The organism is Ectobacillus ponti, from assembly GCF_024294785.1.
GTDB lineage: Bacteria > Bacillota > Bacilli > Bacillales > Bacillaceae_G > Ectobacillus > Ectobacillus ponti.
This window is the reverse complement of sequence record NZ_JANCLT010000020.1, coordinates 1-50,145: the sequence shown is the minus strand read 5'-3', so window position 1 is coordinate 50,145 and position 50,145 is coordinate 1. Positions and strand designations below refer to the sequence as shown.

Genomic DNA, 50,145 nt, shown 5'->3' with positions numbered 1-50,145 from the left:
ATGATGGCGAAGAGGCCACACCCGTTCCCATACCGAACACGGAAGTTAAGCTCTTCAGCGCCGATGGTAGTTGGGGGGTTCCCCCTGTGAGAGTAGGACGTCGCTAGGCAACAAAGAGGACCAGCCGCAAAGGCTGGTCTTTTTTTCGTATGCTGATGTGAAACAATACGTTGTGTAGTGGAACAAAACAGGGGAGATGGAACAATCACAAAAACCACATTCCCGGCAGTGGAACAAAAAAGTCAAAAAGTGAAACAATCTTTTTCAAAAATGAAACAAAAAAATGAAAAATGAAACAGTCACTTCAAAAAATGAAACAATTCCGGCCAGAAGCCTGCCCTGGGCTGAAGATGAACCTTCTGCAAATAAGCAACTCCCCGTAAAAGTCTCCTTTTTGCAGTAAATTGTCCGAAGCAGATAGCTGAAAACAAAAAGGCAGACTGCTTTGATGCTCTACCCACTCCAGCAGGTGTACCGGCACATTTTCTGGGCACTTGCATATTGTATCAAACAAAGCAGAATTTGAAGAAAAGTGTATACAAAATTGAAAATTGTTCAGACTAATGGTATGGAGGTGCATGAAAGATGGCAATTACAGCAACAGGCGCAAAGGTTTGTATTGTATGTGAGGATGCAAAAGAGACAGGAATCTATTTATACAATGGGTTCATTTGTGAAGAATGTGAGCGGAGCATGATCGAAACAGATACGAGTGATCCGAAATATCAATTTTATCTGAAGCAGCTGCGGAAGATCCAGCTGCCTGTCCAAACTCAATAGGCTGAAATGCCTATTATTTTTTTGCCTAAAGCTTATAATAAGGAGTAGAACATTGAAGATAAGGAAGAGAAGCATGAAGCAAACTGACACACCCCTATACGATGCCCTCACCCATTTCAGCATGAAAAGGCCGTATTCTTTTCATGTGCCTGGACATAAAAACGGAAGTGTTTTTATGGAAAAGGGAAAAATACATTTTCATAGCCTGCTAGAGATTGATGCTACAGAGCTGACCGGATTGGATGATTTGCATGATCCTTCCGGCTGCATTGCAGAAGCAGAAGAGCTGCTGGCAGGGCTGTACAGAAGCAAAAAGAGCTACCTTCTCGTGAATGGCTCCACTGTCGGCAACCTGGCCATGATTTTGGCTGTTTGCGGCGAGGGAGACCGCGTGCTGGTGCAAAGCAACTGCCATAAGTCCATCATGAACGGGCTGCAGCTTGCAGGAGCCCGTCCTATTTTTATTCAGGCTCAGGTCCATGAACAGGCCGGCGTTCCGGCTGGATTGGATGCACAAGCCGTCAGAGAGGCGCTTGTGGCGTATCCGGACATCAAGGCTGTGATTCTGACGCACCCCAACTATTATGGAATGGGGCAGGACCTGCAGGATATCATTACATATGCTCATAATCAAAATATGCCTGTCCTTGTGGATGAAGCGCACGGCGCCCATTTTTGTCTGGGGGATCCCTTTCCGCAATCAGCGCTTGCTTATGGTGCCGATGTGGTCGTCCAATCCGCCCATAAAACCTTGCCTGCCATGACAATGGGCTCTTATTTGCATCTCAACAGCAGCAGGGTACAGGAGAAGAAGCTATCCCGTTATCTGGCCATGCTGCAGTCAAGCAGTCCATCTTATCCCATCATGGCATCGTTGGATTTGGCACGTGCCTTTTTGGCACAGGTAAAGGAACACGGAACAGCAGAGCTTATGGCGTTCATTGCCGCCTTTCAGGAAGCATTGGCTGAAATTCCGCAAATCCAGGTTATCAGGGCGGAGCTGCAGGACCCATTAAAAATCGTGCTGCAATCCCGCTGTCCGCTGAACGGATATGAGCTGCAGACTGTTATGGAGCAGGCCAATATCTATGCGGAGCTGGCTGACCCCTATAATGTCCTGCTTATTTTGCCGCTGCAGAAGGATGAACGTCTTCTTGAGGCAGCAGCGATTTTGCGCGTGCAGCTGCAGAGCTATGAGGTGCAAAGAGAAGAGAGGCCAACCTATCCCGTCAGCTTCAGCACCCTGAAGGAGCCGCGCATGGGCTATAAGGAACTGGATCAATATAGTACAATGGTTGTACCCCTTTCAGCAGCAGAAGGATGTATTGCCGCGGAAGCCATCATACCGTATCCACCGGGAATTCCGCTGCTGATGAAGGGTGAGCAAATTCAACAGGAGCATGTGCAGCATATTCATGTGCTGCTTGAGAGCGGCGCCCGGTTTCAAGGGAGCGCCCATATAAGCCGGAAGGCAATTGAAGTGTATGATAGGAGGAAGGGGCAATAGTATGGCAGGAGTATTCATTACCATAGAGGGGCCTGAGGGTTCAGGAAAGTCCACTTTGATTCAGGAGCTGTCAGCCAGCCTGCAGGCAGCCGGGATGGAGGTAGTGACCACAAGGGAGCCTGGCGGGATTGCCATTGCAGAGAAAATCCGGTCCATTTTGCACGACCCGGCCCACACAGAAATGGAGGCCCGTACCGAGGCGCTCCTGTACGCAGCGGCAAGACGGCAGCATCTTGTGGAGAAGGTCATGCCGACCTTGAAACGGGGGGCACTGGTGCTCTGTGACCGTTTCATTGACAGTTCTCTTGCTTACCAAGGCTATGCAAGAGGATTGGGTGTAGACCATATCCTGCAGGTCAATCAATTTGCCGTTGAGGATTGCATGCCGGATGTCACGCTGTATCTGGACATAGAGCCGGAGGTTGGCCTGCAGCGCATCCATGCAGATGCGGGGCGGGAAGTGAACAGGCTGGACATGGAAAACCTGGCGTTCCACCAGAAGGTTCGGGAAGGCTACTTGCAGCTGGTCAATCGGTTTCAGGAGCGGATGGTGCTGATTGATGCAGCCCGCCCCATGGAAGAGGTTGCAGCAGATGCCTTGTCCATCCTGCAGGGAAAGCTGAAGGAATTGGAAGGCTGACACATGCACGAATCGTGAATAAAGTTTGGTATAATAGAGAGCGGGGGATTTGTTATGATACAGACCTGGGAGCAGCTTGTACAGATGCAGCCCATTGCAGTAAAAATGCTGACAAACAGCATTCGGAAAGAGCGCATATCCCACGCTTATTTATTAGAGGGACCAAAAGGGACGGGAAAGGCGGCTGTTGCCGTGCAGCTGGCGAAAAGCATGCTTTGTACAAGCCGTGCAGGCATCGAGCCGTGCCAGCACTGCAGTAATTGCCGAAGAATTGATTCCGGCAATCATCCCAACGTATATATGGTGAAGCCGGATGGCCTTTCGATTAAGAAGCAGCAAATCCAGGAGCTGCAGGGAGAGTTTTCGAAGACGGGTGTAGAGGCAAGCAGTAAAATCTATATTATTGAGCATGCGGACCGTATGACCACCACCGCAGCCAATACGCTGCTGAAATTCCTGGAGGAGCCGGGCGGACAGACAACAGCCGTGCTGCTGACAGAGCACAGCCATCAAATGCTGAACACCATCCTCTCAAGATGCCAGACGCTGACCTTCCGTCCTTTGCCAAAGGATGCACTGGTCCAACAGCTGCAGGGGGAAGGGGCCGGCCTGCATATGGCGGCGCTGGCAGCCCAATTGACAAACAATCTGGAGCAGGCGTTGGCATATTGCCATGAGGAATGGTTTGCACAAGCCCGCGATTTAGTGATAAAATTATATGAAGCATTAGGAAAGGACAAGTCCGCCCTTTTTTTCGTGCAGGAAAAGTGGGTCAAGCATTTTGCTGAGAAAGAGCAAATGCAGCTGGGCTTGGATATGCTTCTCATTTTATATAAGGATGTTCTATACGCACAGCTGGAAGAGAACCAGAATATTGTGTTTCAAGATCAGCTGCCCATCCTGCAATCCCTTTCGTATTCTCAAAGGCAAATATTATCGGTGCTTTCCAATATATTAGAAGCAAAAAACCGGATTCAAGCTAACGCGAATGTGACACTTACATTTGAGCAGTTAGTGTTGCGTCTGCAGGAGGGATAATAGCTTGTATGATGTAGTAGGAGTTCGTTTCAAAAAAGCCGGAAAAGTCTACTACTTCGACCCAAACCAACTCGACATCCCCGAGCAGGAATTTGTGATTGTAGAGACGGTGCGGGGAATCGAATATGGCAAAGTTGTTATGAATAAGAAGCAGGTGGACGAGAACGACGTTGTTCTGCCGCTGAAGAAGGTCATCCGCATTGCGAATGAGAATGACCGCAGCATTGTAGAGGAGAACAAGCGGGCAGCCCGTGAAGCCTATACAGTTTGTTCGCAGAAGGTGATCGATCACGAGCTGGATATGAAGCTTGTGGATGTAGAGTATACATTTGACCGCAATAAAGTCATTTTTTATTTCACAGCGGACGGCCGTGTTGATTTCCGTGAGCTGGTGAAGGACTTGGCTTCCATTTTCCGTACAAGAATTGAACTGCGCCAGATTGGTGTGAGAGATGAAGCAAAGATGCTCGGCGGAATTGGCCCGTGCGGCCGTATGCTTTGCTGTTCCACATTCCTGGGAGACTTTGAACCGGTGTCCATTAAGATGGCAAAGGATCAGAACTTATCCCTAAATCCTGCCAAGATTTCCGGGCTGTGCGGCAGGCTGATGTGCTGCTTGAAGTACGAGAACGATGAATATGAAGCAGCAAAGGAACAGCTTCCTGACTTGGACGAAAAGATTAAGACACCAAGTGGCCCAGGCCGGGTGGTTGGGTTGAACATCCTCGAGCGGCTCATTCAAGTGGAACTGATGAATAAAGAGCAAATTGTCGAGTATACACTGGACGAGCTGGTGAATGAAGGAGTCGTTTCAAGTCGAACCGCAGATTAATGGGGTGGATGTGTGTGGAGAAGAAAGATATTTTCACTGCCGTTTCGACCATGGAGGAGCAAATTGGCCATCTGTACAAGCAATTGGGAGAGATGAAGCAGCATCTTGCCGAATTGCTTGAAGAGAACCAGCATCTCAAAATGGAGAATCAAAACCTGCGGCAGCGCTTTGAAGAAGAGACAAGCAAGCCAAAGCTGAAGTCACGCAAGCAGAAGGAAAAGAAGGTTGCCACGGATATTGGCGAGGGCTACGATAACTTGGCCCGGCTGTATCAGGAAGGCTTCCACATCTGCAATCTTCATTATGGCAGCGTACGCAAGGAAGGGGACTGCTTATTCTGTCTGTCCTTCCTGAATAAGAAGTAAGCTTACCTTTCCGCCCGAACGGAAAGGTAATTTTTTGCGCATTTGACCTATACTAAAGAAAATAGAGTGCTGAGGTTAAGATATGGTGCAGTTATATGGTGATGAACGTTTAGACTATTTGCTGACAGAGGACATGCGGATTATCCAAAGTCCTTCTGTTTTTAACTTTTCGCTGGATGCGGTGCTGCTGGGGCACTTTGCCTGGGTCCCCATCCAAAAAGGAAATATTGTGGACCTTTGTACAGGAAATGCGGTTGTACCGTTGCTGTTAAGCAAGAAGACAAAGGGCAAGATCACGGGTGTGGAAATTCAGGAGCGGCTGTATGATATGGGACAGCGCAGTGTGGAGTACAATGGCCTGCAGGATCGGATTGAGCTGATTCACGGCGATCTCAAGGATATGCCGGAGCATTTCGGCCAGCATGCTTTTGAGGCATTGACCTGTAATCCGCCGTATTTCCAAACGCCGAAGGCATCGGAGAAAAATTTGAATGAGCATCTGGCCATTGCCCGGCATGAGATTTTCTGTACACTGGAGGATGTCATCCGTGTCAGTAGCCGCCTTGTTAAGCAAGGCGGAAAAGCGGCCTTTGTACACCGGCCAGAGCGCTTCCTTGATATTGTAACCCTGATGCGGGCATACCGGCTTGAGCCAAAGCGTGTGCAGTTTGTGTATCCGAAGGAAGGGAAGGAAGCAAATACGCTGCTGATTGAAGGGATTAAGGATGCGAATGCCGGCCTGAAGATTTTGCCGCCGCTTGTTGTGTATCAGGAGAACAATGAGTACACGGAAGAGATGCACCGTATCTTATATGGAGAGTAAGCATTTCTTTTATGTGGCAGAGTGCCGGGATGGCAGCTGGTATGCCGGCTATACAACAGATTTGGAGCGCCGTCTGGCAGCACACAATGCGGGAAAAGGCGCCCGCTACACCCGCAGCCGGCTGCCGGTTGCCATCATCTATGCGGAGGAGTTTCCGGATAAGCGCTCTGCCATGCAGGCAGAGTACCGGTTTAAGCAGTTGAAGCGAAAAGAGAAGGAAGAGTACATACAAAGAGGAGCAAATTATGTGGCAGCAAAAAAGCTTTCAGAATGAGGCAGCAGGAGCCCTGTATCTTGTGCCGACACCCATTGGCAACCTGGAGGATATGACCTATCGCGCCATCCGGATGCTGAAGGAAGTGGATCTCATTGCGGCAGAAGACACAAGGCAGACGAAAAAGCTGTGCAATTACTTCGAGATTGAAACACACGTCATCAGCTATCATGAGCATAATAAGGAAATAAGCGGCCAGAAGCTGCTGGCTTTGCTGGAGGAAGGAAAGAAGGTGGCGCTTGTCAGCGATGCAGGTATGCCTTGCATTTCAGATCCTGGCTATGAATTGGTGGCTGAAGCTGTACGGAAGCAGTATACCGTCATCCCGCTTCCAGGGGCGAATGCAGCCTTAACAGCGCTGATTGCTTCCGGTTTGCCGACAAAGCATTTCTATTTCTACGGCTTTTTACAGCGGCAGAAAAAGGATCGGCGTGAGGAATTGCAGAAGCTGAAATGCATACAGGATACATTGGTGTTCTATGAAGCACCGCATCGCTTAAAGGAAACCCTCAAGGCTATACAGGAGGAATGGGGCAACCGTTCTGTCGTTCTGTGTCGAGAACTGACTAAGAAATTCGAGGAATTTATCCGCGGGACGCTGTCGGAGGCAATTGAATGGACAGAAACAGACGAAGTCAGAGGCGAATTCTGCATTCTTGTTGAGGGAGCAACAGAGGCGGAAGCCACTGTACAGGAGAATTGGTGGAGCGGATTAACAGTGCTGGAGCACATCAGCTATTACATGTCTGAAAAACAGCTGTCCTCCAAGGAGGCTATCAAGCTGACCGCCAAGGACCGGAACCTGCCAAAGCGGGATGTCTACCAGGCCTATCATATCGAAGAATAAAGCAACGGCTGCACCGGTATCGGTACAGCCGTTATCTATATAATAAACCTTGCATATGGTTGTCTTGCTTTATTATGATGTTTGGGATATGAGGCTAAATTATTTGGAAGCAGCCAGATAGTTCTGCAATTCAGAAATGATTGCTTCAGCGCCTTCAGGGCTCAATACGATTTTGCCGCCGGCAAGGGACAGGTTGTTGTCAGATACTTCGCCAGTTACTTGGCAAGTCATGTTTGGCTTATACTTCTTCAAGATGATCTTGTCATCGTCCACGTAGATTTCCAAAGCATCCTTTTCTGCAATACCCAGTGTGCGGCGCAGCTCAATTGGAATTACCACGCGACCTAATTCATCAACCTTACGAACAATACCTGTAGACTTCATTTGTTTCTCCTCCTAATTAATTCTATACATATTAATATTATACTTGGATTCGTCAACATTCGACAAAAAAATCTATGTGTCTATCATACCAATCATTTACATTTACGTCAATTATCAAATTAGAAAAATTATTATTTTTTTATCATTGAAAAAATATACTTTTTTATCAGTATATATACCAGAATTGGTCTCGAAACAGCAAGAGTTATGAGAAATGTATATTTTTGGATCATAAAAGAAATAGCTGATAATATGCAAAAGAGAAAAGCGGACAATCTCGTTTTTAAGGTGTAGTTTTTGTTATACTGTGTGTATACATAAGAATGCTGGAGGTTTGAAGATGGCAGAGGAAAGAAAGAGCTTTTATATTACGACGCCGATTTATTATCCAAGCGGCAAGCTGCACATCGGTCATGCTTATACGACCGTTGCGGGTGATGCGATGGCGCGCTATAAGAGACTGAGAGGCTTTGACGTATACTATTTAACAGGAACAGATGAGCATGGGCAGAAGATCCAGAAGAAGGCGGATGAGCTTGGCACAACACCGCAGGCCTATGTAGATGACATTGTGGCAGGCATTAAAGAGCTCTGGGGTAAGATGGATATTTCCTATAATGACTTTATCCGCACGACAGAAGACCGCCACAAGGCTGTGGTTGAAAAGATTTTCCAGCAGCTGCTCGAGCAGGGTGATATTTATCTGGACGAATACGAAGGATGGTATTCTGTGCAGGATGAAACCTTCTATACAGAGCTGCAGCTGGTGGATCCTATTATGGAAAACGGAAAAGTTGTCGGCGGCAAAAGCCCGGACAGCGGCCACCCTGTAGAGCTGGTGCGCGAGGAGTCCTATTTCTTCCGGATGAGCAAATACGCAGACCGCCTGCTGCAGTATTATGAAGAGAATCCAGGCTTCATCCAGCCGGAGTCCCGTAAAAATGAGATGATTAATAACTTCATTAAACCGGGCTTGGAGGACTTGGCAGTATCCCGTACCTCCTTTGATTGGGGTATTAAGGTGCCAGGCAATCCAAAGCATGTTATCTATGTATGGATTGATGCCCTTTCCAACTATATTACAGCCCTTGGCTATGGAACAGAGCAGGATGAGAAATACCGCACCTATTGGCCGGCGGATGTGCACCTTGTCGGGAAAGAAATCGTGCGCTTCCATACCATTATCTGGCCGATTATCCTGATGGCATTGGATTTGCCGCTGCCAAAGAAGGTGTTTGCGCACGGCTGGATCCTGATGAAGGACGGCAAGATGAGCAAATCCAAAGGAAACGTCGTGGATCCGGTTACCCTCATTGACCGTTACGGCCTGGATGCGCTGCGTTACTACCTGCTGCGCGAGGTTCCGTTCGGAGCAGATGGCGTGTTCACGCCGGAGAGCTTCATTGAGCGGCTGAACTATGACTTGGCAAATGACCTCGGCAATCTGCTGAACCGTACAGTCGCCATGATTGAGAAGTACTTTGGCGGCACGATTCCTGCTTATAAGGAAAACGTGACAGCCTTCGATGCAGAGCTTGTCAGCTTCGCGAAGGAAACGCTGGAGCGGACAGAGCTGGCGCTGGAGGATATGGAATTCTCCGTTGCCCTGTCTACGATCTGGAATCTGGTAAGACGGGCAAACAAGTATATTGATGAAACACAGCCTTGGGCACTGGCAAAGAGCGAAGAGAATGCGGAGCAGCTGGCTTCCGTCATGGCGCATTTGGCAGAGGTACTGCGCCAGACAGCCATCATGCTGATGCCGTTCCTGACAGAAACGCCAGGAAAAATCCTGGGGCAGCTGGGCCTGGATGCTGATGAACTGCGTACTTGGGACAGCCTGTCCTCCTTTGGCTTCATTCCAGCGGGCACACAGGTGCTGAAGGGACAGCCAATCTTCCCGCGTCTGGATGTAGCAGAGGAAGTGGAGTACATTAAAGCAAAAATGCAGGGCACAGCACCGAAGCAAGAGGAGAAGAAAGTGGAAGAAGTAAAAGTAGAGCAAACAGCCGAGATTACCATTGATGATTTCTTTAAGACAGAGCTGCGTGTGGCAGAGGTGCTGCAGGTGGACCGTATTCCAAAAGCAGACAAATTGCTGAAGCTGCAGCTGGACCTTGGTGATGAGAAGCGCCAGGTTGTGTCAGGAATCGCAGAATTCTACACACCGGAGGAGCTTGTCGGCCAGAAAGTCATTTGTGTTACAAACCTGAAACCGGTGAAATTACGCGGTGAATTGTCTCAAGGTATGATTTTGGCAGGCAAGACAGACGGAAAGCTGTCTCTTGCCACGATTGATGCAGCAATTCCAAACGGGACAAGAATTAAGTAATTTCGACAGCATGGGAGATGTTTCACGTGTAACATACGTGCAGCATCTCTTTTTTTGTCGAAAATATACCTTGTCTACCATTTTTTGTAGCAGAACTGTAATGTAGTTGTTATTTTGCTGTTAGGAAAGTAATTTTTGGTTATGTTAGACTGAAACAAAGTAGAGGGGTTATAGCAGATGTTATTTGATACACACGCACATTTAAATGCGGAGCAATTTCAAGAGGATGCAGCAGAAGCCATTCAGCGGGCAAAGGAAGCCGGAGTCGAGTACATCGTGGTGGTGGGCTTTGATGAGGTGACCATTCCAAAAGCGCTGGAGCTGGCGGAAGCCTATGACTGCATCTATGCTGCGGTAGGCTGGCATCCAGTGGATGCGATTGACATGAAGGATGAGCATCTGCAATGGCTCGAAGAACTATCTTCTCATCCTAAGGTTGTCGCACTTGGTGAAATGGGACTCGATTATTACTGGGACAAATCACCGAAGGATGTGCAGCAGGAAGTATTCCGCAAACAGATTCGACTAGCTAAGAAAGTGAACCTCCCCATCATCATACATAATCGTGAAGCAACCAACGATATTGTCACTATTTTGCGGGAAGAGGATGCGGCGGCAGTTGGAGGGATTATGCACTGCTTTGGCGGCAGTGTGGAAACAGCCAGACAATGTATTGAAATGAACTTTCTCATTTCATTGGGCGGGCCTGTAACCTTCAAGAATGCCAAGAAGCCAAAGGAAGTAGCGGCCGAGATACCGCTTGAGCATCTTCTCATTGAAACAGATTGTCCGTATTTGGCACCGCACCCGTTCCGCGGCAAGCGGAATGAACCGAGCTACGTGAAGCTGGTGGCGGAGGAAATTGCCGCGTTGAAGGGCATTTCTTACGAAGAGGTGGCCAGACAGACAACCGAGAACGCTAAGAAGTTCTTTAGACTGTAACCATATCAGAACCGGAGCTGGCATAACAGCCGGCCCCGTTTCCATACAAGAAGCAGGCATGTCCTGTTCTTCTCAAACTGTTTCATTGTGTTACTATCTTCTTCTCCTATAAAAGCCAGATGTGATTCACCTACTAGAATGATAGGAAGAAGTGATAGCTAGTCAATCTTATCTCAACGAAGAAAAGGAGGGATCCTATCGTGATGTTATCCACGAGGAACCTATTATCGAGGTTAGGGACGAGTAAAAAACTAGCATTACAACTGTCAAGCGCATTGGTGATTTCAAGCTCAGTAGGAACAGCCGCTTACGCAGGAACGCAAGACGAAGTGACAATTGAAGTAGAGGGGAAGCAGCAGGTTGTCCATACGCATGCCGATACGGTGAAGGAATTGCTGGAAAAGCAGAATATTAAGCTGGTTTCCAAGGATAAGGTATCACCGGGATTAGACGCCAAGGTGAAGGATCATATGAAGATTATGATCGACAAGGCAGATCGTTTTGCCATCACAGTAGATGGGGAGAAGCAAGAGCTCCTTTCTACCGCCAAAACAGTAGATGAATTATTGAAAGAGCGTAATATCCAGTTGGGAGAACATGACGTTGTCAAGCCAGGCAGAGGCTCTGCGCTGAAGGGCGGAGAGAACATCACAGTAGAGCATGCCTTTATGGTCAGCTTAACTGTCGGCGGACAACAGCAGCAGGTTTGGTCAACTTCGATTACTGTCGCTGACCTTTTAAAGAAACAGCAGGTCGCCTTGAATGAGCTGGATAAGGTGCAGCCTTCATTAGAGACGATTGTGAAGAAGGATACTGCTGTTGCTGTGGTAAAAGTGGAAAAGGTCACCGATGTGGTGGAGGTTGATGTTCCGTTTGCCGAGGTGAAGAAGCAGGATCCGAACATGGATGCCGGCACACAGCAGGTGCTGCAGCAAGGGGAAGCCGGAAAGCTGCAGAGAACGTTTGAAGTGGTGAAGGAGAACGGTGCTGAGGTGTCCCGCACACTGCAGCAAGAGGTGAAGCTGAAGGAGAGCAAGGAGCGCATTGTGGCTGTCGGCACAAGAGCAGTGGCAAGCGCTGCGCCTGACTTATCCTCCCGCGGCGAGGGCAATGTGGTCAAAGAGTTTTATGTGGAGGCCACTTCCTACAGCCCGTATTGCGGCGGCTGCGAAGGCACAAGCGCAGGCGGATATAATTACAAGGCAAACCCGAATATGAAGCTGATTGCTGTAGACCCGCGCTTGATCCCGCTCGGTACGAAGGTATGGGTAGAGGGATATGGATATGCCGTTGCCGGTGATACAGGTGGAGCGATCAAAGGGTATCGGATTGATGTGCTGATGCCTACAGAAGCACAAGCATCTGCCTGGGGGCGGAAGCGGGTTAAAATTCGAATTTTAGGATAAGAAGGCCCTGCGGTTCTTTGGAAAGGAGCATCTGCTTCTTTTCGGAGAATCGTTTTTTTATTTGGCACCGTTCTTTTCTAAATTCCAAAAGAGCTGTAAATAATATATAGAAATGCACACTGTCTTTTTGATACAGTAGGAGAGATGGATTTTCGCGTGGAGGAACACATGAGAATTAAAGAAATTATCGTAGTAGAGGGAAAAGCTGATACAGTCGCCATTAAGCGGGCTGTTCAAGCAGATACAATTGAGACAAATGGCTCTGCTGTAAATAATGAAACGATTGAACGTATCCGGCTCGCGCAGGAAAAGCGCGGCGTCATTATTTTTACAGACCCGGATTATCCGGGGGAGCGCATCCGCCATATTGTCTCCCAGCGTGTGCCCGGCTGTAAGCATGCCTTCCTGTCCAAGGAAGAGGCGCTCGCGAAGCGGGATAAGGGTGTCGGCATTGAGCATGCCTCAGATGAATCCATCCGCCGCGCCCTGCAGGAAGTGAAGCAGGAGATGGAAGACTATGAAGGCGAAGTGTCCATGGCAGATCTATTGGAAGCGGGATTATTAGGCGGAAGCAAGGCTCAGCAGCGCCGGGACGCCCTTGGCAAGCTGCTGAAAATCGGCAGAACAAACGGAAAGCAACTGCACAAGCGGCTGCAAATGTTTCAAATTCCCAAGCAGGCTTTTGAAGCAGCATTGATGCAAGTATTGCAGGAGGAACAGAAATGAAGGATATTGCAACACCAAATCGGACGAAGGATATATTGGAACGGCATGGCTTTTCTTTCAAGAAGAGCCTTGGACAGAACTTCTTGATTGATACGAATGTCTTGAATCGCATTGTCGATTTTGCAGAGCTGGGGCCTGATACAGGCGCAATTGAGATCGGGCCGGGCATCGGGGCGCTGACGGAGCAATTGGCGAAGCGGGCACAGAAGGTAGTGGCATTTGAAATTGACCAGCGGCTGCTGCCGATTCTGGCAGATACGCTGGAGCCGTATGAGAATGTGAGTGTCATTCACAGTGATATTTTAAAAGCGGATGTACACGAGGCCATCCGGCAGGAGTTCCGGGAAGGGCAGGACATTATGGTGGTTGCGAATCTGCCTTATTATGTGACGACCCCGATTCTGTTTAAGTTGCTGGAAGACAAGCTCCCGATCCGCGGAATCGTGGCCATGATGCAGAAGGAAGTGGCTGACCGGCTGGCGGCTGCGCCAGGAACGAAGGAGTATGGGTCTTTATCCATTGCCATCCAGTACTATACGGAGGCAGAGACGGTCATGACAGTGCCGCGTACGGTGTTTGTGCCGCAGCCAAATGTGGATTCCGCTGTCATCCGGCTCTTGAAGCGTCCGCAGCCGCTCGTGCAGGTACAGGATGAGGCCTTCTTCTTTGAAGTGGTGCGTTCGAGCTTTGCGCAGCGCCGCAAAACACTCATCAATAATTTGAGCAATAACCTGGGCAGCCTCTCTCTGCCGAAGGAGCAGCTGGAGGGGATTCTCCAGGAGACCGGCATTGATCCGAAGCGCCGGGGCGAAACCCTCAGCATTGCTGAATTCGGCAAGCTCAGTGATGCGCTATATACCCATAAAAAGAATGGCTCCGTGTGAGCCGTTCTTTTTTCTGTTTGTCACTCTTTCCGTCCCTCCCTCATACGTTAAATACAGATAAAAAGCAAAGCCCTGTTCACATATGAGCTTGGAGGTAGGATGATGGAAGTAAAAGTTGGAGCTTTAGTGGAAAGGAAGTCCTATAAACGCGACCTTCTGTTTCGTGTGACAGAAATGAAAGAAGAAGGCAACGGGCGGATTGCCATCTTATCCGGTGAAGAATTCCGCCTTGTTGCCGATGCTCCTGTGAGTGACCTGGTTGTCGTAGACCAGCGTGAATATACAAGTCGGACCAAGCAGGAACGGGATAAATTAGAAAAGACATACCGGCTGTTTCAGCAGGACTATCATCTGATCCGGCAGCGGACTGATTACTATACCTCTGGTGGATATGCGACAGATGTGAACTATTTCCAAATGCCCGGCAAGGTGCTGCATCTGGATGGAGATCCCCTGTACTTAAAGAAATGTCTGGACCTGTATGAACGCATCGGGGTGCCTGTGCAAGGGGTGCATTGCAAGGAAACAGAGATGCCGGAAAAGGTGGCGGAGCTGCTCAGCCTGTATCGTCCGGATATTCTTGTTATTACCGGACATGATTCCTATACCCGCACAAAAGGGAAAGTGGATGACCTGAAGGCCTATCGCAACTCGCGCCACTTCATCCAGGCTGTGCGGGAAGCACGCAAGCTGTACCCGTCCTTGGATCAGCTTGTAATTTTTGCGGGAGCCTGCCAATCCCATTTCGAAGCCCTGATTCGGGCCGGAGCCAATTTTGCCAGCTCGCCGTCACGCATTAATATCCATGCATTGGATCCGGTGTATGTAGTCGCGAAAATCAGCTTCACGTCCTTTATGGAGCGGGTGAATGTGTGGGATGTTGTCCGCAATACCATTACAGGAGAACGGGGGCTTGGCGGCATTGAAACGAAAGGAATTTTACGTACCGGGCTGCCATTTCAATACTATGAAGACTGACAAGGAGCTGACTCGTAAAGGGCAACATGCACTTCACGGGTCAGCCTTTTTGTATGAATGAGACAAAATCGGATAAAAATACGGAAAACCGTACAGACTAATGATGTAGGTTTGGGTCTAATATGGGCAAAGCTTGTCGATTTTGAAACTAGGACAGCGAGGTGCGGCAAACAATGGCAAAGCGTTTAACTGAAATTAAGAGTGAATTGGATAATCAGCTTGGAAAACGCCTGATGCTGAAAGCAAACAGCGGCAGGAGGAAAACAATAGAGCGCTCCGGCTTTCTGGCGGAGACATATCCATCCGTGTTCGTTGTACAGCTTGACCAGCAGGAAAGCACATTTCAGCGTGTCTCATACAGCTACGCAGATATTTTGACAGAAACAGTAGAGCTGACCTTCTTTGATGAGCAAAACGGGGATATCGCCTGGGGCGGACAATAACCTGTAAGAGATTGCTACATATTCCCTGATATAAATGAGTTTTCCGTACTACATACTAAGGATGCTGCAGCTAAAAAGGAGGTTCCTGGCATTGAGCAGAAGAAGAGGCATCATGTCACAGCAATTTAAAGAAGAACTGGCGAAAGAACTTGGCTTCTATGATGTTGTAGAGCGTGAAGGATGGGGCGGTATTCGAGCGAAAGATGCGGGAAACATGGTGAAGCGTGCCATTGAAATTGCGGAACAGCGATTGGCACAGCAAAAACAATACTAACTTTCGGCTGCAGCGGGGGCTGACCAGGGGGACATTTCTTGTCTTCCGCGGTCTGCCCCTTTTTCCTTTTTTACATCATTTCCCGTATAATGATTGTATCTGTGCCAACATCGCGCCAGAGTCATTTTATGGTACAATAGACGGTAATAGATTGAGTACATAGAGTAGGTGAAGAGATTGAAGCTGCTAGTAAAAGCACCGGCAAAAATTAACTTATCCCTGGACGTGTTGGGGAAACGGAAGGACGGCTATCATGAGGTGCGCATGATCATGACAACCATTGACTTGGCCGACCATCTGGAGCTGACAGAGCTGGAAGAGGACCGCATCGAGATCATTTCCCATAACCGGTATGTTCCTGATGACCAGCGGAACCTGGCTTATCAAGCAGCAAAACTGTTAAAGGAGCGGTTTGGCATCCGAAAGGGTGTTTCCATTGCCATCGAGAAAACCATCCCGGTCGCGGCGGGCCTGGCAGGAGGCAGCAGTGATGCGGCAGCTACCTTGCGCGGGTTGAACAAGCTGTGGAAGCTGGGATTGCGAATCGAGGAGCTTGCGGAAATTGGGGCTGAAATTGGATCGGACGTTTCCTTCTGTGTCTATGGAGGCACAGCCATTGCGACAGGGCGCGGCGAGAAGATTGAGCACATTCCGGCTCCACCTCCTTGCTGGGTCATCCTGGCAAAGCCGAAGATTGGTGTATCTACGGCAGATGTATATCGGAATCTTCGTTTGGACCGTGTGGAGCATCCGGACGTGGACCAGATGGTGGATTGCATCTCCAACAAGGATTACAAGGGAATTTGTGACCATGTCGGAAATGTGCTGGAAAGTGTGACCTTCCGGATGCACCCGGAGGTCGAGCATATTAAAGAGCAGATGAAGCGGTTTGGCGCGGACGCCGTGCTGATGAGCGGGAGCGGGCCGACTGTATTCGGGCTGGTTCATTATGATTCCAGAATGCAGCGAATTTACAATGGCCTGAAGGGATTCTGTGAACAGGTATATGCAGTCCGTCTGCTGGGGGAACGAGAAAGGCTTGAATAAAGCCGTATGATAAGATATGATTCAGTTAGAATATTCGTGATTTAGGGGTGAGAGTGTGAAGATAAGACGGAGCACCAGACTGGTTGATATGACTTACTACCTATTGCAAAATCCTCGTCGGCTCGTTTCTCTCACTTTCTTCGCTGAACGGTATCAGTCAGCCAAGTCCTCCATCAGTGAGGACTTGGTCATTATCAAGCAAACGTTTGAACAGCAGGGCGTCGGCACGTTGCAGACCGTACCAGGAGCAGCAGGAGGAGTGAAGTACATTCCGTTTATGAGCAAGCCCGAAGCGGATGAAGTCATCGGAGAAATATGTCATATGCTTGAAAGCCCTGACCGTCTTTTGCCGGGCGGCTATCTGTATATGACAGACTTACTGAGTAACCCGCATTACATCAATGGCGCAGGACGTTTATTCGCCGCGATCTTCGCCCAGAAAGAGATCGATGTGGTGATGACCGTTGCCACGAAAGGCATTCCGCTTGCTTATGCTGTCGCGAATTACCTCGACGTTCCTGTTGTGATTGCGCGCAAGGACAGCCGGGTGACAGAGGGGCCTACGGTCAGCATTAACTATGTATCCGGGTCCACCAAACGGATCCAGACGATGACATTGGCCAAGCGAAGTCTGCGGGAAGGCTCCAATATCCTGATTATTGATGACTTTATGAAGGCCGGCGGAACAGTGCAGGGCATGATCAACATGGCTGAGGAATTCCGCGCCCATGTAGCGGGAATTGGCGTGTTGGTTGAGGATGAGAATATTGAAGAGCGTCTTGTAGAGGATTATGTATCCTTGGTCCGATTGTCCGGTGTAGATGTGAAAGAGAAGCGGATTCAAGTCGAGACGGGCAACTATTCTCTCCCGATTTTGCAGGAAGAAGCAATTGTAGAAGAGAATTCATTCTAAGAAAAGGAAAAGATAAAGCATGCATGCTTTGTCTTTTTTTATATCACAACAAGAAGGGAAGAAAGAACATGAAAGTTGTACATACGAATCAAGCACCACAGGCAATCGGCCCATACTCCCAAGGCATTATCGTCAATGGTATGTTCTACAGCTCCGGACAAATCCCGCTGACAGCAGAAGGACAGCTGGTGACAGGAGATGTCCAGGAGCAGACCCACCAAGTATTCCGCAATCTGCAGGCTGTTCTGGAGGCTGCGGGTGCGTCTCTGGAAACTGTCGTGAAAACAACGGTGTTCCTGAAGGATATGAATGATTTTGATGCGTTCAACGCAGTGTACGGCCAGTATTTCAACACTCATAAACCGGCGCGCTCCTGTGTGCAGGCAGCCAAGCTGCCAAAGGATGCAGCAGTCGAAATTGAGGTTGTGGCTCTTGTGGCAGACAGTCTGTAACAGTATGTTCCCTGTGCTTTCTCAAGAAATTTTTAACAGAAAAAGTTTTTGAAAATGAAGGAGAAAGCGGATTCCCAGCGAATTTATAACAGTATATCGCTGAATAGGAAAAAGGTGGTGAACACAGATGGAAGTGACTGACGTAAGATTACGCCGCGTTAACACAGAAGGCCGCATGAGAGCGATTGCCTCCATCACATTGGATCATGAGTTTGTTGTTCATGATATCCGGGTGATCGACGGCAATAACGGCTTGTTTGTTGCCATGCCAAGCAAGCGCACACCAGACGGGGAGTTCCGTGACATCGCGCATCCAATCAATTCCGGCACACGCGGGAAAATTCAGGATGCTGTTTTGGCAGAATATCACCGTTTAGGTGAAATCGAAGAAGTAGAATTTGAGGAAGCCGGCGCTTCCTAAAAATACGTACGAGAAGAGCTTCCTCAAGAGCCTGCAGCGTTCTTGGGAGAAGCTCTTCTTTTTTGCTTTGTAATGAGGGGGCGTATCCAGGCGCATAATAAAGAAGTGCATCCCCTATTCCTTAAAGGAGAAAAATGCCGCTTTCCATCCATTCAGACAAGATATAATGACATGAAGAGACAGACTGTGCGGCAAATGCTCCCATACATATAAGCAGGAAGAGAGAAAGTCTATACTTAGTAAAGAAAAGTTAGCAGAATCCATATAAATCAAGGGGAAGACTATGGTAAAATTTAAGTGTATGTCATTTCCTTGAATCAAGCTACGATTTGCGATAATATTCTTAATGGATAAATAGGTTACGATGGAGGGTTCATATGTCGAAACGATTTGCTGTAATCTTGGCAGCAGGGCAAGGAACCAGAATGAAGTCTAAGCTGTATAAGGTACTTCATCCTGTATGCGGAAAACCGATGGTACAGCATGTGGTGGACCAGGTGTCCCGGCTCGGACTGGAACAGATTGTCACAATTGTCGGCCACGGTGCTGATTTGGTTAAGCAGCAATTGGGAGAGCAAAGTGAGTTCGCACTGCAGGCAGAGCAGCTTGGAACAGCCCATGCCGTCGCGCAGGCAGCAGACCTGCTGGCGCAGCAGGAAGGCACAACGCTGGTCATTTGCGGGGATACACCGCTGATTACAACGGAAACAATGGCAGCCCTGCTGGAGCACCACGAAGCAACAGGAGCAAAAGCGACTGTATTAACTGGACGCATTGAAGATCCGACAGGCTATGGACGCATTGTTCGCGATAGTGAGGGACACGTTGCGAAAATTGTCGAACATAAAGATGCAAGCGAGCAGGAGCGTCAGATCCGGGAAATTAATACAGGCACCTACTGCTTTGATAACAAGGCGCTGTTTGCTTCTCTGCAGAAGGTTTCAAATGATAATGTGCAGGGAGAATACTACCTTCCGGATGTGATTGAAATTTTGAAGAAGGAAGGCCATATCGTTTCCGGCTATCAGACAGCCCAGTTCGAAGAGACTTTGGGTGTAAATGACAGGGTAGCCCTGTCACAAGCGGAAGCAATCATGAAAAAACGGATTAACCGTAAGCATATGGTGAACGGAGTAACAATCGTTGATCCGGAAAACACATACATTTCTGCTGATGCTGTGATTGGAAGCGATACTGTCATTTATCCAGGCACCATGCTGGAGGGGGCAGTCACAATCGGATCTGACTGTGTGATCGGCCCTCATACGGTGATAAAGGATAGTGAAATTGGCAGCAAGACAGTCATCCGCCAGTCCACTGTACATGACAGCACAATTGGCGACGATGCGGCTGTTGGCCCATTCGCCCATATCCGCCCGGATTCTGTGCTGGGCAATGAAGTCCGTGTCGGCAACTTCGTGGAAATTAAGAAATCTGTATTCGGCAATGGCAGCAAGGCCTCCCATCTCAGCTATGTCGGCGATGCGGAAATCGGGGCAAAGGTGAATTTGGGCTGCGGCTCCATTACGGTGAACTATGATGGCAAGAATAAGTTCAAAACAATTGTAGAAGACGGTGCCTTCATCGGCTGTAACTCCAACTTGGTTGCACCGGTCAAGGTAGGCGAAGGCGCTTATGTGGCGGCCGGGTCTACGATCACTGAGGACGTGCCGGCAAATGCTTTGTCTATTGCCCGCGCCAGACAGACGACAAAAGAGAACTACGTCGAGAATATGATGAACAAGAAAAATTCATAATGTGGAGGACTTATCTAGATGCCATATCAATATCAAAATTCTAATCTGAAGCTCTTTTCGTTAAATTCCAATACGCCTTTGGCAGAAGAAATTGCCAAGCATATTGGTGTAGAACTGGGAAAATGTTCTGTTACGCGCTTTAGCGATGGTGAAATCCAAATCAATATTGAAGAGAGCATCCGCGGATGTGAAGTATATGTGATTCAATCTACAAGCTATCCGGTAAATGAGCATATCATGGAGCTGCTGATTATGATTGACGCATTGAAGCGTGCTTCCGCCAAGACCGTGAATATCGTCATTCCTTACTATGGCTATGCGCGCCAGGACCGCAAAGCGCGTGCGCGTGAGCCAATCACAGCAAAGCTGTTTGCGAACCTGCTTGAAACTGCCGGCGCAACCCGTGTAATCACACTGGACCTCCACGCTCCGCAAATTCAAGGCTTCTTCGATATTCCAATCGACCATCTGATGGGAGTGCCAATCTTGGCGGACTACTTCAAGCAGAAGGAATTGAAGGATATCGTAATCGTGTCTCCGGACCACGGCGGCGTAACACGCGCAAGAAAGATGGCAGACCGCCTGAAGGCACCGATTGCGATCATTGATAAGCGCCGTCCGCGTCCGAACGTGGCTGAGGTAATGAACATTGTCGGTAACATCGAAGGCAAGACAGCCATCCTGATCGACGATATCATTGATACTGCTGGAACTATTACGCTGGCAGCAAATGCCCTGATTGAAAATGGGGCAGCTGAAGTGTATGCGTGCTGTACACATCCGGTTCTGTCCGGGCCGGCCATTGAGCGCATCCAGAACTCCAATATTAAAGAGCTGGTTGTCACAAACTCCATTACCTTGCCGGAGGAAAAGAAAATCAGCAAGATTAGAGAATTGTCTGTTGCTGCCCTCATGGGAGAAGCAATTATCCGTGTATACGAAGAAGTATCTGTAAGCACACTGTTTGATTGATTTTGGCAGCCGAAAGACGTAACCGCAGCAAGGTTACGTCTTTTCGCATACTGTATTAGAGTGAGGGGTGCAGCAGGATGAAGCTGATCGTGGGTCTTGGAAACCCGGGAAGAGAGTATGAATATACCAGACATAATATTGGTTTCTTAGTCATTGATGAATTGTCCAAGCGTTGGAATATTCCTTTGAATCAGCAGAAATTTAAAGGAATATTTGGTGCCGGTGTCGTAAATGGGGAGAAGGTTATTTTATTGAAGCCGCTTACCTATATGAATCTGTCCGGCGAGAGCATTCGCCCGCTGATGGAATATTATAAGGTGGATATCGAGGATTTTACAGTGATGTACGATGACCTGGACCTGCCGGCTGGAAGGCTTCGCCTGCGGACAAAGGGAAGTGCGGGCGGCCATAATGGGATCAAATCAACAATTGCCCATCTTGGAACGCAAGAATTCAACCGCATCCGCATCGGCATTGACCGTCCGAAGAATGGAATGCCTGTACATGCCTATGTCTTGGGCAAGTTCACCCCGGAGGAGGAGCCGGATGTGCAGCAGGCCATCCGAAAGAGCGCGGATGCCTGCGAGATGTGGCTCAAGCAGCCGTTCCTGCAGGTGATGAACAGCTTTAACGGACAATAAGCATAAGAATAAAAGCCTCCTGTTCCACCCATACTAGTAGTAATTGCGAAGGATTCAGGAGGACACTATGAATACGCATTACTACTGCCGCCATTGCGGGTGCAAGATCGGTTCTGTCGAACAGGAAACGCACCAGTCTATTTTAGCGCATCTGACCCAGGAAGAAATGATCCAGATGACCCATTTTAATGAGGATGGGGATTTGCACGTACAAGCCATTTGTGAGTCTTGTGAAGAAGCTTTGCAGCAGAATCCCCAATATCATGAATACGAAAACTTTCTTCAGTAGCTTTGGCTCAGCCCAAAGCATTTTTCTGTTTGCATATTGCTAAGCATACTGCTAGCCGCTTGCTCTTTTAGTTGAGAGGAGTTTACCAATGAATGGATTACTAGAATACTTTTATGAAAATAAGGAAATCAGTTCTGTTTTAAACGGGCTGCGGGATGGACTGAAGGAGCAGCTTGCGTCCGGCATGTCCGCCTCGGCGAGATCTCTGTTGACAGCAGCTGTCCATCAAAGGCTGAAACGGCCCCAGCTGATTGTGACGCATAATCTGTTTCAGGCGCAAAAGGTATATGAGGATCTGGTTTCCCTTGTGGGAGAGAAGGATGTATGGCTGTATCCGGTCAATGAACTGATTGCTTCGGAAATCGGCATTGCCAGCCCGGAACTGAAGGCACAGCGGATTGAGGTGCTGAATCATCTGACCCATCATCAATCCGGCATCATTGTCACGCCGGTTGCCGGATTGCGCCGGTTCCTGCCTTCGAAGGAGCTGTGGGCGAAGCAGCAGCTGGAGCTGCGCATGGGGGACGATGTAGACCTGGAGGATCTGGCGCATCGGCTTGTGCGGATGGGATATGAACGGAAATCCATGGTGGAGGCGCCAGGGGATTTTAGCATTCGCGGCGGTATTTTGGACATCTACCCGCTGACAGAGGCATTTCCGCTCCGGATCGAATTCTTCGATACAGAGATTGATTCCATCCGCCGGTTCAGCATTGAGGACCAGCGCTCGCAGGAAAAGGTGGAGTCAGTTTCCTTCGGCCCGGCAGCTGAGTTTATCTTTACCCAGGAAGAGCGGCAGACCGGCATCCGCAATCTGGAGGAAGCATTGTCCCAAACCTTGAAGAAGGTGAAGGATGAGGGACTGAAGCAGCAGCTGATGGAAAATATCAGCCAAGAGCTGGAGCGGCTGAGAAACGGCGGGATGATTGAGCAGGTATTTAAGTACTTGTCCTTATTCTATGAGTACCCTGCTAGTCTGATAGACTATTTGCCCGAGCACGGTGTGGTTGTATTGGATGAAATCTCCCGGGTGCAGGAAACAGCTGAGCATCTGGAGAGAGAGGAAGCGGAATGGTATACAGCGTTGCTTGGCGACGGCTCTATCGTGCAGGGGCTCAGCTTCTCGCATGATTTTGCCAGACTGGTGCAGCAGAAGAAGCGCAGCTTCTTGTATTTCACCCTGTTCCTGCGCCATATTCCGCACACGCATCCGCAGAATATCGTGAATGTTTCCTGTAAAACCATGCAGGACTTCCACGGACAGATGAGTCTATTTAAATCTGAGCTGGAGCGCTGGCAGAAGAGCCGGTTCACCGTTGTCATCCTTGGCGCCAATGAGGAGCGGACGAAGAAGCTGTCCCACATTCTGAGCGACTATGACATTGAAGCCGACATTGTCAGCGGGACGGATATGCTGATGCCGGGCCGGATTCAAATTGTCGAAGGCGATCTGCATGCCGGCTTTGAAATGCCAATGCAGAAGCTGGCGGTCATCACGGAGAAGGAAATGTTCAATAAGAAGGTCAAGAAGCCGCAGCGCCGCCAGAAGATTTCGAATGCGGAACGAATCAAGAGCTACTCTGAACTGAAGGTCGGCGATTATGTTGTCCACGTCAACCACGGAATCGGAAAATTCTTGGGCATTGAGACACTGGTCATCAATGGAGTGCATAAGGATTATCTCCACCTGAAATATCAGGGCAACGATAAGCTGTATGTGCCGATTGACCAAATTGACCAGGTGCAGAAATATGTGGGCTCTGAAGGAAAAGAGCCAAAGATTTATAAGCTGGGCGGAAATGACTGGAAGCGCGTCAAGAGCAAGGTGGAGAAATCCGTCCAAAATATTGCGGATGACCTCATCAAGCTGTATGCCGAGCGCGAAGCTGCCAAGGGCTACGCATTTTCTCCGGATGCAAGCGAGCAGCAGGATTTTGAGGGCTCCTTCCCCTATCAGGAAACAGAGGACCAGCTGCGCTCGATTGTGGAGATCAAGAAGGATATGGAGCGCTCCCGCCCGATGGACCGTCTTCTGTGCGGCGACGTGGGCTATGGCAAGACGGAGGTGGCAATTCGTGCGGCCTTCAAGGCCATTATGGATCAGAAGCAGGTGGCTATTCTTGTGCCAACCACCATCCTGGCACAGCAGCATTATGAAACCATCCGTGAGCGCTTTCAGGATTATCCGATTAACATCGGCCTGTTGAGCCGTTTCCGTTCCCGCAAGCAGCAGACAGAAACGATGAAGGGACTGAAGGACGGCTCCATTGATGTCGTCATCGGCACGCATCGCCTGCTGTCGAAGGATATTATTTTCAAGGACTTGGGCCTGCTTATTATCGACGAAGAGCAGCGCTTTGGTGTAACCCATAAAGAGAAAATTAAGCAAATGAAAACGAACATAGATGTTCTCACGCTGACAGCGACACCGATTCCGCGCACGCTGCATATGTCCATGCTCGGGGTGCGTGATTTGTCTGTCATTGAAACACCGCCGGAGAACCGTTTCCCGGTGCAGACATATGTGGTGGAGTATAATGGCTCCTTGATCCGGGAAGCTGTGGAGCGCGAGCTGGCCCGCGGCGGCCAGGTGTATTTCCTGTACAACCGGGTGGAGGATATCGAGCGCAAGGCTGAGGAAATTTCCATGCTGGTGCCGGATGCGCGTGTGACCTTCGCACACGGAAAAATGAACGAGAGTGAGCTGGAATCTGTCATGCTGGCATTCCTGGAAGGGCAGTATGATGTATTGGTCAGCACCACCATTATTGAAACAGGTGTCGATATTCCAAACGTGAATACCCTGATTGTGCATGACGCAGACCGCATGGGCTTGTCCCAGCTGTATCAGCTGCGCGGGCGTGTCGGGCGCTCCAACAGGGTCGCCTATGCCTACTTCACCTACAAGAAGGACAAAGTGCTGTCTGAGGTGGCGGAGAAGCGCCTGCAGGCCATCAAAGAATTTACTGAGCTTGGCTCCGGCTTTAAAATCGCCATGCGCGATTTGTCCATCCGCGGCGCCGGCAACCTGCTGGGGGCCGAGCAGCACGGCTTTATCGACTCTGTCGGATTTGATTTGTACTCCCAGATGCTGAAGGAGGCCATCGAGCAGCGGAAGGGCACGCTGCCGGAGGATCGGCAGGCTGAGGTGGAGATTGACCTGGAAGTGGATGCCTATATCCCGGATGAGTATATCTCTGACAGCAAGCAGAAAATCACGATGTATAAGCATTTCCGCGGCATCTCCGCACTTGAGGATGTGGAGGGGCTGCAGGAGGAAATGACCGACCGCTTTGGCGATTACCCGCAGGAGGTTGGGTATCTGCTGCAGATTGCGAATATTAAGGTGCTTGCCTTTGGCGAGAAGGTGGAGAGCATCAAGCAGCTGAAGCAGGAGGTCACCATTCTGTTCTCAGAGAAGGCGAGCCAGAATATCGACGGCGGCAAGCTCTTTATGCTGACCAACAGCTTCGGGCGCATGATGCGTCTTGGCATGGAAGGCTCCAGGCTGAAAATTGTAATGGAAGTAAAAGGAATTGAGCCATCCAAGTGGCTCACCATGATGGAAAACCTCTTGAAGGGACTGCCGGATGCGAAGAAGCAAGCGGTGAATGCCTGAAGATAAATTGCGATTCGATGTGCATAGAACAATGGATGTGAACAATACTATGCTTAACAGTTGGCGATTTTTACATGATAAGGAGAAGATAGAGAAAAGTCGCCGCTTTAATCATCAGTAGAAAGTGAGGCACCATAAGAATGAAAGCAACTGGAATCGTACGTCGAATTGATGATTTAGGCAGAGTGGTTATTCCGAAAGAAATTCGCCGGACTCTTCGCATTCGCGAGGGAGACCCATTAGAGATTTTTGTGGATCGTGATGGAGAGGTTATTCTGAAGAAGTACTCTCCAATCAGTGAACTGGGTGATTTTGCAAAAGAATATGCAGATGCTTTATACGATAGCTTAGGACATAATGTACTGATTTGCGACCGTGACTCCATTATCGCGGTTTCGGGTGTATCCAAGAAGGAATACTTGAATAAGAATGTTGGCGAGCTGGTGGAGAAAGCAATGGAGGACCGCAGCTCTGTCATCATGACAGATGAAAGCGAAATGGCCATTATAGATAACATGAAGGAACGGATTGCGTCCTACACGATTGGGCCAATCATTGCAAACGGAGATCCGATTGGCGCAGTGGTGATTTTCTCGAAGGAGAAGATTGTGGGCGATGTGGAGCACAAGGCTGTTGAAACAGCTGCAAGCTTCCTGGCGAAGCAGATGGAGCAGTAACAAGGAGGTGTTCATAGGGTGCAGCGCACCTTATGGGCACCTTTTTTCTATGTGTAGGGCCATGGACGTTTTTGTGCTGTGCCGGCAGGCGGTATGATATAATTACGGGCAGTACAAGCAAGAAGGAGCATGACATGGAAGTAAAGAACTATCATGCAGCCTGGCGCGGGGCCGTGATCCTGACCATGGCCGGGCTGGCTACTAAAATTTTAAGCGCCTTTTATCGGATCCCGTTTCAAAATATTGTCGGGGATGTTGGTTTTTATATCTATCAGCAGGTATATCCTGTATATGGAATCTGTCTCGTATTGGCTACATACGGCTTCCCCGCTGTTATTTCATCTCTGGTGGCAGAGGAGGCCGCGAGAGGTAATGAGCAGGGCATCAGAGAGGTTGCACGGCTGTCTTTCCTGTCGCTGCTTGTGTTCGGCACAGGCATGTTCACCGCTTTATTTTTCGCCGCCCCCGCTCTGGCGGCAGCCATGGGGGACGGGAAGCTGACGGGCGTCCTGCGGGTCGCCGCGGTGCCCTTCCTGCTGCTGCCCTTCCTTTCCGTGGGAAGGGGGGCCTTCCAGGGGCTGCACGATATGATTCCCACAGCAGCTTCCCAGGTCACCGAGCAGGCCGTCCGGGTATCGGTCATCATCCTGGCATCCCTGTATCTGCTTGCCCGCTCAGCAGATCTCTATACAGTGGGCGCCGGGGCCATGGCAGGGTCCGCAGCCGGAGGGCTGGCCGCGGCCGCAGTCCTTCTTCTGTATAGAAGAGGCTTGAAGCAGGCTGACAAGACTCCTGCGGCCATGAAGTACAAGCGGCGGCAAGTCATTCAAACTTTATTTTTACAAGGACTTGCCGTCTGTGTCAGCAACCTTGTTCTCATCTTTGTGCAGTTCGTGGATTCCGTCTCCCTGTATAAAACGCTGCTGGAGGCAGGAGAGCCGGCACAATACGCGAAGGTTATAAAAGGGGTATATGACAGAGGAACCCCCTTGATCCAGCTGGGCACCGTGGTGGCCACTTCCTTCTCCCTCTCCCTGATCCCGGTCATTGCCGGCGGGAAGCATCGCGGAGATTGGGAGCTGATCCGCGGCAAGGTTGCCGCTTCCATGAAAATCACACTTGTGCTTGGCGGAGGGGCAGCCACCGGGCTGGCCTGTATTATAGAGCCGACAAACATCATGCTGTTTGAAGATGCGCGCGGCTCTGATGTGCTGGCGGTTCTTGCAGCGGCCATTCTGTTCGGGGCTTTCTCCATCACAGCCGCTGCCCTGCTGCAGGGGCTGGGGAGCACCATGCGGCCGGCCCTCTTTGTCATCCTGGGCGCCGCCGTGAAATGGGCGGGCAATCTCTGGCTCATTCCGCTGTTTGGCGTTAGAGGTGCAGCCTATGCCACCGTATTGGGACTGCTGTGTACAGCCGTCCTGAATATTCAGTTCTTGGTGCGGCTGCTGCGCCGCCATGTATTTGCAGCTGCCAACACCCTGTGGATACTGGCAGCTTGCTTGGGTATGGCTGCTGTACTCATCATATACACCACATTGTTTGGACATGTTCTCCCTGCAGGGCACCGGGCGGCAGCTGTGGCGGAAGCCCTGACTGCTGTAGGGCTCGGCGGGATTGTCTATGTATATTTCATTTTACGGCTCCCGATTTTCACAGAGGAGGAGCTCGGAGCAGTCTGGCATGGCGGTAAGCTGCCGCGCCTGCTGCAAAGGATTCGGAAGGAGAGATAAGAATGGCAAATCGCATTACCATCCTTGGCCTGGGCGCCGGGGACCTGGAGCAGCTGACCCTGGGTGTCTATCGGAAGATCATTGCTGCCCCGCACCTGTACCTGCGGACAAAGGAGCACCCTGTTGTGGCCGAGCTGGAGAAGGAAGGCCTGCAGTACACTTCCTTTGATGAAGTATATGAGAAGCACGATACCTTTGAGGCAGTGTATGAGGAAATTGCAGAAACCCTGCTGCGGCAGGCGGCAGAGGCTGATGTGACCTATGCAGTGCCGGGGCATCCCCTTGTGGCTGAGCGGGCGGTGCAGCTGCTGCTTCAGCGCGGCAAAGAGCGTGGCATTGAAGTAAGAGTGGAAGGCGGCCAGAGCTTCCTGGACCCGATGTTCGCAAGCCTTGGCATGGATCCGATTGAGGGCTTTCAGCTTGTGGATGCAACTTCTTTTACAAGGCAGGAGCTGCAGCTGCGCCACCACCTGATTTTCTGCCAAGTATATGATGCCTTCATTGCCTCCGAGGTGAAGCTGACACTGACAGACATGCTGCCTGATGAGTACGAGGTGTACATTGTGACAGCGGCCGGCTCCAGCATGGAAAGCATCAAGAAGGTGCCGTTGTACCTGCTGGACCACGAAACTGAGCTGAACAATCTGACAAGCGTCTATGTACCGCCGGTAAAAGACGAAGAGCTGCTGTATGGTGATTTCGCCAAGCTCCGGGATATTATCGCCGAGCTGCGCGGCCCGAACGGCTGCCCGTGGGATAAGGAGCAGACGCATGAGTCGCTGAAGAAATATTTGATTGAAGAGGCATATGAGCTGCTCGATGCCATTGATGAGCAGGATGATGAGCATATCGTCGAGGAATTGGGCGATGTATTGCTGCAGGTCATGCTGCATGCCCAAATCGGCGAGGATGAGGGCTGGTTCTCCATTGACGATGTCATCCGGGTGCTTGCGGAGAAAATGGTCCGGCGCCACCCGCACGTATTCGGAAGTGCGGAGGCGGAAACAGCGGACCAGGTTGTGGCAAATTGGGATGCAATTAAAAAGACAGAGAAAGCAGAGCGGAAGGAATCCGCCCTGGCCGGGATTCCAAAGAGCCTGCCGCAGCTGCTGCAGGCATATGAGCTGCAGAAGAAGGCGGCGAAGGTCGGCTTTGATTGGGATGATGTGCAGCCGATGCTGCAGAAGATTCATGAGGAGCTGCAGGAGTTCCAAGCCGAGGTGCAGCGCATGGACATGGACAACATGACAGCGGAGCTCGGCGACCTTCTTTTTGCTTTCGTCAATGTGGCCCGCTACTATAAGATTAATCCGGAAGAAGCCATACATACAACAAATCGCAAGTTTATGAACCGTTTCTTATATATAGAAGCCAATGCTGCCGAGCAGGGCCGCAGCATGACGGATTATACGCTGGAGCAACTGGATGCCTGGTGGGAAGAAGCAAAACGAGGAGGATACTAAGATGCGTCTGGACAAATTTTTGAAGGTATCACGCTTGATCAAACGAAGAACATTGGCAAAGGAAGTGGCAGACCAGGGCCGTATCTCCATTAACGGCAAGCCGGCAAAGTCCAGCTCCACGGTGAAAGCCGGCGATACGCTGGCGGTGCGCTTTGGCCAAAAGCTCGTAACGGTACAGGTGAATGAATTGAAGGAAAATGCCAAAAAAGAAGAAGCCGCCAACATGTACACAATTATCAGCGAAGAGAAGCTGGCCGGCGACCCGATCGAAGAAGGCTTGTTCTAAATACATGTGCCCCCTCATACATTGGTAACAGTACAGGCTATGGGGGGATAACAATGAACAACGGCTATCAGACCGGTTCTTCCAATAATGTAAATGTGTCTGCTGAGCATGATATTATCATGCGTGGGAGACGGCTGGTGGATATTACAGGTGTCAAGCAGGTCGAGAGCTTCGACAGTGAGGAGTTTCTGCTGGAAACCGTGATGGGCTTTCTGACGATACGCGGGCAAAACCTGCAGATGAAGAACCTGGATGTGGAGAGAGGAATTGTATCAATCAAGGGGAAGGTGCACGAGCTCTTGTATCTGGATGATCAGCATTCTGACAAAGCTAAAGGCTTCTTTAGCAAGCTGTTCAAATGAACCTGACGATCCAGTTCTACACCATGCTCTCCATGATTGGCATGGGGGCATGGGTTGGCGCCGCCCTTGATACGTACCATCGGTTCCTCCAGCGCCCGCGCAGGAAACGGTGGATTGTGTTTCTGCATGACATTTTTTTCTGGACTGTCCAGGCTCTCATCGTCTTCTACGTGCTGCTGCGGGTAAATGAGGCAGAGCTGCGTTTCTATGTATTCATTGCCTTGCTGTGCGGGTTTGCCGCCTACCAGAGCTTGCTGAAAAAGCTGTATACAGCTTGTTTGGAGGCAATCATCCAATTCTGCGTCAGAACCTATCAGTTTTTTGCCATGCTGATTCGAAACTTGCTGATTAAGCCAATTATTTATTTGGCACAGGCCTTGCTGGCATTGTTCTTATTTCTTCTACACATGCTAAAAATTATTTTTCTCGGTATCTATAAGGTTTTGTTCAAGCTGCTTTGGATGCTTTGGAAGCTTCTTTTCATTCCACTCGGCTTCCTGGGACATCTTCTATGGAAACTTGTTCCCCAACGTGCTAAAATTTTTATCGCCCGCTATGCAGGATTTTTGAAACAAATCACGAAAGTGAAAGGAATCATCCTAAAATGGTGGAATGCGATTCGAACACGGTTAGGGGGACCTCGTGAATGAGGGAGTTAAGCAAGATCGAGAAGAGAGAAGCGCAAAGTGCCGCTCCTCAGCATACGATGCAGAGAGATGGGAGCCGGAAGCGCCTCCTCCGGAGATTAGCAGTGTTTTTGGCCTTTGCCCTCACGGTTGTGGTTAGCCTGAATGTAACATTCTATAAGCAGAAAGCAACAATTGCAGAAAAGCAGGGCTCCATTGCCAAGCTGAAGCAGCAGGCGGACCAGCTGGATACAGAGGAGAAGCAGCTGAAGGACGAAGTAAATAAGCTGAACGATGATGAATACATCGCTGAAATTGCCAGAAGAGATTACTTTTTCTCCAATAAGAATGAAACAATTTTCCCGTTAAAGGGACAATAAGCAGGGAAGGTGAATTGGCAATTGGGCGGAATCGTCCAATTGCCGTTCATTGACACTATATTTTACAATCATATATAATAAGATAAAACTGGACTTTTTAAGAATTAAGGAGGAGCATTTTTTTTATGTCAATTGAGGTAGGCAGCAAGTTACAAGGAAAAGTAACAGGTATTACGAATTTTGGAGCTTTTGTGGAGCTGCCAGAGGGAAAAACAGGTCTTGTTCATATCAGTGAAGTTGCTGATAACTATGTAAAAGACATTAATGACCATCTGAAAGTCGGCGACCAGGTAGAAGTAAAGGTTCTCAATGTTGAGAAGGATGGCAAGATCGGTTTATCTATTAAGAAGGCAAAAGAGCGCGAAGGCGGCGAAGGCGAGCAACAGCGTTACGGGCAGGGACGTCCGCAACGCGGCAACCGTCCGAACAATCGCCCGAACAACCGCGACCGCAATGACCGCGGCCCGGTGAAAGAAACATTTGAACAGAAGATGTCCCGCTTCCTGAAGGATAGTGAAGATCGGCTGACTTCTCTGAAGCGTAATACAGAATCAAAGCGCGGAGGCCGTGGCGCTCGACGCGGATAACTTGCTGCTGACCCTTGTGGATAGAGGCACTCAATCCCATATTGAGTGTCTTTTTGTTTGCAAGAGGGAATTTATGAAATGGTGTTGACAAAAAGGAATGCAGGATTTATTATAGTAATTGTCCTTTGGATAATGGCGGTGTAGCTCAGCTGGCTAGAGCGTACGGTTCATACCCGTAAGGTCGGGGGTTCGATCCCCTCCGCCGCTATATACTTGGCCCGTTGGTCAAGCGGTTAAGACACCGCCCTTTCACGGCGGTAACACGGGTTCGAATCCCGTACGGGTCATCATAGAAGAGAGAGACAGCGCAAGATGCACTGTCTCTTTTTTGTTGGAATACAACAGCTTGGCCAAAAAAGAAAAAAGATATACATAGAAGTCTTCTACAAAAACAGTGTTATTATTTGGAAAATTTCACATGGAATCATTGAAATCAGATGGTTTTCTGTATAGATGTGGAAGAGTTTCGGATAAAAAGTCGAACAATTCTGTGAACTACGTCTGTTCTTTTGACAATCTTTCCCTATTGTTGCCCGTATAATTACAATTAATAAAATATGCGGGTGGTGTTGAGAATATGCCAAGACCAGGACGAAACAATGTCGGTGCAGGCTCTGAGATCCTCACAATGGGCCGTGGACCATGGACAGTTTCCCGTTGGACAAGCAAGCTGCGGACAGCTGCGGAGCATGTATTCTTCCGTTGGGGATTTGTAATTGTGTTAATCGGATTTCTTTTGGGACGTGCATATATTCTAACAAACATTTTGCCGTTTGCGCTTCCGTTCTTTGCGGCTGTGTACGTGATGAAACGGGACAAGATGGCATTGGCCTTTCTCGCCTTGATCGGCGGTGCTTTCACTGTATCGTTCGGGAACATGGTGTTTACCTTTGCCTCTATTTTTACCTTCTTCGTCTATAATATCTTCTTTGCCAGGTTCACCAAGAAAATTGTCGGCCTTGTGCCATTCCAAGTATTTGTGTCAGCCTTGACAGCCCATTTGGCAGTTGTATATATGCAGCAAGGCTCGGTTGTGCTGTACGATGTATTCATGAGCACAGTGGAAGCCGGCCTCAGCTTTGTATTGACCATGATCTTCCTTCAAAGTGTTCCGCTTCTCAGTGAAAGAAAAGGAAAACAGCAATCCCTGGAAACAGAAGAGATTGTATGCCTGATTATTCTGCTCGCATCCATCCTGACAGGCACAACAGACTGGTTTGTGCGGGATATGTCCATCCAGCACGTATTCACCAGATACTTGGTTCTGGTGGCCGCCTTTGTGGCGGGCGCTTCCATAGGCTCTACAGTGGGCGTGGTAACAGGATTGATTCTGAGTCTGGCGAACGTGGCCAGCCTGTATCAGCTGAGCCTGCTGGCGTTCTCCGGCTTGCTTGGCGGCCTGCTGAAGGAAGGGAAGCGGATTGGCGTCGGCCTGGGTCTCCTGATCGGGACAAGCTTAATTACGCTGTATGTAGATAAGAAGGCGGATATCGCGGTCACGCTGCTGGAATCCGCTGTAGCTATTATTATGTTCCTGCTGACACCGAGAGGCCTGATTGACCGGCTGGCCAGGTTTGTTCCGGGCACACAGGAGCATACAGCGGACCAGCAGCAGTATCTGCGCCGGATCCGTGACGTGACATCCCATAAGATTTCACAGTTTGCCAATGTGTTTCAGGCGCTTTCGAGCAGCTTTGCTGTATATGGCTATGTGGAAGAACAGGATGCAGAGAAGGAAGCAGACCTGTTCTTGAGCGGCATTACGGAGAAAACGTGCCAGACCTGCTTTAAGCGTGAGCAGTGCTGGGTGAACAATTTCGACCGGACCTATGATTATATGCGGGATATTATGAAGGAAACGGAGGAGGGCACTTTGTCCCGCAATACAAAGTTCCAAAAGGAATGGAACAAGTATTGTGTGCGCGGATCCCGGGTGACAGAGCTGGTTGAGCAGGAGCTGGCCCATTTCTATCATAACCAAGAGCTGAAGAGGCAGATGCGGGACAGCCGCAGGCTCGTTGCGGAGCAGCTCATGGGCGTTTCCAAAGTAATGGAGGACTTTGCAAAGGAAATTCAGCGTGAAAAGGAAAACCATCAGGCGCAGGAAGAACAGATTATGGAGGCCTTTCACAGCTTTGGCATAGAAGTGAACCATGTGGATATTTATTGCCTGGACCAAGGCAATGTTGATATAGAAATGACCATTCCGGCAGCATCCAATCAGAGAGGGGAGTGCGAGAAAATTATCGCCCCCATGATTTCGGATATCCTGAATGAAACCATTATTGTAAAAGGCTATGAGGATTCGCAATATCCGAACGGCTATACGACAATTTGCTTCGGCTCAGCCAAGTCATTTGCGATTGATACAGGGATTGCTACGGCAGCCAAAGGGGGCGGGCTTGTATCCGGCGACTCCTACTCTACGATGGAGCTGAGCATGGGCAAGTATGCGCTCGCCATCAGCGACGGCATGGGAAATGGCGAACGGGCCCATCTGGAAAGCAAGGAAACCCTGAAGCTGCTGCAAAAGATTCTGCAATCCGGCATTGATGAGAAAATTGCCATCAAGTCCATTAACTCCATCCTGTCTCTCCGTACGACAGAGGAGATGTTCACCACACTGGACCTGGCAATGATCGATCTGCGCGACGCCAGCGCCAAGTTCCTGAAAATCGGGTCCACACCGAGCTTCGTCAAGCGGGGGGACCGTGTGATCAAAATAGAGGGAAGCAATCTGCCGATTGGCATCCTTGACGATGTGGATGTGGATGTCATCAGCGAGCAGCTGCGGCAGGATGATATCCTCATCATGATGAGCGACGGCATTTTTGAGGGGCCGAAGCATGTCGAGAATCATGAGATGTGGATGAAGCGGAAAATTAAGGAGCTGAAGACAGAGGATCCGCAGGAGATTGCAGATATCCTGATGGAGGAGGTCATTCGTTCGCGCGGCGGCTTCATTGAGGATGATATGACGGTAGTGGTCGCCCAGGTGAAAAAAAATATGCCGAAGTGGAGCACTATTCCCATTATGAGCAAGCAGGCGCAATAAGTATGCAAGTTGTGCAATTTGGCAAGGCTGAAGAAGGAATATAGAACAAAAGTCCAAGGCATGCAGCCTTGGGCTTTTCGTTATGGAACAGGAGGATGTGTGTTGGACAGCAGAAGAAAGCGGCGCAGACAACGGAGATGGGGGAGGCTGGAGACCATATTTCTGTTGATGGGGCTGCTGGGCTTGTACAGCCTGTATATTTGGAAGAACCTGCTTCGGTTCTGATGGTTTCCTTTGCCGAAGCATAGGAAAAGATGATAGGATAAGAAAGAGAAAATGGGTAAATTTGAAAGGTGAGCTGCAGTTTGAAGCATGCATTTGTTCATCAGATTGACACATTTGTAAAAGAAAATGAATTGCTGCATCCGGGGGCTGTCGTTGTTGCCGCAGTATCCGGAGGACCTGACTCCCTTGCGCTGCTCCATTATTTATACCGCTCGCAGGAGCGGCATGGCATTCAAGTGATTGCCGCCCACGTGGACCATATGTTCCGCGGGGAGGAGTCCCATGAAGACCTGCTATATGTACAGAGAGTCTGCGAAGAGTGGGGCATTGCCTGTGAAGCGGCGAAGATCGATGTGCTTGCCTACCAGAAGGAGCACCAGCTGGGTGCCCAGGCTGCCGCGCGTGAATGCCGGTATGCCTTTTTGAAGGAAGTCATGGACAAGCATCATGCCCACTATCTGGCGTTGGGGCATCATGGAGATGACCAGATAGAGACCATTCTTATGCGCATGACGAGAGGAAGCACTCCTCAGGGGTATGCCGGGATCGCGGTAAAGCGCCCCTTTGCGGAGGGGTATATCATCCGTCCTTTTCTGGCGGCTGCGAAGCAGGAGCTTGAGCAGTATTGTGAGGAAATGAACTTGAATCCCCGCATAGACCCGAGCAATGCCAAGGACACTTATACAAGGAATCGCTTCCGCCGGCATATCCTCCCTTATTTAAAACGGGAGAATCCGGCAGTGCATGAGAGGTTCCAGCAGTTCAGCAAGTTTCTTCAGGAGGACGAAGCATATTTGCAGGAATTAGCCTCCGGGAAAATGAATAAAGTAGTTAAGACAAAGAATCGAAATTGTGTCGTCTTATCAGTCCCCCTCCTGGAATCCATTGCTGTGCCTTTACAAAGAAGGGTGATTCAACTAATATTAAACTATCTTTATGAACATAAGCTTCCGTCATCGCTCTCTTCTATACATATTGATCAGGTGCTGAATTTGCTTGCAGGCTCCCGCCCTTCAGGGACTTTGCATTTCCCGGGAGGCTTACATGTCGTTCGTACATATGAAGAATGCAGCTTCAGCTTTTTAAAGGAAGAGGCTTCCCCTTTTTCTTACATATTGGAAGTGCCGGGAACCGTTATTTTGCCAAACGGCGATGAGCTGAAGGCAGAAATCAGCAGTATGATTCCGTCTGGCCGCAACGCATGCATATTCGCTGCTTCCAGCAGGCTCGTATCCCTTCCACTTACAGTCCGCTCCCGTAAAGATGGAGACCGGATGACGGTTAAGGGTATGAATGGCACCAAAAAGTTGAAAGCTATTTTTATCGAAGCGAAAGTGCCCAAGCTGATGAGAGAACAATGGCCGGTCGTTTGTGATGCAGAGGGAACCATCGTTTGGCTGCCGCGTTTAAAGCGGTCCCATCTGGCAGTTCAGCCGGATGAGGCAGACGGGGGCAGCTACATACTCATTCACTACAAAAGCAAGGAGTCTTCTAGGAGGATGGACAATTGATGAATCAGGATATGGAAAAGGTATTAATTTCAGAAGAGGAAATTCAACAGAAGGTAAGAGAGCTTGGGGCGCAGATTACAGGGGACTATAAGGATACAGTTCCGCTTGCAATCGGTGTGCTCAAGGGAGCAATGCCTTTCATGGGCGACCTGCTGAAGCGGGTGGACACCTATTTGGAAATGGATTTCATGGCAGTTTCCAGCTATGGGCATTCCACTGTATCCACGGGAGAAGTGAAAATCCTGAAGGATCTCGATACTTCTGTAGAAGGCCGTGATATTCTGATTGTTGAGGATATTATCGACAGCGGTTTGACTCTCAGCTATTTGGCTGAACTGTTCCGCTACCGCAAGGCAAAATCAGTGAAAATCGTAACACTTTTGGATAAGCCTTCAGGCAGAAAAATTAATATCGAAGCTGATTATGTGGGCTTTACTGTTCCAAACGAATTCGTTGTCGGATACGGACTGGATTATAAGGAGCAATACCGCAATCTTCCGTACATTGGCGTATTAAAACCGAGTGTTTATTCAAAATAAGGATATAAGCGCTTTTCAGTTGGATAGGAAAGTTTTTCTATGTTACTATTTACTATAGCGGGTATGTTGTGAGAGGAGGTTAGGAATGAATCGCATCTTCCGTAATACCATCTTTTATTTACTGATATTTTTGGTTGTTATCGGTGTTGTCAGCTACTTTAATGGCTCTACTCAGCAGACAAAGTCCATCACTTACGATAAATTCCTCTCCAAGCTTGAAAGCGGAGAGGTACGTAAAGTCGAATTGCAGCCAAAGAATGGCGTGTTTGAAGTAAGAGGCCAGTTCGAAGGGGACGCGGCTGACAGCGGTTTTGTTACATATGCTCCAAGCACTGAGGAGCTGCAGAAGAAGATTAACGATAAGGTTAAGGATACATCCATTGGATATAAGCCTGCCGAAGAGACAAGTGCATGGGTGACGTTCTTTACATCCATCATTCCGTTTGTCATCATCTTCATCCTGTTCTTCTTCCTGCTCAATCAGGCACAGGGTGGCGGCAGCCGGGTTATGAACTTCGGCAAAAGCAAAGCGAAGCTCTACAATGATGACAAGAAGAAGGTTCGCTTCCGTGATGTGGCTGGTGCAGATGAAGAGAAGCAAGAGCTTGTGGAAGTGGTGGAATTCCTGAAGGATCCGCGCAAATTTGCGGAGCTGGGCGCCCGTATTCCGAAAGGCGTTCTCTTGGTCGGACCTCCGGGAACAGGTAAGACATTGCTTGCAAGAGCGGTGGCTGGAGAGGCTGGCGTGCCATTCTTCTCCATCAGCGGTTCTGACTTCGTGGAAATGTTTGTCGGTGTCGGTGCTTCCCGCGTTCGTGACTTGTTCGAGAACGCGAAGAAGAATGCGCCATGTATCATCTTTATTGATGAAATTGACGCAGTCGGACGCCAGCGTGGCGCCGGTCTTGGCGGTGGCCATGACGAACGCGAGCAGACGCTGAACCAGTTGCTCGTGGAAATGGATGGATTCGGTGCTAATGAAGGAATTATCATCGTAGCGGCAACAAACCGTCCTGATATTCTGGATCCGGCGCTTCTGCGTCCGGGACGCTTTGACCGCCAGATCACTGTGGACCGTCCGGATGTAAAAGGACGCGAGGCAGTATTGAAGGTGCATGCGCGCAACAAGCCGCTTGATGAGAGCATTGACTTGAAAACAATTGCAATGCGCACACCAGGCTTCTCCGGTGCAGATTTGGAGAACCTGTTGAATGAGGCAGCGCTTGTAGCAGCCCGCCAAAATAAGAAGCGCATTGAAATGACGGATATTGATGAGGCGACAGACCGCGTCATTGCAGGTCCTGCGAAGAAAAGCCGTGTCATCTCTCAAAAGGAACGTAACATTGTGGCTTACCATGAAGCCGGTCATACAGTAATCGGTATGGTGTTGGATGAAGCTGACATGGTGCATAAGGTAACCATCGTGCCTCGCGGCCAGGCTGGCGGCTACGCTGTCATGCTGCCGAAGGAAGACCGTTACTTCATGACAAAGCCGGAATTGCTTGATAAGATTGTCGGCTTGCTTGGCGGCCGTGTTGCGGAAGAGATTGTCTTCGGCGAGGTCAGCACAGGAGCCCACAATGACTTCCAGCGTGCGACAGGCATTGCCCGCCGCATGGTGACTGAGTTCGGGATGAGTGATAAACTCGGCCCAATGCAATTCGGCAACTCTCAAGGCGGCCAGGTGTTCTTGGGAAGAGATTTCCACACAGAACAGAACTACAGTGATGCAATTGCTCACGAAATCGACCTGGAAATGCAGCGCATCATGAAGGAATCCTACGCCCGTGCGAAGGAAATTCTGACTGATAAGCGTGACAAGCTTGAGATTATCGCAAAAACGCTTCTGGAAGTGGAAACATTGGATGCAGAGCAAATCAAGAGCCTGTATGAAAATGGGACATTGCCTGAGCGTAAAGCAAAGGGTTCCTTCTTCTCTGACGATGTGAAGGTGAACATCGCACCGAAGAAAGAAGGGGAACAATCTGAAGAGCCGAAGGAGTGACAATATGTCACTCCTTTTTTTGTCAGGAAGCACCTGTCCGCATAGACAGCCGGAAGCCGGCATTTCAGGGCGCACAGATGGGCAAAAAGCGCCCTTTAGCAACCGGAACCTCCCTTCGGTGAGCTGAACGAGCCGGCTTCGCTTTTCTCGAAAATATGCTATGATAGGTACATGCTTGTGTGAGGCTGGGAGGCTGGCGCACACGAGGTAAGGGAACTTCCTGAGAGATGTATTCATAAAATTTCAAATAAGTGGTGAGAGCATGATCTTCGTATTGGATGTCGGGAATACTAACGCGGTGCTGGGCGTATTTGAGAACGGACAGCTTCGCCAGCATTGGCGCATTGAGACGAATCGCAACAAAACAGAAGACGAATATGGTATGTTTGTCAAGCAGCTGCTGGCGCATGAAGGCATTGATTTTGGTGATATTAAGGGCGTCATTATTTCTTCTGTTGTGCCGCCGATTATGTTTGCCTTAGAAAGAATGTGCGAGAAGTATTTTAAACAAAAGCCTTTGGTGGTAGGGCCTGGCATTAAGACAGGACTGAATATCAAGTACGAGAACCCGCGCGAGGTGGGGGCAGACCGGATTGTGAATGCGGTTGCCGGCATCCAGCTGTATGGAAGCCCGCTGATTATTGTCGATTTTGGCACTGCTACTACATATTGCTATATTAACGAAGAAAAACATTATATGGGTGGCGCCATCACCCCTGGTATTATGATTTCTGCGGAAGCGCTGTATACGAGGGCTGCCAAGCTGCCAAGAATTGAAATTACCCGGCCGAGCGAGGTTATTGGGAAGAATACGATTACAGCCATGCAATCCGGAATCTTATACGGATATGTCGGCCAAGTAGAAGGAATTGTAAAGCGCATGAAGGCACAGGCAAAAACAGAGCCTACTGTCATCGCGACAGGAGGACTGGCCAAGCTGATTGCAGAGGAGTCAGATGTCATTGATATCATTGATCCATTCCTGACGTTGAAAGGGCTGTACATTCTCTATGAGCGGAATGCTGGTTCACAACTGGAAAAGGGTGAACGAAGTGAACGATTATCTAATAAAGGCACTGGCCTATAACGGCGAAGTGCGTGCCTATGGCACATTAACAACGAACACAGTCAGTGAGGCGCAGCGCCGCCATGATACATGGCGTACTGCTTCTGCAGCACTGGGACGCTCTCTAACTGCAGGTGCCATGATGGGTGCTATGCTGAAGGGTGACCAGAAAATGACCATCAAGGTGGAAGGCAACGGACCACTGGGCATTATCATGGTTGATGCGAATGCCAAGGGTGAAGTGCGCGGCTATGTTTCCAATCCTCATGTTGATTTTGAAGCAAATGAGCAAGGAAAGCTGCGTGTATACGAGGCTGTGGGCACAGAAGGCTTTTTGACTGTCATTAAGGACATTGGCATGCGTGACCCATTCGTCGGCCAGGTGCCGATTGTATCCGGGGAGCTGGGGGAAGACTTCACCTACTATTTTGCGGTGTCTGAACAGGTTCCATCTGCAGTGGGTGTCGGTGTGCTGGTAAACGGGGATGATTCCATTCTGGCGGCAGGCGGTTTTATTCTGCAAATCATGCCGGGCGCCCAGGAAGAGACCATCGCTGCAATTGAAAAGAGCATTGCGGAAATTCCGCCAGTGTCCAAGCTGATTGAGCAGGGCCTGACACCGGAGGAGATTCTGTACCGGCTTCTGGGCCAGGACAACGTGCAAATCCTGGAGAAGATGGACGTACAATTCCGCTGCACCTGCTCACGCGAGCGCATTGAAGGTGTTCTTGTCAGCCTGGGCAAAGAAGAACTGGAGCAAATCCGGGATGAGGAAGAAAAAACGGAAGCGCATTGCCACTTCTGCAATGAAACATATGTCTTCACACAGGATGACCTGAATCAGCTAATCCAAAACTTATAAGAAAATTCACTTTTTGCAAGGCAGATGAATTGACAAATAATTTCACATCTGTAAAAATGGATATAAATCCAATACAAATAGTCGGCATTAGGGGTGAAGAGAATGAAAGTGGCACAATCTGTTTCTGAATTAATCGGCAGCACACCAATCGTAAAATTAAACCGTGTAGTAAATGAAAATAGCGCAGAGGTATATCTGAAGCTGGAATTTATGAATCCGGGCAGCAGCGTAAAAGACCGCATCGCTTTGGCTATGATTGAAGCGGCGGAGAAGGACGGCAAGCTGAAGGCTGGCGATACAATCATTGAGCCAACAAGCGGCAATACAGGCATCGGTTTGGCAATGGTTGCGGCAGCAAAAGGCTACAAGGCCATTCTCGTTATGCCGGAAACAATGAGCATGGAGCGCCGCAATCTGCTTCGCGCTTATGGAGCTGAGCTTGTACTGACTCCAGGACCGGAAGGCATGGGCGGAGCGATTCGTAAAGCAGAAGAACTGTCCAAGGAGCATGGCTACTTCATGCCGCAGCAGTTCAAAAACGAAGCAAACCCAGAGGTGCACCGTTTGACTACGGGCCCTGAAATCGTTGCGCAAATGGACCAGCTGGATGCCTTTATCTCCGGCGTTGGTACTGGCGGCACAATCTCCGGCGCGGGCAGCGTGCTGAAGGAGAACTTCCCAGGCCTGAAGGTATATGCGATTGAGCCAACTGATTCCCCTGTATTGTCCGGCGGCAAGCCAGGCCCTCACAAAATCCAGGGCATTGGCGCAGGCTTCGTTCCTGAAACGCTGAACACAGAAGTATATGACGAGGTAGTCCAAGTGAGCAACGACCAGGCATTTGAATATGCCCGCCGTGTGGCTCGCGAGGAAGGCATCCTGGTTGGCATCTCTTCTGGTGCAGCCATCTATGCAGCACTGCAGGTAGCTGAAAAGCTTGGCAAAGGCAAAAAGGTTTTGGCAATCATCCCAAGTAACGGCGAGCGTTACCTGAGCACAGCTCTGTACCAGTTCGAATCTTAAGATGCAGGATGCAGTACAGTGGCAGCTGGATGCCTACAACAGCAAGGACGTTGAGAAATTCCTGCAGGCCTATACGGATGACGTGACAGCCTATGACCACCCTGATATGTTATTGTTTTCCGGCAAGGAGGCAATGAGGGAGCGGTACAGCAAGCTGTTCAGCCAATATCCGAATATGCATTGTGAGCTTGTGCACCGGGCCCGGCTCGGCTCCCATGTAATGGACCATGAGCGGATCACCGGCCGCGGCGGCGAGCCGATTGAGGCGCTGGCCACTTATGAATTGCAGGATGGACTGATTAAACGCATATGGTTTATCAAATAAAGGCACCCAATTTGGGTGTCTTTATTTTTGGTGCGGGCGGCATTTCCCAGACAATTAAATATGAACGTCCTGTGAAACTTCGTGTACAATAAGGGATAGTAAGTCAACTGGTGAGAGGTGTACCTATGAGGCAACGTAACGTACTGGCGGTTTCCGTTCCATATAAAAATGACTTTTTTATCCAATATAAATGGCTGTCCCGTGAAAGCCGGCAGCATGTGCTGCTGGAGAGCGCACGCGGCGGCCGTTATCATATCGCAGGTCTGCAGCCGGCTGCCGTGCTGCGGGGCAAGGGAACAGAACTGCATATCACGGAAGGAAGCAGAGAGCATGTTTGGGAGGGCAATCCGCTGGATCTGGTGGAGCGCTACATGGCAGAGCGGCAGACAGCCCAGCACCCTGACTATCCCCCATTCCAGGGAGGCGCCATCGGCTATTTCAGCTATGACTGCATCCGCTATATTGAGAAGCTGGATACGTTGGCAGCGGATGACCTGGAGATTCCTGATGTCTTTCTGCTCATTTTTGATGAGGTATATGTATATGACAAGGATGAACAGAAGCTGTGGGTGATGGTGACCTATGAAGGGGAAGAGGCAGCTGCCCGGGAACGGCTGAGGGAACTGCAGGAGCCGTGGCTGCAGCCCGCACCCGCTGTCCGGCTGGACTACCCTGCACAGGAAGATGCAGCCCTGCAGGTTTCCTTTACAGAGGAGGGCTTCATGGACGCGGTCAAGTGTGTGCAGGAGTATATTGCAGCAGGAGATGTGTTTCAGGTGAATCTATCAGTCCGGCAGGGCAAGCCGCTGCGCTCCCATCCGCTGGAGATCTACACAAAGCTGCGGGAGATCAATCCCTCTCCTTATATGGGCTACATGGAGCTTGGCGAGTTCCAGATTGTCAGCGGGTCGCCGGAGCTGCTGATCAAGAAGCAGGGGACAGCAGTCAGTACGCGTCCCATTGCCGGTACCCGGTCCCGGGGCAAGGACCTGGAAGAGGATGAGGCACTCGCCCGCGAACTCATTGAAAATGAAAAGGAACGGGCGGAGCATGTTATGCTTGTTGACCTGGAACGTAATGACCTGGGCCGCGTATGCCGCTATGGCACAGTAGAGGTGGACGAGTTCATGGTCATCGAACGGTACTCCCATGTCATGCACATCGTCTCCAATGTACGCGGAGAACTGGCGTCAAACCAGGGTGTCTTTGATGTCATCAAGGCGGTCTTCCCGGGTGGTACAATTACCGGTGCACCGAAAATCCGCACCATGGAAATCATTGAAGAGCTGGAGCCGGTTCGCAGAGGAATTTATACGGGCTCCATCGGATGGATTGGCTATTCCGGCGAGATGGAGCTGAACATTGTCATCCGCACCCTGTTGGCCAAGGATGGACAAGCCTATGTGCAGGCGGGGGCCGGGGTTGTCATTGACTCCAACCCAAGAAATGAATATAAAGAATCCTTGAAAAAGGCGGCGGCCCTGTGGCGCGCCAAGGAAAGCAGCGAGGGGGAGCAGGCGTGATCCTGATGATTGATAACTATGATTCCTTTACCTTCAATCTGGTGCAGTTCCTTGGGGAACTGGGGCAGGAGCTGGTCGTGAAGCGGAATGATGAGATTACAATTCCGGAAATTGAGGAGCTGAAGCCTTCCTTCCTCATGATTTCACCGGGACCCTGCAGCCCGAACGAGGCCGGCATCAGCATGGACGTCATCCGTCACTTTGCCGGGAAAATCCCGCTGTTCGGGGTATGCTTGGGCCATCAATCCATTGCCCAGGTATTCGGCGGGGAAGTGGTGCGTGCGGAACGGCTCATGCACGGAAAGACTTCGCAGATGCACCACGACGGCAAGACCATTTTTACAGATATTCCGAATCCGTTTGCCGCAACAAGATACCATTCCCTTATCGTGAAAAAGGAAACCTTGCCGGAGTGCCTGGAGGTTTCTGCTTGGACAGCGGAAGGGGAGATTATGGCACTGCGCCATAAAACACTTCCAGTGGAGGGTGTGCAGTTTCATCCGGAGTCCATCATGACGGCTTACGGCAAACAGCTGCTGCAGAACTTCATTAAGAAGTACGAAGGGGCGGTCACATGCTGATCTACCTGAATGGAGAAGTGCTGCCGGCTGCCGAAGCCCGGATTTCCCCTTATGACCATGGGTTCCTGTATGGCCTGGGTGTATTCGAGACCTTCCGTACGTATGATGGACATCCCTTTTTGCTGCACGACCACTTTGAGCGGCTGATGGCCGCTCTGTCTGCCCTGCAGATCCGCTTGGGCATGACCCGGGAGCAGATGGGGGAGATCGTGGGCATGCTGCTGGAGGCAAATGGGCTGCAGGATGCCTATATTCGTTTCAACGTCTCGGCAGGCAGTGGAGAGGTTGGCCTGCAGACAGATGCCTATGAGCAGCCCACTGTCATTGTCTTCGTGAAGCCCTTGCCGCCAGCGGGCACCGGGATGGCGGAGAAGGAAGGTATCCTGCTGGAGCAGCGCCGCAATACGCCTGAAGGAGAGTTCCGGCTGAAGTCCCATCATTATCTGAACAGCATACTCGGAAAGCGGGAGGCAGGCCCCGGCCTGCAGCGGGAAGGCCTCTTTCTGACGGGGGAGGGCCACGTGGCTGAGGGGGTCACCTCCAATATCTTTTTTGTGAAGGAGGGTGTTCTTTGCACACCTTCCCTGGATACCGGAATCCTCAATGGCATTACCCGGGAGCTTGTGCTGGCACTGGCCGCCAAGCTTGGCATCCGGACAGAAGTGGGCTTATTCAGGCCAGAGCAACTGCTGGGGGCTGAAGAGATTTTTGTGACAAATTCAGTGCAGGAGATTGTTCCGTTATCATCAGTACAACAAATTTCTTTCCCGGGAAAAGACGGCAGGATTACCCGTGCCCTTTTTCAGGAATACATAAAACATCGACATACTTTGTGGAGCAAACAAGATTTATAAGGGGGACTGCAGCTTGAAGCAGAATATACAATGCGGGCCATATGAATTGAACATTACGACACAGACAGCGGTCATGGGCATTCTTAATGCGACACCGGATTCCTTCTCTGATGGAGGAAATTACAACGAGGTGGAAACAGCTGTCAGACATGCGAAGGAGATGGTGGCGCAGGGCGCCCATATCATTGATATCGGCGGTGAGTCCACCAGACCGGGGTTTGCGCCGGTCACAGCTGAAGAAGAGCTGCAGCGGGTGATTCCTGTCATCCGTGCAATTTCGCAGGAGGTGCAGGTGCCTATCTCCATTGACACGTACAAGGCAGAGGTGGCCAGACAAGCCATTGAAGCCGGCGCCCATATCATCAATGATATTTGGGGAGGCAAGGCAGATCCATTGATGGTGGAGGTGGCCGCAAGCTATGATGTTCCGATTGTCCTGATGCATAACCGCCGTGACCGCAATTACCGCAGCCTGATGGCGGATATGATTGCAGACCTGTACGAAAGCGTGAAGCTTGCAAAGGCGGCAGGTGTTGCTGACCACAATATTATCCTGGACCCGGGTGTCGGCTTCGCGAAAACCCCGGAGCAGAACCTGGAGGTCATGCGCCAGCTGGAGGATCTCACCGTGCTGGGCTATCCGATTTTGCTGGGGACTTCCCGGAAGTCCTTCATCGGCCAAGTGCTGGATTTGCCGGTGGGCGAGCGAATGGAAGGAACGGGAGCAACGGTTTGCCTCGGGATTCAAAAGGGCTGTGATATCGTCCGGGTGCACGATGTGTTGGAAATCTCCAGAATGGCAAAGATGATGGATGCAATGCTTGGAAAGCGAGGTGTCTACGTTGGATAAAATCTATGTGCATGATATGGAATTTTACGGCTATCACGGTTTATTTGCCGAGGAGACGAAGCTCGGTCAGCGCTTCCGTGTGGATTTGTCCGTGGAGCTGGATTTGAAGCTGGCCGGCACAACAGATGACTTGCAGTACTCTGTCAACTACGGGGAGCTGTATCATCTCTGTGAGGGGATTGTGCAGGGAAAACCGTATAAGCTTGTGGAAAGTGTTGCGGAAAAAATTGCTGAGTCCATTCTGCAGCAATATTCCTTGATCCAGCGCTGCACGGTCAAGGTGATCAAGCCTGACCCGCCTATTCCAGGGCATTACCGCGCGGTGGCTGTTGAGATTACGAGGGCAAGAGCATGAGAAATACCGCATACCTTGCGCTTGGCTCCAACATCGGGGACAGGGCAGCCTTTCTGTCCGAAGCTGTTTCTTCCTTGAGAGGGCATCCGGACATCCAGGTGGAAGCTCTGTCTTCCATTTACGAAACAGATCCGGTTGGCTATACAGAGCAGGACAAGTTCTTGAACATGGCAGTAAAAGTTTCTACCAGTCTGTCTCCCGGAGAGCTTTTGGCATACATACAAGAGACGGAACGGCAGTTGGGAAGAAAGCGGGAAATTCACTGGGGGCCGCGGACGATTGACCTTGACATTTTGCTGTTTAATCACGAAAATATTGTAGCAGAGAACCTAATCATTCCTCATCCTCGCATGCATGAGAGAGCTTTCGTACTAGTCCCTTTATTAGAAATCAATGCAGAGATGAAGAGTGAAATCTCAGATATACAGCTCGATGATATGAAAAGGCGAGAGGGAGTTACAGTATGGAAGCGGAAAAATGGGGAAGACGGATTCGCGCTTTTCGGAAGTTAAAGGGATACACACAGGAGAGCTTTGCGAAGCAGCTGGGTGTGTCTGTTTCGGTCTTGGGAGAAATAGAAAGAGGGAACCGCATTCCTTCTGAGGAGCTTCTTGCAGTAATCACCAAGGTGCTGCAAGTTTCAATAGAGGAACTTACACCAAAGAGTGACTGATGGAGGAGGAAGAACAATGCTGAAAATCGGCAACATTGAAATGAAAAACCCCGTTGTCCTTGCTCCGATGGCAGGTGTCTGTAATTCGGCATTCCGCCTGACAGTAAAAGAATTTGGCGCCGGCCTGGTTTGTGCGGAAATGGTCAGCGACAAAGCAATCCTTTTCAACAACAAAAAGACACTGGATATGCTGTATATTGATGAGCGTGAAAAGCCATTGAGCCTGCAGATTTTTGGCGGTGAAAAGGAAACGCTTGTAGAAGCAGCCAAGTATGTAGATAAGAATACGACGGCAGATATCATTGATATTAATATGGGTTGCCCGGTTCCGAAGATTGTGAAGTGTGATGCCGGTGCCAAGTGGTTGCTGGATCCGAACAAGGTATATGAAATGGTGGCGGCTGTTGTAGACGCAGTGGATAAGCCGGTGACAGTCAAGATGCGCACAGGCTGGGATGAAGACCACATTTATGTAGTGGAAAATGCCCTGGCTGTACAGCGCGCAGGCGGCCAGGCTGTAGCAGTCCATGGCCGTACACGTGCCCAAATGTATGAAGGAAGAGCAGACTGGAGTCTGATCAAGCAGGTAAAGGAAGCAGTCAGCATTCCTGTAATCGGCAATGGCGATGTAGAAACACCGCAGGATGCGAAGCGCATGCTTGATGAAATCGGTGTGGACGGTGTCATGATCGGCCGCGCGGCTCTCGGTGACCCGTGGATGATTTACCGTACCGTGAAGTATCTGGAAACAGGCGAGCTTATGCCGGAGCCAAGCGTGCACGACAAGATTGATGTGTGTGTGCTGCACCTGGACCGTCTCATCAACCTGAAGAATGAGAAAATTGCGGTAAAAGAGATGAGAAAGCATGCGGCTTGGTACCTGAAGGGCGTCCGCGGCAATGCACATGTACGCAGCTCAATCAATGAATGCAACTCTCGTGATGAGCTGGTTGGACTGCTGACTTCTTTTGCGGACGAGGCAGCGCAGAAGGAAGCAGCTTTGCCAGACAATATGGATCAGGCAAGCGCTGTTTGACAATTTTGACAGCTCTGCCTATACTAGAGAAAAACTGCCAGTATGCCGCTGGCAGTTTTTCTAGTTGACAAGAAAGTGTTATACTGGATATATTGCAAATTTTATAAAGCTGGAGTTGATACAATGAGTCACGAAGAATTAAACGACCAGTTGCTCGTGCGGCGCGAAAAGCTACATAATCTGCGCGAAAAAGGCTTGGATCCGTTCGGCAAGCGCTATGAGCGCACACACTCTGCACAAGAGCTGCTGCAAACATATGGGGAATTGTCAAAAGAGGAATTGGATGAAAAGGCTGTAGCGGTTGCGATTGCAGGCCGTATTATGACGAAGCGCGGCAAAGGAAAGGCTGGCTTCGCCCACGTTCAAGACCTGTATGCCCAAATTCAGATTTACGTCCGTATGGATGCTGTCGGCGAAGAGCAATACGAAATCTTTAATACTGCAGATCTTGGGGACCTTGTAGGTATCCAAGGGGTGCTGTTCAAAACACAAGTGGGCGAGCTGTCCATTAAAGTAACAGATTTCACCTTGCTGACAAAAGCACTGCGTCCGCTTCCTGATAAATATCACGGTCTAAAAGACATCGAGCAGCGCTACCGCCAGCGTTATCTGGACCTCATCACAAGCATGGAAAGCCGCCAGACCTTTATTGCCCGCAGTAAAATTATTCAAGCAATGAGAAGATACCTGGATGACCATGGCTACTTAGAGGTTGAAACGCCAATGATGCATGCCATTGCCGGCGGTGCATCTGCCCGCCCGTTCATCACGCATCATAATGCGTTGGACATGCAGTTGTATATGCGTATTGCAATTGAACTTCACCTGAAGCGTCTGATTGTCGGCGGCTTGGAAAAGGTATATGAAATTGGCCGCGTATTCCGTAATGAAGGAATCTCCACGCGCCACAACCCTGAGTTCACCATGATTGAACTGTATGAGGCATATGCTGATTACAAGGATATCATGAGCCTGACTGAAAATTTGATTGCCCACATTGCGAAGGAAGTATTGGGCACAACAAAGGTTACGTATGGAGACTACGAGATCGACCTGCAGCCTGAGTGGAAGCGGCTGCACATGGTGGATGCGATCAAGGAATTCTGCGGTGCTGACTTCTGGGCTCCGATGAGTGTCGAGGAAGCGCGCGCCCTTGCCAAGGAGCATGGGGTGGAAGTGACTGAGCATATGGAAGTAGGGCATATCATTAATGAGTTCTTTGAGCAAAAAGTAGAAGAGCACCTGATTCAGCCTACCTTCATCTATGGCCATCCGGTGGAAATCTCTCCATTGGCGAAGAAGAATGATGAAGACCCGCGCTTTACAGACCGTTTCGAGCTGTTCATTGTAGCGCGTGAGCATGCAAATGCCTTCACAGAGCTGAATGATCCAATTGATCAGAAGGAACGCTTTGAGGCGCAGCTGAAAGAGCGTGAGCAAGGCAATGACGAAGCTCATATGATGGATGATGACTATATTGAAGCGCTGGAATACGGTATGCCTCCAACAGGCGGCCTCGGAATCGGCATCGACCGTCTGGTGATGCTGTTGACGAATTCCCCATCCATCCGTGATGTACTGCTGTTCCCGCTTATGCGTCATAAGCAGGACTGATGAGTTAGAATTGCACCTCTTGGGCCGTGGTGGCTCAAGAGGTGTTTTTCTGGATGGGAGCAGGAGTGCATGCTGGACTGGATACCTTCTCAGATAGGGATTACAGTTTAAAGGATCACTTTTTATAAAAAAGTGATAAAAAGTATTGCAATATATTTTGGCAGCTGTTATATTAATAAACGTCGTCAGTGACGGTTTAAGAAATTTAAAAAACGCTTGACGATGTGATTGATAAATGTTAAGATGTGAAAGTCGCTTTTGAGCGACAGATAAGCTCTTTGAAAACTGAACAAAACACAAAACGTCAACATTTATTTTTTGAAGCTAGACAAACACTTTTATGGAGAG

At 49.7% G+C, this 50,145-nt stretch carries 53 protein-coding genes, 2 tRNA genes and 1 rRNA gene; 55 read left to right on the top strand and 1 reads right to left on the bottom strand.

What is annotated here, in order from left to right:
- The 10 genes from rrf to rsmI all read left to right on the top strand — a co-directional run.
- Positions 1–109 (top strand): 5S ribosomal RNA (gene rrf / locus NK662_RS22025); the annotation flags it as partial.
- Between the two features lie 476 nt (positions 110–585).
- Entirely contained in the window at positions 586–780 is a 195-nt protein-coding gene (locus NK662_RS22020; RefSeq protein ID WP_254761130.1) for a sigma factor G inhibitor Gin, read from the top strand.
- A 73-nt stretch (positions 781–853) separates the two neighbouring features.
- Positions 854–2,287 carry an aminotransferase class I/II-fold pyridoxal phosphate-dependent enzyme gene (locus tag NK662_RS22015; protein WP_254761129.1) on the top strand — a complete coding sequence of 478 codons (1,434 nt, stop codon included), beginning with the start codon at positions 854–856 and terminating at the stop codon, positions 2,285–2,287.
- Position 2,288: 1 nt separating this feature from the next.
- The gene (tmk, locus tag NK662_RS22010; protein ID WP_254761128.1) at positions 2,289–2,927 is read left to right on the top strand and encodes a dTMP kinase; all 639 of its coding nucleotides are present in this window, start codon (positions 2,289–2,291) and stop codon (positions 2,925–2,927) included.
- A 54-nt stretch (positions 2,928–2,981) separates the two neighbouring features.
- Complete coding sequence (gene holB, locus NK662_RS22005) at positions 2,982–3,965, top strand: DNA polymerase III subunit delta' (protein ID WP_254761127.1); 984 nt, start codon at positions 2,982–2,984, stop codon at positions 3,963–3,965.
- Positions 3,966–3,969: 4 nt separating this feature from the next.
- Complete coding sequence (locus tag NK662_RS22000) at positions 3,970–4,797, top strand: PSP1 domain-containing protein (RefSeq protein WP_254761126.1); 828 nt, start codon at positions 3,970–3,972, stop codon at positions 4,795–4,797.
- Positions 4,798–4,811: 14 nt separating this feature from the next.
- Positions 4,812–5,162, top strand: coding sequence for a DNA replication initiation control protein YabA (gene yabA, locus NK662_RS21995; protein WP_254761125.1), 351 nt, complete (start codon positions 4,812–4,814; stop codon positions 5,160–5,162).
- Between the two features lie 85 nt (positions 5,163–5,247).
- The gene (locus NK662_RS21990) at positions 5,248–5,985 is read left to right on the top strand and encodes a tRNA1(Val) (adenine(37)-N6)-methyltransferase (RefSeq protein ID WP_254761133.1); all 738 of its coding nucleotides are present in this window, start codon (positions 5,248–5,250) and stop codon (positions 5,983–5,985) included.
- The gene (locus NK662_RS21985; RefSeq protein WP_254761124.1) at positions 5,975–6,259 is read left to right on the top strand and encodes a GIY-YIG nuclease family protein; all 285 of its coding nucleotides are present in this window, start codon (positions 5,975–5,977) and stop codon (positions 6,257–6,259) included. The genes NK662_RS21990 and NK662_RS21985 overlap by 11 nt, the downstream gene beginning before the upstream one ends.
- Complete coding sequence (gene rsmI, locus NK662_RS21980; RefSeq protein ID WP_254761123.1) at positions 6,231–7,106, top strand: 16S rRNA (cytidine(1402)-2'-O)-methyltransferase; 876 nt, start codon at positions 6,231–6,233, stop codon at positions 7,104–7,106. Before NK662_RS21985 ends, rsmI begins: the two co-directional genes overlap by 29 nt.
- A gap of 99 nt (positions 7,107–7,205) precedes the next feature.
- Here the strand turns inward: rsmI and abrB are convergent, their stop codons facing one another.
- Positions 7,206–7,490 carry a transition state genes transcriptional regulator AbrB gene (abrB, locus tag NK662_RS21975; protein WP_254761122.1) on the bottom strand — a complete coding sequence of 95 codons (285 nt, stop codon included), beginning with the start codon at positions 7,488–7,490 and terminating at the stop codon, positions 7,206–7,208.
- Positions 7,491–7,830: 340 nt separating this feature from the next.
- On the opposite strand from abrB, the gene metG reads away from it, so the two are divergent.
- From metG to lysS, 45 genes are all read left to right on the top strand, one after another.
- Positions 7,831–9,822 (top strand): methionine--tRNA ligase, encoded by a 1,992-nt coding sequence (gene metG / locus NK662_RS21970; protein WP_254761121.1) that lies wholly within the window; start codon positions 7,831–7,833, stop codon positions 9,820–9,822.
- Positions 9,823–9,999: 177 nt separating this feature from the next.
- Positions 10,000–10,764 (top strand): TatD family hydrolase, encoded by a 765-nt coding sequence (locus tag NK662_RS21965; protein WP_254761120.1) that lies wholly within the window; start codon positions 10,000–10,002, stop codon positions 10,762–10,764.
- A gap of 329 nt (positions 10,765–11,093) precedes the next feature.
- A complete protein-coding gene (locus NK662_RS21960) occupies positions 11,094–12,170 on the top strand; it encodes a G5 and 3D domain-containing protein (RefSeq protein ID WP_254761119.1) in 1,077 nt (358 codons plus the stop codon).
- A gap of 168 nt (positions 12,171–12,338) precedes the next feature.
- Entirely contained in the window at positions 12,339–12,896 is a 558-nt protein-coding gene (gene rnmV, locus NK662_RS21955; RefSeq protein ID WP_254761118.1) for a ribonuclease M5, read from the top strand.
- Positions 12,893–13,780: a 16S rRNA (adenine(1518)-N(6)/adenine(1519)-N(6))-dimethyltransferase RsmA gene (gene rsmA / locus NK662_RS21950; protein WP_254761117.1), complete on the top strand. Its 888-nt coding sequence runs from the start codon at positions 12,893–12,895 to the stop codon at positions 13,778–13,780. The genes rnmV and rsmA overlap by 4 nt, the downstream gene beginning before the upstream one ends.
- Before the next feature lie 102 nt (positions 13,781–13,882).
- Positions 13,883–14,758: a sporulation peptidase YabG gene (gene yabG, locus NK662_RS21945; protein WP_254761116.1), complete on the top strand. Its 876-nt coding sequence runs from the start codon at positions 13,883–13,885 to the stop codon at positions 14,756–14,758.
- Between the two features lie 173 nt (positions 14,759–14,931).
- Positions 14,932–15,201 (top strand): biofilm formation stimulator Veg, encoded by a 270-nt coding sequence (gene veg, locus NK662_RS21940; protein ID WP_254761115.1) that lies wholly within the window; start codon positions 14,932–14,934, stop codon positions 15,199–15,201.
- A 91-nt stretch (positions 15,202–15,292) separates the two neighbouring features.
- Entirely contained in the window at positions 15,293–15,475 is a 183-nt protein-coding gene (locus tag NK662_RS21935; RefSeq protein ID WP_254761114.1) for a small, acid-soluble spore protein, alpha/beta type, read from the top strand.
- 177 nt (positions 15,476–15,652) lie between these two features.
- On the top strand, positions 15,653–16,522 hold the full coding sequence (gene ispE, locus NK662_RS21930) for a 4-(cytidine 5'-diphospho)-2-C-methyl-D-erythritol kinase (protein WP_254761113.1): 870 nt from the start codon (positions 15,653–15,655) through the stop codon (positions 16,520–16,522).
- Between the two features lie 55 nt (positions 16,523–16,577).
- Positions 16,578–17,435, top strand: a complete 858-nt coding sequence (gene purR / locus NK662_RS21925; RefSeq protein WP_254761112.1) for a pur operon repressor — start codon at positions 16,578–16,580, stop codon at positions 17,433–17,435.
- Positions 17,436–17,503: 68 nt separating this feature from the next.
- Positions 17,504–17,887, top strand: coding sequence for a RidA family protein (locus tag NK662_RS21920; protein WP_254761111.1), 384 nt, complete (start codon positions 17,504–17,506; stop codon positions 17,885–17,887).
- A gap of 127 nt (positions 17,888–18,014) precedes the next feature.
- Complete coding sequence (gene spoVG, locus NK662_RS21915; RefSeq protein ID WP_254761110.1) at positions 18,015–18,308, top strand: septation regulator SpoVG; 294 nt, start codon at positions 18,015–18,017, stop codon at positions 18,306–18,308.
- Between the two features lie 377 nt (positions 18,309–18,685).
- Positions 18,686–20,065, top strand: a complete 1,380-nt coding sequence (gene glmU, locus NK662_RS21910) for a bifunctional UDP-N-acetylglucosamine diphosphorylase/glucosamine-1-phosphate N-acetyltransferase GlmU (protein WP_254761109.1) — start codon at positions 18,686–18,688, stop codon at positions 20,063–20,065.
- An 18-nt stretch (positions 20,066–20,083) separates the two neighbouring features.
- Positions 20,084–21,037 carry a ribose-phosphate diphosphokinase gene (locus tag NK662_RS21905; protein ID WP_254761108.1) on the top strand — a complete coding sequence of 318 codons (954 nt, stop codon included), beginning with the start codon at positions 20,084–20,086 and terminating at the stop codon, positions 21,035–21,037.
- A gap of 77 nt (positions 21,038–21,114) precedes the next feature.
- Positions 21,115–21,678 carry an aminoacyl-tRNA hydrolase gene (gene pth, locus NK662_RS21900; protein ID WP_254761107.1) on the top strand — a complete coding sequence of 188 codons (564 nt, stop codon included), beginning with the start codon at positions 21,115–21,117 and terminating at the stop codon, positions 21,676–21,678.
- Between the two features lie 67 nt (positions 21,679–21,745).
- A complete protein-coding gene (locus tag NK662_RS21895) occupies positions 21,746–21,967 on the top strand; it encodes an anti-sigma-F factor Fin (protein WP_254761106.1) in 222 nt (73 codons plus the stop codon).
- Positions 21,968–22,055: 88 nt separating this feature from the next.
- Complete coding sequence (gene mfd / locus NK662_RS21890; RefSeq protein WP_254761105.1) at positions 22,056–25,586, top strand: transcription-repair coupling factor; 3,531 nt, start codon at positions 22,056–22,058, stop codon at positions 25,584–25,586.
- Between the two features lie 140 nt (positions 25,587–25,726).
- Positions 25,727–26,263: a stage V sporulation protein T gene (spoVT, locus tag NK662_RS21885; protein WP_254761104.1), complete on the top strand. Its 537-nt coding sequence runs from the start codon at positions 25,727–25,729 to the stop codon at positions 26,261–26,263.
- Positions 26,264–26,397: 134 nt separating this feature from the next.
- The gene (locus NK662_RS21880) at positions 26,398–27,996 is read left to right on the top strand and encodes a putative polysaccharide biosynthesis protein (protein WP_254761103.1); all 1,599 of its coding nucleotides are present in this window, start codon (positions 26,398–26,400) and stop codon (positions 27,994–27,996) included.
- Between the two features lie 2 nt (positions 27,997–27,998).
- Entirely contained in the window at positions 27,999–29,459 is a 1,461-nt protein-coding gene (gene yabN / locus NK662_RS21875; protein ID WP_254761102.1) for a bifunctional methyltransferase/pyrophosphohydrolase YabN, read from the top strand.
- Between the two features lies 1 nt (position 29,460).
- Positions 29,461–29,745: an RNA-binding S4 domain-containing protein gene (locus tag NK662_RS21870; protein WP_254761101.1), complete on the top strand. Its 285-nt coding sequence runs from the start codon at positions 29,461–29,463 to the stop codon at positions 29,743–29,745.
- Positions 29,746–29,798: 53 nt separating this feature from the next.
- Positions 29,799–30,107: a sporulation protein YabP gene (gene yabP, locus NK662_RS21865; protein WP_254761100.1), complete on the top strand. Its 309-nt coding sequence runs from the start codon at positions 29,799–29,801 to the stop codon at positions 30,105–30,107.
- Complete coding sequence (gene yabQ / locus NK662_RS21860) at positions 30,104–30,757, top strand: spore cortex biosynthesis protein YabQ (protein ID WP_254761099.1); 654 nt, start codon at positions 30,104–30,106, stop codon at positions 30,755–30,757. Before yabP ends, yabQ begins: the two co-directional genes overlap by 4 nt.
- On the top strand, positions 30,754–31,113 hold the full coding sequence (locus NK662_RS21855; protein WP_254761098.1) for an FtsB family cell division protein: 360 nt from the start codon (positions 30,754–30,756) through the stop codon (positions 31,111–31,113). Before yabQ ends, NK662_RS21855 begins: the two co-directional genes overlap by 4 nt.
- A 125-nt stretch (positions 31,114–31,238) precedes the next feature.
- Positions 31,239–31,700 carry a S1 domain-containing RNA-binding protein gene (locus NK662_RS21850; protein ID WP_254761097.1) on the top strand — a complete coding sequence of 154 codons (462 nt, stop codon included), beginning with the start codon at positions 31,239–31,241 and terminating at the stop codon, positions 31,698–31,700.
- A gap of 134 nt (positions 31,701–31,834) precedes the next feature.
- Positions 31,835–31,908 (top strand) — tRNA-Met (locus NK662_RS21845).
- 7 nt (positions 31,909–31,915) lie between these two features.
- A tRNA-Glu gene (locus tag NK662_RS21840) sits at positions 31,916–31,987 on the top strand.
- A gap of 290 nt (positions 31,988–32,277) precedes the next feature.
- Positions 32,278–34,755, top strand: coding sequence for a stage II sporulation protein E (gene spoIIE / locus NK662_RS21835; protein ID WP_438503653.1), 2,478 nt, complete (start codon positions 32,278–32,280; stop codon positions 34,753–34,755).
- A 102-nt stretch (positions 34,756–34,857) separates the two neighbouring features.
- Positions 34,858–34,980, top strand: a complete 123-nt coding sequence (locus NK662_RS23670; RefSeq protein WP_279665570.1) for a hypothetical protein — start codon at positions 34,858–34,860, stop codon at positions 34,978–34,980.
- A gap of 80 nt (positions 34,981–35,060) precedes the next feature.
- On the top strand, positions 35,061–36,491 hold the full coding sequence (gene tilS, locus NK662_RS21830; protein ID WP_254761096.1) for a tRNA lysidine(34) synthetase TilS: 1,431 nt from the start codon (positions 35,061–35,063) through the stop codon (positions 36,489–36,491).
- Positions 36,488–37,030 carry a hypoxanthine phosphoribosyltransferase gene (hpt, locus tag NK662_RS21825; RefSeq protein ID WP_254761095.1) on the top strand — a complete coding sequence of 181 codons (543 nt, stop codon included), beginning with the start codon at positions 36,488–36,490 and terminating at the stop codon, positions 37,028–37,030. The genes tilS and hpt overlap by 4 nt, the downstream gene beginning before the upstream one ends.
- 85 nt (positions 37,031–37,115) lie before the next feature.
- The gene (gene ftsH / locus NK662_RS21820; RefSeq protein WP_254761094.1) at positions 37,116–39,035 is read left to right on the top strand and encodes an ATP-dependent zinc metalloprotease FtsH; all 1,920 of its coding nucleotides are present in this window, start codon (positions 37,116–37,118) and stop codon (positions 39,033–39,035) included.
- A 262-nt stretch (positions 39,036–39,297) separates the two neighbouring features.
- On the top strand, positions 39,298–40,122 hold the full coding sequence (locus NK662_RS21815) for a type III pantothenate kinase (RefSeq protein WP_254761093.1): 825 nt from the start codon (positions 39,298–39,300) through the stop codon (positions 40,120–40,122).
- On the top strand, positions 40,088–40,963 hold the full coding sequence (gene hslO, locus NK662_RS21810; protein ID WP_254761092.1) for an Hsp33 family molecular chaperone HslO: 876 nt from the start codon (positions 40,088–40,090) through the stop codon (positions 40,961–40,963). Before NK662_RS21815 ends, hslO begins: the two co-directional genes overlap by 35 nt.
- Before the next feature lie 102 nt (positions 40,964–41,065).
- On the top strand, positions 41,066–41,986 hold the full coding sequence (gene cysK, locus NK662_RS21805; RefSeq protein WP_254761091.1) for a cysteine synthase A: 921 nt from the start codon (positions 41,066–41,068) through the stop codon (positions 41,984–41,986).
- 1 nt (position 41,987) lies between these two features.
- The gene (locus tag NK662_RS21800; RefSeq protein ID WP_254761090.1) at positions 41,988–42,311 is read left to right on the top strand and encodes a nuclear transport factor 2 family protein; all 324 of its coding nucleotides are present in this window, start codon (positions 41,988–41,990) and stop codon (positions 42,309–42,311) included.
- A 125-nt stretch (positions 42,312–42,436) separates the two neighbouring features.
- Positions 42,437–43,834 (top strand): anthranilate synthase component I family protein, encoded by a 1,398-nt coding sequence (locus NK662_RS21795; protein WP_254761089.1) that lies wholly within the window; start codon positions 42,437–42,439, stop codon positions 43,832–43,834.
- Entirely contained in the window at positions 43,831–44,415 is a 585-nt protein-coding gene (gene pabA / locus NK662_RS21790; RefSeq protein ID WP_254761088.1) for an aminodeoxychorismate/anthranilate synthase component II, read from the top strand. Before NK662_RS21795 ends, pabA begins: the two co-directional genes overlap by 4 nt.
- Entirely contained in the window at positions 44,409–45,269 is an 861-nt protein-coding gene (gene pabC / locus NK662_RS21785; RefSeq protein WP_254761087.1) for an aminodeoxychorismate lyase, read from the top strand. The genes pabA and pabC overlap by 7 nt, the downstream gene beginning before the upstream one ends.
- Positions 45,262–46,119, top strand: a complete 858-nt coding sequence (folP, locus tag NK662_RS21780) for a dihydropteroate synthase (RefSeq protein WP_254761131.1) — start codon at positions 45,262–45,264, stop codon at positions 46,117–46,119. The genes pabC and folP overlap by 8 nt, the downstream gene beginning before the upstream one ends.
- Positions 46,112–46,474 (top strand): dihydroneopterin aldolase, encoded by a 363-nt coding sequence (gene folB / locus NK662_RS21775; RefSeq protein ID WP_254761086.1) that lies wholly within the window; start codon positions 46,112–46,114, stop codon positions 46,472–46,474. Before folP ends, folB begins: the two co-directional genes overlap by 8 nt.
- On the top strand, positions 46,471–46,986 hold the full coding sequence (gene folK, locus NK662_RS21770; protein ID WP_254761085.1) for a 2-amino-4-hydroxy-6-hydroxymethyldihydropteridine diphosphokinase: 516 nt from the start codon (positions 46,471–46,473) through the stop codon (positions 46,984–46,986). The genes folB and folK overlap by 4 nt, the downstream gene beginning before the upstream one ends.
- On the top strand, positions 46,938–47,147 hold the full coding sequence (locus NK662_RS21765; RefSeq protein WP_254761084.1) for a helix-turn-helix domain-containing protein: 210 nt from the start codon (positions 46,938–46,940) through the stop codon (positions 47,145–47,147). Before folK ends, NK662_RS21765 begins: the two co-directional genes overlap by 49 nt.
- A gap of 16 nt (positions 47,148–47,163) precedes the next feature.
- Entirely contained in the window at positions 47,164–48,183 is a 1,020-nt protein-coding gene (gene dusB, locus NK662_RS21760) for a tRNA dihydrouridine synthase DusB (protein ID WP_254761083.1), read from the top strand.
- Positions 48,184–48,306: 123 nt separating this feature from the next.
- The gene (gene lysS / locus NK662_RS21755) at positions 48,307–49,797 is read left to right on the top strand and encodes a lysine--tRNA ligase (protein ID WP_254761082.1); all 1,491 of its coding nucleotides are present in this window, start codon (positions 48,307–48,309) and stop codon (positions 49,795–49,797) included.
- Positions 49,798–50,145: the final 348 nt, after the last annotated feature.

What these genes read in the sequence shown, in the direction of transcription:
- NK662_RS21765 (WP_254761084.1), top strand. Translation starts at nt 46,938, where the DNA reads ATGGAAGCGGAAAAATGGGGAAGACGGATTCGCGCTTTTCGGAAGTTA.
- NK662_RS21795 (WP_254761089.1), top strand. Translation starts at nt 42,437, where the DNA reads ATGAGGCAACGTAACGTACTGGCGGTTTCCGTTCCATATAAAAATGAC.
- abrB (WP_254761122.1), bottom strand. Translation starts at nt 7,490, where the DNA reads ATGAAGTCTACAGGTATTGTTCGTAAGGTTGATGAATTAGGTCGCGTG.
- yabG (WP_254761116.1), top strand. Translation starts at nt 13,883, where the DNA reads ATGGAAGTAAAAGTTGGAGCTTTAGTGGAAAGGAAGTCCTATAAACGC.
- NK662_RS21880 (WP_254761103.1), top strand. Translation starts at nt 26,398, where the DNA reads ATGGAAGTAAAGAACTATCATGCAGCCTGGCGCGGGGCCGTGATCCTG.
- cysK (WP_254761091.1), top strand. Translation starts at nt 41,066, where the DNA reads ATGAAAGTGGCACAATCTGTTTCTGAATTAATCGGCAGCACACCAATC.
- NK662_RS21985 (WP_254761124.1), top strand. Translation starts at nt 5,975, where the DNA reads ATGGAGAGTAAGCATTTCTTTTATGTGGCAGAGTGCCGGGATGGCAGC.
- NK662_RS21895 (WP_254761106.1), top strand. Translation starts at nt 21,746, where the DNA reads ATGAATACGCATTACTACTGCCGCCATTGCGGGTGCAAGATCGGTTCT.
- NK662_RS22020 (WP_254761130.1), top strand. Translation starts at nt 586, where the DNA reads ATGGCAATTACAGCAACAGGCGCAAAGGTTTGTATTGTATGTGAGGAT.
- glmU (WP_254761109.1), top strand. Translation starts at nt 18,686, where the DNA reads ATGTCGAAACGATTTGCTGTAATCTTGGCAGCAGGGCAAGGAACCAGA.
- yabQ (WP_254761099.1), top strand. Translation starts at nt 30,104, where the DNA reads ATGAACCTGACGATCCAGTTCTACACCATGCTCTCCATGATTGGCATG.
- pabC (WP_254761087.1), top strand. Translation starts at nt 44,409, where the DNA reads ATGCTGATCTACCTGAATGGAGAAGTGCTGCCGGCTGCCGAAGCCCGG.
- dusB (WP_254761083.1), top strand. Translation starts at nt 47,164, where the DNA reads ATGCTGAAAATCGGCAACATTGAAATGAAAAACCCCGTTGTCCTTGCT.
- lysS (WP_254761082.1), top strand. Translation starts at nt 48,307, where the DNA reads ATGAGTCACGAAGAATTAAACGACCAGTTGCTCGTGCGGCGCGAAAAG.
- NK662_RS22015 (WP_254761129.1), top strand. Translation starts at nt 854, where the DNA reads ATGAAGCAAACTGACACACCCCTATACGATGCCCTCACCCATTTCAGC.
- rsmI (WP_254761123.1), top strand. Translation starts at nt 6,231, where the DNA reads ATGTGGCAGCAAAAAAGCTTTCAGAATGAGGCAGCAGGAGCCCTGTAT.
- veg (WP_254761115.1), top strand. Translation starts at nt 14,932, where the DNA reads ATGGCAAAGCGTTTAACTGAAATTAAGAGTGAATTGGATAATCAGCTT.
- metG (WP_254761121.1), top strand. Translation starts at nt 7,831, where the DNA reads ATGGCAGAGGAAAGAAAGAGCTTTTATATTACGACGCCGATTTATTAT.
- NK662_RS21965 (WP_254761120.1), top strand. Translation starts at nt 10,000, where the DNA reads ATGTTATTTGATACACACGCACATTTAAATGCGGAGCAATTTCAAGAG.
- NK662_RS21905 (WP_254761108.1), top strand. Translation starts at nt 20,084, where the DNA reads ATGCCATATCAATATCAAAATTCTAATCTGAAGCTCTTTTCGTTAAAT.
- folK (WP_254761085.1), top strand. Translation starts at nt 46,471, where the DNA reads ATGAGAAATACCGCATACCTTGCGCTTGGCTCCAACATCGGGGACAGG.
- NK662_RS21800 (WP_254761090.1), top strand. Translation starts at nt 41,988, where the DNA reads ATGCAGGATGCAGTACAGTGGCAGCTGGATGCCTACAACAGCAAGGAC.
- mfd (WP_254761105.1), top strand. Translation starts at nt 22,056, where the DNA reads ATGAATGGATTACTAGAATACTTTTATGAAAATAAGGAAATCAGTTCT.
- holB (WP_254761127.1), top strand. Translation starts at nt 2,982, where the DNA reads ATGATACAGACCTGGGAGCAGCTTGTACAGATGCAGCCCATTGCAGTA.
- rsmA (WP_254761117.1), top strand. Translation starts at nt 12,893, where the DNA reads ATGAAGGATATTGCAACACCAAATCGGACGAAGGATATATTGGAACGG.
- ftsH (WP_254761094.1), top strand. Translation starts at nt 37,116, where the DNA reads ATGAATCGCATCTTCCGTAATACCATCTTTTATTTACTGATATTTTTG.
- NK662_RS21870 (WP_254761101.1), top strand. Translation starts at nt 29,461, where the DNA reads ATGCGTCTGGACAAATTTTTGAAGGTATCACGCTTGATCAAACGAAGA.
- yabN (WP_254761102.1), top strand. Translation starts at nt 27,999, where the DNA reads ATGGCAAATCGCATTACCATCCTTGGCCTGGGCGCCGGGGACCTGGAG.
- pth (WP_254761107.1), top strand. Translation starts at nt 21,115, where the DNA reads ATGAAGCTGATCGTGGGTCTTGGAAACCCGGGAAGAGAGTATGAATAT.
- rnmV (WP_254761118.1), top strand. Translation starts at nt 12,339, where the DNA reads ATGAGAATTAAAGAAATTATCGTAGTAGAGGGAAAAGCTGATACAGTC.
- NK662_RS21855 (WP_254761098.1), top strand. Translation starts at nt 30,754, where the DNA reads ATGAGGGAGTTAAGCAAGATCGAGAAGAGAGAAGCGCAAAGTGCCGCT.
- NK662_RS21815 (WP_254761093.1), top strand. Translation starts at nt 39,298, where the DNA reads ATGATCTTCGTATTGGATGTCGGGAATACTAACGCGGTGCTGGGCGTA.
- spoVT (WP_254761104.1), top strand. Translation starts at nt 25,727, where the DNA reads ATGAAAGCAACTGGAATCGTACGTCGAATTGATGATTTAGGCAGAGTG.
- tmk (WP_254761128.1), top strand. Translation starts at nt 2,289, where the DNA reads ATGGCAGGAGTATTCATTACCATAGAGGGGCCTGAGGGTTCAGGAAAG.
- yabP (WP_254761100.1), top strand. Translation starts at nt 29,799, where the DNA reads ATGAACAACGGCTATCAGACCGGTTCTTCCAATAATGTAAATGTGTCT.
- NK662_RS21920 (WP_254761111.1), top strand. Translation starts at nt 17,504, where the DNA reads ATGAAAGTTGTACATACGAATCAAGCACCACAGGCAATCGGCCCATAC.
- spoVG (WP_254761110.1), top strand. Translation starts at nt 18,015, where the DNA reads ATGGAAGTGACTGACGTAAGATTACGCCGCGTTAACACAGAAGGCCGC.
- NK662_RS21850 (WP_254761097.1), top strand. Translation starts at nt 31,239, where the DNA reads ATGTCAATTGAGGTAGGCAGCAAGTTACAAGGAAAAGTAACAGGTATT.
- spoIIE (WP_438503653.1), top strand. Translation starts at nt 32,278, where the DNA reads ATGCCAAGACCAGGACGAAACAATGTCGGTGCAGGCTCTGAGATCCTC.